The sequence below is a fragment of the Amycolatopsis sp. NPDC114478 genome (assembly GCF_055633805.1).
In genome coordinates this window covers 1-56,555 of sequence record NZ_JBVKDO010000005.1, presented here as the reverse complement: position 1 = coordinate 56,555, position 56,555 = coordinate 1, and the positions used below count along the sequence as shown (strand labels likewise).

Here is a 56,555-nt window from a genome sequence, read left to right as displayed (position 1 = left end):
GTCGCCGAGGCCATCCTGCCGATCCACTTCAGCGTGCTGACCCGGCGCGGCGGTGGCGACATCAAGACCGTCGCCAGCCACCCGCACGCGCTCGCGCAGGTCCGCGACTGGCTGGAGGTGAACCTGCCGGACGCGCACCCGGTGGCGTCGTCGTCGACGTCGGCAGCCGCGGTCGGGGTGCTGGAAGGCCAGTTCGACGCCGCGGTGTGCGCGCCGGTTGCCGTCGAGCACTACGACCTCGACGTGCTGGCCACCGAGGTCGCCGACGTCAGCGACGCGGCGACGCGGTTCCTGCTGGTCCGCCCGCCGGGTGAGCTGCCGGAGCCGACGGGCGCCGACCGGACGTCCGTGGTCGCCGCGGCCGTGAACCGCACCGGCACGCTCGCGGAGCTGCTCACCGCGCTGGCCGACCGCGGGATCAACCTGACCCGGCTCGACGCGCGGCCGACGCGGAACAACTTCGGCGAGTACCGCTTCTTCATCGACTTCGAGGGTCACCTGGCCGAGCCGCGGATCCTCGACGCGCTGACGGCGTTGCGCCGGCACTGCCGCAACCTGCGGTTCCTCGGCTCGCACCCACGGGCCGACGGGACGCGGACGACGATCGAACCCGGCTTCGGCAACGACGACTTCGTCGACGCCGCCGTGTGGGCCGACGCGGTCCGCAAGGGAGACCTGGCGTGAGGTTGCTGCTCATCCGCCACGGGCAGACCGAAGGGAACGTCCGCGGCGCGCTCGACACCGCCCTGCCCGGCCCACCCCTGACCGAACTGGGCCGCTCGCAGGCCGAAAACCTCGCCGCCCGGCTGGCGGGGGAGCCGATCGCCGCGGTCTACGCGTCGCAGGCGACCCGCGCGCAGCAGACGGCCGCACCCCTGGCCGCGCGGTTCGGCCTGGACGTCCAGGTCGTCGACGGCGTCCACGAGGTGACCGCCGGGGACCTGGAGGGGGCGACCGACCACGAGTCGATCCGCACCTACATGGAGGTCGTGCGGCGCTGGACGCTCGGCGAGCTGACCCCGGCGCTGCCCGGCGGCGAGAGCGGCACGCAGGTGCGCACCCGCATGCTCGACGCGGTCGGCCGGCTGCGCGCCAAGCACGAGCAGGCCGACCCGGACAGCGTGATCGCCCTGGTCAGCCACGGTGGCGCGATCCGGCTGTCGGCCGAGTGGCTGGCGGGGAACGTGCACGCGGACGTCGCCAACGCGGCCCTCATCCCGAACACCGGGCTGGTCGAGCTGGACGCCCGGCCGGAGGGCCGGTGGCACTGCCTGACCTGGGTTGACACGCCGCTCTGATCGTCACGAAAGTGTGATCCCGTCACGTTTAAGACACGTTTGGTGGGGAATTAACGAGGCGAACCAACCTGTCGGAGATCCGCACGTCTACCCAGCAGCACCACACCAGGGAGGCGATTGACATGGTTCGGACGAAGCTTTCTCGGTTGCTGCCGGTTGTCGCGGCTTCGGCGGGCGTCCTCGCGCTTTCCGCTTGCGGGAGTGGCGGTACCACCAACGCGGCCAGCAGCTCGACGCCGTCGACGACGGCATCGCCCACCTCCACCACCGTCACCTCGACCGCGCCCAGCGCGACCAGCACCACGGCCGCCGCACCGCCGGTCGCCCAGCCGGCCGACAACGGCCTCTGCAAGGCCGCCGACGTCACGCTGTCGCTCGGCCAGGGCGACGCCGGCGCGGGATCGGCGTACCGGCCGCTGCTGATCAAGAACACCAGCGCGAAGCCGTGCGAGATCCAGGGCTTCCCCGGGGTCTCCTACGTGGCCGGCGCCGACGGGCACCAGGTCGGCAAGGACGCGTTCCGCGAAGGCACCAAGGGCAACGCGGTCAAGCTGGACCCGGGGCAGTCGGCGGCCGCCGACATCCAGTTCGTCAACGTGCGGAACTTCGATCCGGGCACCTGTCAGCCGACGGAGGTGAAGGGCCTGCGCATCTACCTGCCGCAGGAGACGGCGTCGAAGTTCGTGCCGTCTGGTGGCACGGCCTGCGCGAGCACGAAGATCCCGGGCAACCAGCTTTCGGTGAAGACGGTCCACCCGGCCTAGATGCGGCCGCAGATCTCCTGGGCTTGCACCAGGTGCCGCTGGCCGGCGATGTCGTTGAAGTGCAGGCTGAGCACCATCCGGGAGACGCCGTCGATGTGGTCGGCCAGCGGCTGATAGGTGGCGTTGACCTGGGCCGCGGCCGCGGACAGCTCGCGCGCCGCGGTCATCCGGTGCAGCCGTTCGGGCGTGAGGCCGGGCGTCAGCGACGGCTGCGTGTCCCGGCTCGTGTCCGGCAGGTTGCCCACGCGGTCGAGGGCCTGGCACGCGGCCAGCGCGTCGTCGAGCGCGCCCGCGTGCACGCCGGACAGGCCCCACAGCAGCCCGAGTACGCCGCCGCCGAGCACGAACCCCGCCACCGCGCACAGCACGAGCAGCCGGCGCGACTGCGGCGGCGCCGCCTTGACCTCCTCGGACTCGGCCGAGGGCTCGTCGAAGTCGGGTCCGGCGTCGGTGCCGGTTCCGGGGTCCACGGTGCGCATAGCCGCCTCCCACCACCTGGGTGATGAGATATTTCAGCTCACAAACCCGGTTCCTGGTGCTGTAGCGCCGTGGCTGAGTCCGATTCGTCATCCAGCGGGAACCGGCGCAGCGCGACGGCCGCGAACGCGGCGATCGCCAGCATCGCCAGGCCGGAGACGGCGAACGTCCGCGCCGCCGTCCCGAGCGCGGTGGTCAGCACTCCGCCGAGCAGGGCGCCGAGCGGGATCGCACCCCAGACGACCGTCCGCCACACCCCGAGCACCCGGCCGAGCAGTTCGCCCGGCACGAGCGTGTGCCGCGCCGTCGCGAGCACGACGTTGACCGCGACGACGGCCGCCGCGAACAGCCCGAACAGCGCCGCGCTCGCGACCGGCGAGCGGACCAGGCCCATCCCGCCGAACCCGGCGCCGCAGCCGAGGATGCCGCCGAGCACGACCACACGCCGGCCGGCCGCGCGGACCAGCCGCGGGGCGACGCCCGCGCCGAGCAGGCCGCCGATGCCGCCGACGAACGCGAAGAACCCGAAGGTCGCGTCGGACAGGTGGAGGTCGTCGAGCGCGTAGAGCACCAGCTGCGCTTGCGCGAGCTCGCTGACCAGGCTGAGCAGCCCGGCGACGACGACCAGCCGCAGCAGCAGCGCGTTGCCGCGCAGCCAGCGCAGGCCGTCGCCCAGCTCGGTGCGCAACCTCGTCGGCTGGTCTTCGCCGCGACCGCGGTAGGTGCCGGCCAGGCCGAGCAGGACCGCGGCCGCGATCGCGAAGCCCGCGGAGTTGAGGAAGAACGGGAAGGCGGCGAAGAGCGCGAAGGTCATGCTGCCGATCGGGCCGCCGAGGAACGTCTGGCCGACGATCTCGCACGCCTGGAGCTTGCTGTTGGCGCCGTCGAGCGAGCCGTCGCCGACGACGGCGGGGACCAGGGCGTTGGCCGCGCTGTCCGCGATCGTCTCGGCGGTGCCGATGACCAGCGCCGTCAGGTAGACCAGCCAGATCGTCATCCCGCCGGCGGCGACGAGCACGGCGAGGGTGCCGACCGCGACGGCGCGGGCGGTGTTCGCGACGACCATCGCGCGCCGCCGGTCGATCCGGTCGACCAGCGCGCCGGCGACGGCGGCGAAGAGCAGCCAGGGCAGGAACTGCGTCGCGGAGAGCCCGGCGATGAGCACGGGGTCGTGGGTCAGCGTCGTGGCGAGCAGGGGCAGGGCCACCTTGCCGATGCCGTCGCCCAGGTGGGAGGCGGCGCTCGACGTCAGCAGCCACGTGAGTCTTCGAGCAGGGTTCACCGAATCCCCCAGGACTCCTCGCAGTCACCCAATGACTTCGGGTAACAGGATAAGCGCGTGGTCAGCGACCGGCGGTCACGTTGTGGCTTCAGCCCCAGCCGAGCTCGTGCAGGCGGGCGTCGTCGATGCCGAAGTGGTGGCCCAGCTCGTGGACGACGGTGATGAGGACCTCTTCGACGACCTCGTCCTCGTCCTCGCACATCGACAGGATCGGCTGCCGGTAGATCGAGATCCGGTCGGGCAGCACCCCGCCGTACGACGACGTCCGCTCGGTCAGCGCGATCCCGTGGTAGAGCCCGAGGATGTCCGGCGCCTCTTCGTTGAACTCCTCGACGAGCACGACGACGTTGTCCATCGCCCGCGCGAACTCGGCGGGCACCTCGTCCAGGGCTTCCGAGACCAGTTCCTCGAACCGCTCCCGGCTCATCTCGACCGGCATCAGCCGTTCGGCTTCGTCGACGGCGGGGCCGAGCTCGACGGCGTCGGGCCGCCGCCCCCGTCCGAAGGCGGGCCGCCGTCCTGGGGCTGGCCGCCGTCCGGGCCCGCCGGGGCGGCCTTGAGGCTGCCGGTCACGGCCTGCAGGCCGCTCTTGTCCGGCAGCAGCGCCGCGACCTTGCAGTTGACCTTGGTCGAGCCGGCGTCCCAGCTCTCCTGCTCCCGCAGGTCCCAGGTCAGGATCAGCTTCTTCGCGCCGAGGTCGGCGCCGCCGGTGTAGTCGGCCACCTGCTTGGTGCACTCGGTGTCGAGCCAGGCCTTCTGGTCGTCCTGCGTCGGGTAGGTGTCCTTGAACTTCGACTTGAGGTCGAGGGTCGCGATGATCTCGTAGGAGTGCGGCTTCGCGCAGTCGATCGGGTCGCCGACGCTCTTGCCCTGCAGCGCGAGGCAGGTGCCCGGCTCGAACACCAGCGACTGGTCCTGCTGCTTCGCCGGCCCGGTGGTCGGCAGCAGCTTGCCGCCGGGGCCCGCCCACTGCAGGCCGCACCGCAGCTGGCGGTCGCCGTTGTCCCACTGCGACGGGGTCGGGCGCAGCAGGTTCGTCGTCAGCTTCCCGTACGGATCGAGGTTGTGGCCGAGGTAGGGCTTCACGTCGGCGGTGCACTTCTGCTGCGCGATCTGCTGCCACTGGTCCAGCGACGGCACCGGGGCACCTCCCGGGAACTGGGCGCCGATGTCCACCAGCGCCGTCACCTCGAACAGGTGCGGCTGGGTGCAGGCCACCTTGCGCGCGTCGCTCGCGTCGGGGTTGTCCCAGGTCAGGCAGCTGCCGGGTGGGGAGTGGAAGGCCTCTTCGGCTGCCGCCGAGAGCTTGCCCGTCCCGCCACCGGCGCCGCCGGCGAAGCCGCCGCCTCCGGTGAACAGGACGCTGAGGGCGAGCGCGATGAGCGCGCCCGCGAAGATCCCGCCCATCACGACGCGGGTGCGCAGCGTCTGCGTGGCGGCTGGGAACCGATCGGCGCTGGGAGACATCGCAGTCCATGATGCCCGCGCCGCGCGCGACGTGCGCGATCCGGGTGGTTAGGGTGGGTCACGGTTTCGTGGTGGCCGGGGATTACGGAGCGCACATGACGCAAGACAGCAACACTGGGGACCAGCCGCCCCCCGAGCCGCCGAAGCGCGGTTCGATGAGATTCCAGGACTCGAACACCCGTCCCAAGGAGCCCTCGCTCGCCGAGCAGCGCGCGCGTCAGCAGGCGCTGGTGCAGGAGGAACGGGACGAGGAGCTCGCCCGCCAGGCCGACGCCAAGGCGGCGACCCGGCGCAAGATCCTCATCGGCAGCGGTGTCACGGTCGGGCTCGTCGGCCTGGTCGCGACCTTCTACTCGGTCGCGAAGCCGGCGGGTGACGTCACCGCCGTCTGCACCGACAACAGCGGTGTCATCCAGAACGACGACAACTGCGACGAGGCCTACGTCACCAGCCACGGCGGTTACTCCAGCGGTGGCTTCCTCTTCCTGCCGATCGGTGGCGGCGGCTACAACAGCTACCGGTACAACTACGGCGGCTCCGGCACCATCGGCCAGCACGTCTCCGGCGGCTCCTACGACCCGCCGTCGTCGCGCACCAACGTCAACACGAAGTCCGGCAAGTCCGTCCAGCGCGGCGGCTTCGGCATCAGCGGCAAGAGCGGCAGCACCGGGGGCACCGGCGGCAGCGGCAAGAGCGGGGGATCGTAGGTGTACCGGGACCGGCGTGAGCCGCGGCGCGACTGGCAGCGGATCGTCGAGGAGCAAGGACTCGTCTACGGCACGCCGGCCCGCGACAGCAGCGGCCGGGTGCGGCCGTACTGGGACGAGTCGGTGCACTACGTCTTCGACATGGACGAGGTCCTGTCGCTCGAGGCCGACGTCGAACTGCTGCACTCGATGTGCCTGGAGGCCGTCGACAACGTCGTGACGACCGAGGGTTATCAGCGCTTCGGCATCCCCGAGTGGGTCTGGCCGCACATCGCCGAGTCGTGGAAGCGGCAGGACCCGCACGTCTACGGCCGGTTCGACCTGCGCTACGACGGCAAGTCGCCGGCGAAGCTGCTGGAGTACAACGCGGACACGCCGACCACGCTGCTCGAGGCGTCGCTGCTGCAGTGGCACTGGAAGACCGACGTCTTCCCGGACGACGACCAGTGGAACTCGATCCACGAGAAGCTCGTCGAGCGGTGGGCGTTCCTGCAGGACAAGCTGCCGTCGAACGAGCTGCACTTCACCTGGTCGGCGGCCGACCCGTCCGGCGAGGACAACGTCACCACGGCGTACCTGCAGGAGACCGCGGCCGAGGCCGGGCTCGACACGGTGGGGCTGGCGATCGAAGAGATCGGCTGGGACCCGGTGCTCAAGCGGTTCGTCGACCTCGAAGAGCAGCAGATGGCGACCGTGCTGAAGCTGTACCCGTGGGAGTGGGTGGTCGACGAGGAGTTCGGCCGCCACGCCGTCGAGTCGCTGCCGCGGACGCTGTGGATCGAGCCGCTCTGGAAGATGATCCTCTCCAACAAGACGCTGCTGGCGATCCTGTGGGAGAACTACCCGGGCCACCCGAACCTGCTGCCCGCGTTCGCCGACGACCCGGGCCTGCTCACCGAGTACGTCCGCAAGCCGAAGCTGGGCCGCGAAGGCGCGAACGTCCAGATCGTCGCGACCGGCTACGAGACCCAGACCGACGGCGTCTACGGCGCCGAGGGCTTCGTCTACCAGGCGTTCGACCCGCTACCCGAGTTCGACGGCTACCGGCCGGCGCTCGGCGCGTGGATCGTGGGGGACAGCTCCGCCGGCCTGGGCATCCGGGAGACCGGCGGCCTGGTCACCGACGACGGTGCGGCATTCGTCCCCCACCGCATTCCCGAAGCGTGATACAACACCGTCGCTGATCAGCCCTTTCTCCTGGGAGACAATTCGTGAACACGACCCTTGCGCTGTCCGACACGTTCGGCTCCGACCTCGTGCGGGGGATCGGCGCGATCCTGCTGTACGGCGTCGTCGGCCTGCTGCTGATGTTCGCCGGCTTCTACGCGATCGACTGGACCACGCCGGGCAAGCTGTCGAAGCTGGTGCACGCGGGCCTGCCGAACGCCGTGATCATCACCGCGTCCGGGCTGCTCGCGATGTCGTTCATCATCGTGGTCGCGATCTTCAACTCGGCCAGCGACCTGACCGGGGGCCTGATCACGTCGCTGGTCTACGGCCTGCTCGGGATCGCCGTCCAGGTGATCGCGGTGCGGCTGCTGGAGTGGGCGACGCGGATCGACGTCGGCTCGATGATCGAGAGCGAGAAGTTCGAACCGGCCAGCGTCGTGGTCGCGGCCGCGCACGTCGCGCTGGGTCTCGTGATCGCGGTCGGCATCTCCTGACCCGGACGTCGTGGGCCATCCGGTGGGGATGGCCCACGGACGTGGCCGCGTTCGCCCGTTCGCACTAGCGTGGGGTTCGTGCGCCTGCTGAGGACACCGGACGACCGGTTCACGGACCTGCCCGACTTCCCCTTCGAGCCTCGCCACGTCGAGCTCGACGACCCGCACGGCGGCTTGATCAGAGTCGGTTACGTGGAGGCGGGCCCGGCCGACGGTCCCGTCGTCCTGCTGCTCCACGGCGAACCGAGCTGGTCGTACCTGTACCGGAAGATGCTCCCGGTCCTGGCTGCGGCGGGCTTGCGCGCGATCGCCCCGGACCTGGTCGGCTTCGGCCGGTCCGACAAGCCGGGCGACCTGACGGACCACACGTACGCGCGCCACGTGGAGTGGATGCGCGGCTTCGCGTTCGACGCGCTGGACCTGCACGACGTCACGCTCGTCGGCCAGGACTGGGGCGGCCTGATCGGGCTGCGGCTGGTCGCGGAGAACCCATCGCGGTTCGCGCGGGTGGTCGCGGCCAACACCGGCTTGCCCACCGGCGACATCGACATGCCGCCGGTGTGGCACTCGTTCCGGGAGGCCGTCCAGAAGGCCCCGGTGCTGGACGTCGCCCGGTTCATCCAGTCGGGCTGCAAGTCTTCCTTGTCCGAAGAGGTGCGCGCGGCTTACGACGCACCGTTCCCGAACGAGATGTACAAGGCGGGCCCCCGGGCGATGCCGGGGTTGGTGCCGTACCGGCCGGACGACCCGGCATCGGAAGCGAACCGCGCGGCGTGGAAGACGTTGACAGAGCTGGAAATCCCATTCCTGGTGGCCTTTTCCGACGGCGACCCGATCACCGGCGGAATGGGCCCGATCCTGAAGCGCTCGATGAAGGGCGCGGAGGGTCTGGAGCACCCGGTGATCGCGGACGCGGGGCACTTCCTGCAGGAGGACAAGGGCGAGGAGCTGGCCCAGCACGTGGCGAGGTTCGTGCGGGGCTGATCTGTGCCGCGAGGTTTGCCTCGGACTCTGTTGGCGGTGGCCGCTTTGGTGGTGGTCGCCGCCGGCGGGGTCGTAGCGGTGGTGCTGTCCACCGGCGATGATTCGGTCGCGAAACCCTGCGACATCCCCGCTGCGGTGCCGGAACAGCCGGTCTCCGCGAAGACCGCGCCGGGTGGTGGTGGGATCGAAGTCGCGGAAACGGGGGTCTCCGCCACGGGCCTGGCCAGCATGGGCGCGGTCCTGCGCAACACCAGCCAGCGCATCGCCTACCGGACCCGGTTGACGCTCGTTGTGGTCGTCTCCGTCAACGGCCTGCCGCCGGGGCCCGTCCAGGGGCCGCTGATGACCGTGGAGATTCCGGTGCTGCTGCCGGGGCAACAAACAGGCGTGGGGCGGCCGCTCGTCAACGTCGGGGGGACCGCCAAGGTGATCTCGGCGGACGTCGACGTGCGGACGACCACCTGGTTGCCGCCCGGTTCGCTCGGTGGCTTCAGCCCGGTGACCGACACCTACGAATCGACCACTCGGGTCAAGGCCTCGCTGCCGGCCAACGCGGTGCGGTACACCGAGCGTTCGGCCAACTGCCGGGCGCTGGTCAGCCGTCGCACCGCGGTCGTGTTCCGGGGTGCGGACGGCAAGATCGTGGGTGGTGGCCTGCTGCCGCCCGACGGGAAGGGCAACCCGGCGGGCAGCGCGCAGCAGCCGCCGGCGAGTCCGTCGTGCGCTCCGGGTGAACGCAGTACCTGGGTCGTTCCCCTGCAGGCGATCCCGTCGGGCACGGACGACCGGCGGACCGAGCTGTCCTCGTACTGCGATCTCAACGCCCCGCCCTCGGACGTGAACGCCGTCGACTAGGCGTCCAGTGACTGGGTGCCGAGGACCGTCGCCAGCTCCAGACGATCCGCGTCTTCGGTGCCCGGTTCGGCGGTGTAGACGCTGATCCGCAGGTCGTCCTGGGCGACGAGCAGCGTGTCGCAGTCGAGGGTGATCGGGCCGACCGACGGGTGGTCGATCGTCTTGCGTCGGGACGTGTCCGGCAGTGGTGGTGGGGCCTCGGCGTCCCAGAGCTCCGCGAAGCGGGGGCTGCCCGCGGTCAGGTCGGCGATCAAGCGCCGCAAGGCGTGGTCGGCTGGGTAGCGCGACGCCGTTAAGCGCAGGTCGGCTACGAGCCGCGCCTCGTGCTCGGCCTGCTCCTTCGCACTGTGGACGACCCGTGAGGGCAGGTGCGTGACGTTGCGCCAGACGGCGTTGCGCTCCAGGCCGCGCCACGCGGTCGTGTCGCCCATCAGCGCGTTGTACGGCGCGTTGGCCAGCACGAGCGTCCAGCTCGCGTCGTAGACGACCACCGGGGTGTGCGACAGCCGGTCGAGCAGCCGCTGGACGCTCGGCGCGACCCGGGACGGCACGACGTCCGGACCGGGCGCGGCGTGCCCGGCCAGCCGGAAGAGCAGGTCGCGTTCGACGTCGGACACCCGCAACGCCCGGGCCAGGGACTCCACCACCTGCGCCGAAGGCGCGGTCGCGCGCCCCTGTTCGAGGCGGGTCAGGTAGTCGGCCGAGATGCCGGCGAGCGCGGCCAGCTCCTCGCGGCGCAACCCGCTGGCCCGGCGCCGCCGGCCCGCCGGGACGCCGACGGCCTCGGGGCCCACGCGGTCGCGCCAGCGGCGCACTGTCCGGCCGAACTCCCACGCCTCCACAACGTCCATTCTGGACGACGCCGCGTGCGTTGTCCTGGCCCTGGCAGTCCTACGAAAACCGGACGACTGGGTGCGGCCCGCTCGTCGTCGCAGGCTGGAGCCATGACCGAACCAGGAACCGTCCTCATCACCGGCCCGACCCGCAACCTGGGCCGCCACACCGTGCTGGCCCTCGCCGGCCGTCCCGAAAAGCCTGATCTGCTGCTCGTCGGACGCGCGGGGCCCGACCTGACCGCCGTCGCCGACGAGGCCCGTGCCCTCGGCGCCCGTGTCCGCGAGATCGGCTGCGACCTGGCGAGCCTGGAAGACGTCCGAAAAGCCGCGGCCACCGCGCGCGAGCTGCTCACGACCATGCGTCCGCTGCGCGCGCTGGTCGCCAACGCCGGCGTGATGTCGGCCGATACCCGGCAGGCGTCGGCCGACGGCTACGAGCTGACCTTCGCCGTCAACTACCTGGCCCACGCCCGGCTGATCGGTGACCTGCTCGGCTCGTTCGCCGCCCCGGCGCGGGTCGTGCTGATCGGCTCGAACACCTACCACGCCAACTTCTGGCGCAAGGTGCTGCACGTCGCCGAGGCCGACTGGGCGGACCCCGTCGAGCTGGCCCGTCCGGGCACCGGCGAGCCGAGCATGGAAGCCTCCGGCGTCGCCTACTCCAACGCCAAGCTGGCGATCCTGTACTACGCCCACGAGCTGCAGCGGCACACGGACGTCCACGTGTCCGTGTTCGAACCGGGCTGGATGCCCGGCACCGCGCTGGGCCGCGGCGCCCCCGCGGCGTTCCAGGCGATGAGCCGCGCCCTCGCCCGGATCCCCGGCGTTTCGACGCCGGAGCGCTCGGGACCGCTGCTGGCCGCGATGGCCGTCGACGAGAAGTGGGCGCACCTGCGCGACGGCGCGTTCGTGGTGAAGGACAAGCTGACCGAGGTCCAGCCGGTCGCCCACGACCGCGGTCGTGAGCGCCGGCTGTGGGAGGCGACCGCCGAGCTGCTAGGCGAGCGCCGCGTGGGTGGCCGCCAGTGAGTCGACCAGGATGTCCAGTCCTTCCTGGGCTTCGTCGGCGGTGAGGGTCATCGGCGGTCCCAGCCGCAGCACGTTCCCGTGCAGCCCGCCCTTCCCGATCAGCAGCCCGCGCTTCTTCGTCTCCTCCAGCATCCGCGCCGCCGCGGCCACGAACGGCTCGGTCGTGCCCGGCTTGATCAGCTCGACGCCGATCATCAGCCCTTTGCCGCGCACCTCGGCCACCAGTGGCGACTCGGCCGCACGCAAGCCCGAAAGCAGCTGCGTGCCGCGAGCGGCGCAGTTGGCCTGCAGGTCGTGGTCCTTGATGTAGTCCAGCACCGCCGTCGCGCCCGCCATCGACACCGGGTTGCCGCCGAACGTCGAGAACGACTGGGCCTGGAAGCAGTCCAAGACGTCCCCGCGGGCCACCACGCCACCCACCGCGAGGCCGTTCCCCAGCCCCTTCGCGAACGTCATCATGTCCGGCGTCACGCCGTGCGCGTCGATGCCCCAGAAGTGCTCGCCGGTGCGGCCCCAGCCGGTCTGGACCTCGTCGGAGATGAACAGGACCCCGTAGGAGTCGAGGACCTCCTTCATCGCCCGGAACAGGCCGTCCGGCGGGAGGCTGAACCCGCCGACGCCCTGGATCGGCTCGGCGATCAGGCAGGCGACGTCGCCCGCCGTCGCCGTGTCGAGGATATCCACCAGGTCCGCGACGCACGCCTTGATGTAGTCCGCGTCCGACATGTCCCGGAACGGGCTGCGGTACCGGTAGCCGCCGTGGACGTAGTTGACCTTGACCGGGCTCAGCGCCGACGCCGACCAGCCGCGGTTGCCGGTGATCGCGACCGTCCCGAAGGACCGGCCGTGGTAGGAGTTGCGCATCGCCAGCACCTGGTTGCTGCGCCGGAACTGCGTCGCGAGCATCAGCGCCGTGTCGTTGGCCTCGCTGCCCGAGTTCGTGAAGAACACCTTCGCGTCCGGGATGCCGGACAACGAAGCGATCCGCTCGGCCAGCTCGACCTGCGAGCGGATCAGGTACAGCGTCGAGGTGTGCAGGATGCCGGTGTCGAGCTGCTTGCGGACCGCGTCGCCGATCTCCGCGACGTCGTAGCCCATCGAGTTGGTCAGCACGCCGGCGAAGAAGTCGAGGTAGGTGCGGCCCTGGGAGTCGGTCATCCGCCGGTCGTGGGCGTGCACGATCTCGATCGGCTCTTCGTAGAGCAGGGACATCCAGGACGGCATGACAGCGCGGTGCCGGGCGAGCAGCTCATCGGTCATCGGGGCGCCTCCTCGGTGTTTCCTGGAGTATGAGGACGCCGTGAACAGCGCTTCAACGATCAGACTGTCGGGATAACCCAGTACGGACGCACAGTCTGTACGGACTACCCTCTGACCCGTGATTGACCCCAGGACTCTGCGCGATGACCCGGAAGCCGTGCGCGCGTCGCAGCGCGCCCGTGGCGAAGACGAGGGAGTGGTCGACAAGCTGCTCTCCCTCGACACCCGGCGCCGCTCTTCCATCGCGGCCGCGGACAAGCTGCGCAACGAGCAGAAGCTCCTGAGCAAGCAGATCCCGAAGGCGCCGCCGGAGGAGAAGCAGCGGCTGCTGGCCACGGCCAAGGAGCTCGCCGCGCAGGTCAAGGCAGCCGAGGTGGAGCAGAACACCGCGTCGGAGGAGTTCGACCAGCTCTTCCGCACCCTGCCGAACCTGGTGCACCCGGACGCGCCCGTCGGCGGCGAGGACGACTTCGCCGTGCTCAAGCACGTCGGCGAGCCGACGAAGTTCGACTTCACCCCGAAGGACCACCTCGAGCTGCTCGAAGCGCTCGGCGGCGTCGACATGGAACGCGGCGCGAAGGTCTCGGGCTCGCGGTTCTACTTCCTCACCGGCGTCGGCGCGCAGCTGCAGCTCGGCCTGCTCAACATGGCCATCGCGCAGGCGCTCGAAAACGGCTTCACGCCGATGATCACGCCGTCGCTGGTGCGCCCGGAGATCATGGCCGGCACCGGCTTCCTCGGCCAGCACTCGGGCGAGATCTACCACCTCGAGGAAGACGACCTCTACCTCGTCGGGACGTCGGAGGTGCCGCTCGCCGGCTTCCACGCCGACGAGATCCTCGACCTGAACGACGGCCCGAACCGGTACGCGGGCTGGTCGTCCTGCTACCGCCGCGAGGCCGGCTCGTACGGCAAGGACACCCGCGGCATCATCCGCGTCCACCAGTTCGACAAGGTGGAGATGTTCGTCTACACCAAGCCGGAGGACGCCGAAGCGGAGCACGCGCGCCTGCTGGACTGGGAAGAGCAGATGCTCGCGAAGATCGAGGTCCCCTACCGGGTCATCGACACCGCGACCGGGGACCTCGGCACGTCCGCGCACCGCAAGTTCGACTGCGAGGCGTGGATCCCGACCCAGGACACCTACCGCGAGCTGACCTCGACGTCCAACTGCACGACGTTCCAGGCCCGCCGCCTCTCGGTCCGCTACCGCGACGAGAACGGCAAGCCGCAGATCGCCGCGACGCTCAACGGCACGCTGGCCACCACCCGCTGGATCGTCGCGATCGTCGAGAACCACCAGCAGGAAGACGGCTCGGTCCGCGTGCCGGAGGCGCTGCGCCCGTTCGTCGGCGGCAAGGAAGTCCTGACGCCCCGCTGAATCGGGCGGATCCGCGGTGCTCGTCCGTTCGTCCCAGTAGTGTCCGGGCCGAACGGGAGGATTCATGCGCATGAAGTGGCAGGTCGTGGCTGTGGTGGCGGCCCTGACCGCGGTGTCCGGCTGCTCGGTGGCCGTCAGCGGGACGGCGTCGCCGGTGCCGGGTCAGGGCCCGGTCGTCAAGGACATCGACGCCTGCACGCTGCTCGACCAGGCCCAGGTCGACGCGCTCGGCTACGAGTCCCCCGGCCGTTCGGTGAAGGAGAACAAGGAGCGGCTGCAGGCGCCGATGTGCCTGTGGAGCACGAAGAGCGACGTCGAGCCGTCGTCGACGCTCAACGTCGGCTACGCGGCGGACCTGGACTTCAACGAGTACATCGCCGGCGCCGTCCCGAAGTCCGAGCCGCAGCGGCTGGGTGGCTTCAACTGGACGCAGTACCCGTCGATCCTCGCCGACGACTGCGTGTTCTACGCGCTCCTCGGTGACAAGTCGTTCGCCTTCGTCAGCGTCTCTGGCCCGGAGCTGGCCAAGTCGTGCGAGCTGGCGAAGACCGTCGTCCCGCAGGTCGCTGCCCACCTGCCCGGCGGGCAGGCCGCGCCCCCGATCACCCCGACCGGGCCGGTGAAGGCCGAGCCGGGCGGGCCACTGCTGTCGGCGGACCCGTGCGCGATGCTGAAGCCGGAGCAGGTGGCGCAGCTGAAGAACATCTCGCCGAACGGGCAGAAGGACAGCTCCTCGTCGGTGCCCAACGCGACCTACTGCCTCTGGGACGACACCGACGGCAATGAGGGCCAGAAGGCGTTCGAAGTCTGGTTCGGCCCGAGCACCCCGGTGACCGACTGGCCGGGCGTCAAGGGCGTCGCCCCGCTCGAGACCGTCGACGTCGGCGGCAAGAAGTGGGGCGTCTACCCGAACCTGGGCGGCCTGCGCGTCACCTGCGGGGCGTTCCTGCCGATCACCGAGACGTCGTCGGTGCAGGTGGTCAGCGGGTTCATCGGCGACGACACCAAGACGTGTGACGTCGTCAAGCAGGGTCTGCCGCTGGTGACGGCGAACCTGCCGGGCTAGTCCTTCGACACCTGGTCGGCGATGTGGCGCGCGATCTCGAGCGCGCTCGTCGCGGCCGGCGACGGCGCGTTCAGGACGTGCACCTGGTCGCGCGCGGTCTCGATGAGGAAGTCGTCGACGAGCGAGCCGTCGCGGCGCATCGCCTGCGCGCGCACGCCGGAGCCGTGGCGGACGATGTCGTCCGCGGTGACAGCCGGGACGAGCCGGGCGAGGCTCGCGGCGAACCGCTTCTTCGAGAACGAGCGCCGGACCTCGTCGAGGCCGGTCGGGACCGCGTACTTCTTCGCGAGCCGCCAGGCGCCCGGGAAGGCGGCGACCTCGGCAACGTCCTTCGCGGAGAAGTCGCGCCAGCGGTAGCCCTCGCGGCGCAGCGCGAGCACGGCGTTCGGGCCGGCGTGGACGCTGCCGTCGAGCATCCGGGTGAGGTGCACGCCGAGGAACGGCAGCGTCGGGTCCGGCACCGGGTAGATCAGGCCCTTGACCAGGCCGCGGCGTTCGGGCTTGAGCTCGTAGTACTCCCCGCGGAACGGCACGATCTTCGCCGACGGCGTCAGCCCGGCCAGCCGCGCGACGCGGTCGGAGTGCAGGCCGGCGCAGTTGACGAGCGCGTCGGCCTGGACGACGTCTTCCCCGGTCGCGACCTCGACCCCGCCGTTCGCCCCGGCGCGGATCGCGAGCACGGGGCTGTTCAGCCGAAGGTCGACGCCGGCTTCGTCGAGCAGCCGGACGAGCGCGGCGCAGACGCCGGGGAAGTCGATGATCCCGGTGGACTCGACCCGTAGCGCGGCGACGCAGGCGACCTCGGGCTCGTACTCGCGCGCTTCGGCGGGGGAGATCTTCTTCGCCGGGACGCCGTTGGCCTCGGCCCGCTCGGCGAGGGTGTTCAGCGCCGGGATCTCTTTTTCGCTGGTGGCGACGACGAGCTTCCCGCAGACCTCGACGGGCACGCCGTACTGGCGCGCGAAGTCCACGATGGACCGGTTCCCGGCGACGGACATCCGCGCCTTGAAGGACCCGGGCTTGTAGTAGAGCCCGGCGTGCACGACGTTCGAGTTGTGCCCGGTCTGGTGGGCGGCCCAGCGGGATTCCTTCTCCAGCACGGTGACGTCCAGCCCGCGCCTGGTCAGCTCCCAGGCCACGGCCAGACCGACGATCCCGCCCCCGACGACTACGACGTTGCGCACGATCGACCAGGCTACGCGAGCGGGGAAGGGGAGCGGCGCTCAGTCCGCCAGCCCGGCCGTGGTCAGCGCCTTCTGGGCGCTCATCCCCAGCCCCGTTCCGTACGCCCGCTCGAACGCCTCGGCGCCCAGCGACTCGACGACCCGGGCCCGCACCGACGAGACGTCCGGGTCGCCGCTGATCGCCGTCCCGCGGACGCCGGCCGCCGCGCCCAGCAGGATCGCCGCGGGTTCCGGCCGAGCCACCCCGGCCAGGCCCTCCAGCGCGAACGCCACCACGTCCGCCGCGTGCCAGCGGTGCCCGGCCAGCAGCGCCTCCCGGTGCAGCGGGGCCGCGTCGGCCGGGCGGCCTTCGGCCAGGGCCACCCAGCCGAGTGCGATCAGCACCGAAGCCCGTGCCGTCTCGGCCGCGAACGAGCCGCCCGGGCACTCCGCCAGGGCGCGCTCGCACAGCTCCCGGGCCGCCGGCAGGTCCCGCGAGAGACGGGCCAGCGTGGCCAGGCCGACGAACGCCGCCGCGCGCGACTCGGGCATGCCCGACCGCCGGGCCGTGGCGGCCGCCAGCTCGTAGTCGGCGCGGGCGCCCGCCCGGTCGCCGGCCAGCAACCGGGTCCAGGCGCGGCGGCACATCAGGTCCGCGACGTCGTCCATCGCGCCGATCGCCCGCATCAGGCCCAGGGCCTCGTCCATCAGCGGCAGGGCGGCATCGTGCTCGCCCCGCCAGGTCAGCAGCTGCGACAGGTGGTCGAGCGCCATCGACAGGCCCCACCGCTCGCCCAGGGCGCGGAACTGGACCGCGCCCTCGCGCAGGCCCTCCTCGGCCGTGACGAGGTCGCCGGTCATCATCGCGCTCAGGCCCATCCCCATCGGCAGCAGCGCCCAGCCCCAGGGGTCGCCGGCCGCCAGCAGACCTTCGCCGCGGCTCGTCAGCCTGACTTCGCCCGGGGGCCCGCCCACCACGCCCAGCAGCATGACCGTCATGGGGTGGCTGGGCCGCCAGGAGTCGTCCCGCACGTACCGCCGGACCAGCGGGAGGTACTGCTCGAGCGACTCGTGCGGGTGCCCGGACACCGCGCCGAGCACGCACACCAGGAACTCCTCGGCGTACTCCTCCTGCAGTTCGGGAGGGCAGCGCGAGACCACGGCGAGCGACAGCACCGCGCCCTCGAACCGCCGGCCGCGCATCCACCAGTACATCGCCAGCAGCGGCACCAGCCGCAGCGCGATTGCGACGTCGTGCTCGGTGGACCAGCGCAGCGCGGCCAGGAGGTTGTCGTACTCGGCGTCGATCCGGTCGAGCCACTCCAGCTGCGCCGCGGTCCGCAGCATCGGGTCGGCTTCCTCGGCGAACCGCAGGAAGTACTCGGCGTGCGCGCGGTGGGCGGCCTCGGTCTCGCCCGCTTCGGCGAGCTTCTCCGCGCCGAACGCGCGGATCGTCTCGAGCATCCGGAACCGGCCGCCGACGGCTTCGACCAGCGACTTGTCGGCCAGCTCGAGCACCAGTTCGGCGTCCGCGCCGCAGACCTCGGCCGCCGCGGCCAGCGTCGCGCCGCCGGGGAACACCGCCAGACGCCGCGCCGGTTCGCGTTCCGCGTCGTCGAGGAGGTCCCAGCTCCACTCGACGACGCCGCGCAGCGAGCGGTGCCGCGCCTCGGCCGTCCGGCTGCCGCGGCCGAGCAGCCGGAACCGGTCGTCGAGCCGGGCCGCGATCTCGCCGAGGGCCAGGCTCCGGACGCGGGCCGCGGCCAGCTCCAGCGCCAGCGGCAGGCCGTCGAGGGCCGCGCAGATGTGCTGGACGTCCCCGATCGTCGTCTCGTCGACGACGAACGCCGGATCGCTCGCGGCCGCGCGCTCGGCGAACAGCCGGACGGACGGGTACGCCAGTGCCTCCGCGGCGGGCGTGCCGGGCGGCGGGACGGCCAGCCGCGGCACCGGCGCCAGCTGCTCGCCGGTGATGCCGAGCGGCTCGCGGCTGGTGGCCAGCACCCGCAGCCCCGGGCACGCGGCGAGCAGCCGGCCGGCCAGCCGGGCCGCGACGTCGACGACGTGCTCGCAGTTGTCGAGCACGAGCAGCACCGCCCGGTCGCGCAGCGCCGAGATCAGCCGGTCGGCGGGGTCCTGCGGGCCGCCGCGCGAGCTCTCGCGCAGGCCCAGCGCGGCCAGCACCGCGCCGGCGACCCCGGGGCCGTCGTGCGGGGCGAGTTCGACGAACGCGACTGGCCCGGAATCGACGGCGGCTGCTTCGACAGCCAGGCGCGTCTTGCCGGTGCCGCCCGGCCCGGTCAGCGTCACGAGCCGGTTGCGCCCCAGCAGGTCCGCGACCTGCCGCAGCTCGCCGTCGCGGCCGACGAAGCTGGTCAGCTGCGCGGGCAACGCCGGGATCGCCGGCTTCTCGGTCTCGCCGCGCAAGACGGCGAGGTGGGCTTCGGCGAGGTCTGGACCAGGGTCGGCGCCCAGCTCGTCGGCCAGCGTGCGCCGGGCGTCCTCGAACGCGGCCAGCGCGTCGGCCGGCCGTCCCGCGGCGGTCAGCGCCCGGACGAGCTGCGCGCGCGGCCGTTCCCGCAGCGGTTGTGCGGCGATGGTCTCCCGCAGCTCGGCGAGGACGTCCTCGGCCCGCCCGAGGGCCAGCCGGGCTTCGACGTGGTCGTCCGCGGCATCGGCCCGCAGCTCGTCGAGCCGGGCGGCCTGCGCGGCGGCGAAGGGCGCGTCGGTCAGGTCGGTGAACGCCGCCCCGCGCCACAACGCCATCGCTTCACCGAGGACAGTGGCCGCCCGGGCGTGCTCGCCGTTCTTCAGCAGCGCCCGGCCTTCGCGGGCCAGGCTTTCGAAAGCGTGAACGTCCACTTCGTCCGGTTGGACGACCAGCCGGTACCCGGCGGCGGTGAACTCGACCGGTGCCAAGTCCTTCAACGCCGTCCGCAGCCGCGAGACCTGTGACTGCAACGCGTTCGCCGCGCCGTCCGGTGGGTATTCGCCGTACATGCCGTCGATCAGCCGCTCGGCCGGGACGAACCGCCCGGCTTCGAGGGCGAGCAGTGCCAGCAGCGTCCGCGACCGCGGGCCGCCCACCGCCACCTGCGTGCCGTCTTCACCCCACGCGGCGACCGCCCCCAGCACCCCGAATCGCATAGCCACAGCTTAAGACGGCTGCCGACCTGGGGAAGTTGTCACTCGAAAGTGGTCTTCGGCGTGGGGCTGTGAATCACCTGAGTGAGCGTCTATACACTTCGCCGGGTCCCCACGCAATGGGAGAGGTATGTCGACCGACAGCATTGCCCTTGGTCAGCCGACCGTGGGCGAAGAGGAGCTCGCCGCCGTCGCCGAGGTCTTCCGATCCGGCTGGCTGGCCGGGGCCGGACCGGCGTGCCGCCGCTTCGAAGAGCGGTTCGCGCAGGTCACCGGCACCGCGCACGCGTTGACGACCGCGAACTGCGGCTCCGCGCTCTTCCTGGGCCTCAAGGTCCTCGGCGTCCAGCCGGGTGACGAGGTCATCGTCGGCGACTACACGTTCCCGGCCACCGGCCACGCCGTCGTGCAGGCCGGTGCGACCCCCGTGTTCGCCGACATCCGCCCGGACGTCTTCAGCGCGGACCCGGCGCACGTCGAAGCGCTGATCACGCCGAGGACGGTCGGCATCCTCGCCGTCGACGTCGCCGGCCAGCCCGGTGACTTCGACGAGTACCGCGCGATCGCCGACAAGCACGGCCTCTGGCTCTTCGAGGACGCCGCGTGCGCCGCGGGCGCGACGTACAAGACGCGCCCGGCCGGCAGCCTCGCCGACCTCGCCGCGTTCTCCTTCCACGGCCGCAAGGGCATCACCGCGGGCGAGGGCGGCGCGCTGGTCTCCGACCGCGAAGACCTCATCGCGCACGCCCGCAAGCTGCACACCTACGGCATCGAGCCGGCGATCAGCCGCGAAGGCTCGAACGCGCTGCCGATCCCCGAGTTCCACGAGCTCGGCTACAACTTCCGCATGTCGGACGTCCAGGCCGCGATCATGAACGTCCAGCTCGACCGGCTGCCGGACCTCCTCGCCGCCCGCCGGTCGGTCGCGAAGCGCTACCACGAGGCGTTCGACGACATCGACGCGCTGACCGTCCCGGTGGAACTGTCCGATCGGGAGCACCCGTGGCAGGCCTACCTGCTCACGGTCGCGCCGGAGATCAGCCGCGACACGCTCGCCCTGCGCATCCGCGAAACGGGCGTCCAGTGCAACTTCGGCACCTACGCCTCGCACCTGCAGCCGATCTACGGTCCCCAGGCGCCGCTGCCCGTCTCGGCCGACGCGTTCGCGCGCCAGCTCGCGATCCCCATGCACGCCAACCTCACCGACGCCGAGGTCACCCGCGTCGGCGAGGTCGTGCGCGAAGCCGTGCAGTCCCTGTCCTGAAGCCCCTACCGAGGAGAAATTGGTGTCCGACAAGAAGGTGCTCTTCACCGGGGGCGGTGGGTTCATCGCCGCGCACGTCATCCCGCTGCTGATCGAGGGTGGCTACACGGTCCGGATCTTCGACAACATGACCCGCGGCGACCGCGCCCGCGTCAACGAGTTCGTCGCCACCGGCCAGGTCGAGCTGGTCGAGAAGGACGTCCGCTACGGCGGCGCGGTGCGCGAGGCCATGCGCGGCTGCACGCACGTCATTCACTTCGCGACGGTGTCGATCAACAAGTCGATCGCCGACCCGCACGAGTCGATCGACATCAACATGATCGGCAACCACAACGTCTTCGCCGCGGCCGCGGACGAGGGTGTCGAGCGCCTGGTGTTCGCCTCGACCGCGTCGGTCTACGGCGAGCCGAAGCGGCTGCCGATGCACGAGGACGACGAGCTGCGCCCGCTCACGCCGTACTGCATCTCCAAGCGCGCCGGCGAGGACATGCTCGGCTTCTACGAGCGCACCAAGGGCCTGTCCTGGAACGCGCTGCGCTTCTTCAACGTGTACGGCCCGGGCCAGAAGATCGAGGCCTACTACACGTCGGTGATCAACCACTTCATCCAGCGCCTGCGCGCCGGCCAGCCGCCGATCATCGACGGCCGCGGCGACCAGTCGATGGACTTCGTGCACGTCACCGACCTCGCGCGGGCCGTCGTCGCGGCGCTGGAGTCGGAGCAGGCGAACGTTCCGATCAACATCGGCACCGGCATCGACACGTCGATCGCGGCGCTGGCGAAGATCCTCATCGAGGCCGTCGGCGTCGACGTCGAGCCGCTGTTCAACGAGCGTGACGTGCTGGTCTCGCGGCGCGCCGCGGACATCACCCGCGCCCGCGAGGTGCTCGGCTGGGAGCCGCGGATCACCGTCGAAGACGGCATGCGGGAACTGGTCAAGGAATCCGAGTGAGTGCCACCGCGGGGCCGGCCCGAGGACGTGCGATGCGCATCGCGGTGGTGAACAACTTCTTCCCGCCCCGCGTGGGCGGGAGCGCGCACATGGCGGCGTCGCTGGCGGCGCAGTTCGTGGCGGCCGGGCACGAGGTCCTGGCCATCACGGCGGCCTACGCCGACGCCCCGGCCGAGGAGGAGCGCGACAACTACCGCGTCGTACGCCTCCCCGCCGTGAAGATGCCGCAGGTCGGTCTGTCGATCGACTTCGACATGAGCTTCGCGTCGCTGCGGCCGGGCAACTGGCGGCGGCTGTGGAAGCTGCTGGACGAGTTCAAGCCGGACGCGATCCACCTGCACGGCCAGTTCTTCGACCTGTCGTGGCTGGCCGGGATCTGGGCGCGCCGCCACGGCGTGCCGACGCTGCTGACCATCCACACGCTGCTGATCAGCGACAACAAGCTGTACGGCGGTGTGTTCCGGTTGCTCGACGCGGTGCTCGTGAAGCCGATCCTGAAGTACCTCCGGCCTCGCTACGTCATCCTCGACAAGCTGGGCGTCGACTACTGCGTCGAGCGGTACGGCACGAGCGACGCGAACTCGGAGTACTTCCCGATCGCGGTCGACACCGGGCACTTCGAGAAGCCGGTGACCAAGGACGTCCGCGCGGAGCACGAAATCGGCGACGCGCCGCTGATCGTCTCGCTCGGGCACGTCATCCCGCTGCGCAACCGGCTGCCGCTGATCGAGGCGCTGCCGTCCATTTTGGACAAGCACCCGGGCGTCCGGGTGGTCGTCGTCGGCCGCGTGTACCACGACGCGTTCCTCAAGCGGGCGGCCGAACTGGGTGTCTCGGACGCACTGGTGGTGACGGGCGCGGTGCCGAAGGCGGACGTGCCGGCGTACTTCGCGGCGGCGGACATCGTCACGCACGACCTCAACGGCGGCTGCGGCACGGCGTCCCTGGAGGCGATGCTGTCCGGGACGGCGACGATCGCGTCCGTGACCGAGGACAACTACCCGGGCATCGAGCTGCGCAACGGCGAGAACGTGCTGCTGGTGCGCCCCGACGACTCGGAAGCCGTGGCGCGCACGGTGATCGAGCTGCTCGACGACCCGGACCGCCGGGCCCTGATCGCGCAGCGCGAGAGCGAGATGGTGCGGTCGAACTTCGGCCTCGACGTCGTCGCGGAAGAACACCTCCGTACGTTCGAGAAGCTGGTGTCGGAAGCCGATGTTCTTCGATGACGAGCGCAGCCACCGGCTGCGCCCGCAGATCCTGACCGAGCTCGTTTCGCAGTACATGAACGACGCCGAGCGGGCTGCCTTTTATGGCCTGCCCTCGACGTGCCGCGTACGCGAGCGCGTGAAGATCATCAGCCCCGAGAACCTGAAGATGGGCGACCACTGCTGGGTGGGTGAAGGTGCGGCCCTCGACGCGAGCGGCGGGCTCGAGATCGGCGAGCACACCAGCATCGGCCTGAACACGCTGATCTTCACGCACTCGAGCTGGCTCGCGAACATGACGCTGCAGAACCATTCGGGCAGCGACCTGATCGAGCGCAAGCCGGTGAAGATCGGCAAGGGCTGCTTCATCGGCGGCCTGGTGGTGATCATGGCGGGCGTGACGATCGGCGACTTCGCGACGGTGCAGCCGAACTCGGTGGTGGCGAAGGACGTCCCGCCGCGGACGCTGGTGGCCGGCAATCCGGCGCGGGTGTTCCAGCGGTACGACGAAGAGTACATCCAGTCCGAAGTGGACCGGGTCCGCACGGAGAACGCCCGCCGCCGCGCGATCGCGGAGGAACGCGGCGCGGAAGCGTCCGGCTGGGGCGCGCCGTCGGGCGATTTCTCGGAGTAGCTTTGGCGGGTGCTCGACGCCACTGGGGAAGAAGCGGCTTCGGACCGGCCTGACGACCGCCTCCCCGCCGTGCTTCGCTTCGCGACGGAACTCGTCGCCTGGGTGGCCACGCCGTGGGCGCTGGCCGGCCACTCCTGGCTGCTGGCGGCCCTGTCGGTGGTGGTCCTGGTCGGCCTGCCGGCCTGCTTCGCCACGCCGGGGGACAAGGCCAAGGTGCTGGTCGCGGTGCCGGGGTGGGTCACGATCCTGCTGGTGCTGCTCCAGCTCGTCGCCGCGGTCGTCAGCTCGTGGCTCGCCTGGCCGGCCTGGGCGGCGGTCGCCGTGGCCGTGCTCGCGGCCGCCACACTGGTCACCGAGCGCCGCCGATGGCGGTGGCTCGCCGGGCGGCGATAGCGCTCTCTCCGCCGGTTGGATGACGGCAGCGCCGGCGTGGGTCGCCGGCGCCGCCGTCGTGGAACCGCCCGATCATCGGCGGCGAAGCCCTTGCGCACGGAGGCGCACGCAGCACAATCTAGTCCTTCGTGACCGAGCGCGAGATATCGATTACACAACGTTCGCAAGATCGGGAAGCAACCTTTCCGCGGCCCGGCCGTCGCTGGGAAAGGACGGAACGAGGTGACCCATGGCGCGCGGCGACGACGAGTTCGCGGACTTCGTGCGCGCCTCCTCGGCCCGGCTCACGCACGCCGCCTACCTGCTCACCGGTGACCGCCACCAGGCCGAAGACGCCGCCCAGACCGCCTTCACCCGCACCTACGCCGCCTGGGCGCGGGTCCGCCACAAGGACGCCTACGGCTACGCCCGGACCGTCCTGGTTAACCACGTCATCGACGGCTGGCGGCGCCCGATCCGCGAGTACGCCACCGAAACCGTGCCCGACCGGCCGGACCGGCACGACGTCGACAAAGCCGTCACCCAGCGGGCCTGGCTCACCGCCGTCCTGCGGACGCTGACCGACCGCGAACGCGCCGTCGTCGTGCTGCGCCACTTCTTCGACCTGCCCGAGGCCGACGTGGCCCGTGAGCTCGGCGTTTCGCTCGGTACCGTGAAGAGCACGAACTCGCGGGCGCTGGCCAAGCTGCGGGTCGAGGCCGGCGAGGACACCCTGATCGGAGGGAGCGGGCGATGAACGACCTCGACGACTTCCGCGCCGCCCTCCGGCAGCCGCCCGACGAGCCCTTCGCCGAGCCGGACCTCGCCGCCATCATGGCCGGGGGCACGCGCATCCGGCGTCGCCGCCGCTTGCTGACCGGCGCGGCCGGGATCGCCGCCGCGGCCGTCGTCGTGCTGGTGTTCGTCTTCGCCGTCCAGCTGCGGCAGCCCGCGCCAGCGCCGGTCGCGCAGCCGCCGGCGCCGGTGCCGGCCACCTCGACGACCCCCGCGCCCGCCGCGGAGCAGCCGATGGGGGGCGTGATCGGGACCGGGATCCAAACCGGCCGCGGCGAGATCGTCTTCTTCGCGCGGGCGGTCGACCTGCCGCAGCTGCCGGACATCCACTTCGGGCTCGTGGTCGGCTTCCGCTCCGGGGGAACGCTGCAGTCGGTGCTGATGACGAACGAGTTCCGCGGTTCCGACCGGTCGTTCGGCTTCCACGCCACCGACGGCGGCGAGCTGTCCGGCACCGACGTGATCCCGGTGTTCGGCTACTTCGCCGGTCAGGTCGCGCGGATCACGACCACGGTGCACGGCAAGACCGTCGATGCCAGCCTGGCGAAGTGGACCGAGGACCCGAACGTCGTCGTCTTCTGGTTCGACCCCGTCACTGTGCCGAACGCCGCGGTCCTGACCCCGCTGATCGCTTACGACGCGGCCGGCAAGCGGCTCACCAAGTAGGCGGTACCCGGCGGCACCGCGCGGGCGTAAGAACCCAACCGTGACCTCTCGACGAGCGTTCCTCACCGTTTCGGCCGCGGCGATGGCGGCGTCCACGGTCGGCGTCCCGGCGGGCGCCGCCGAACTCGGCGACCGCGGCCCCGGCGCCCCCGTCCGGCCGCAGCGTCCCGGCCCGGACCTGCGCGCGCTGCTGCGGCAGGTCGACGAGCGGCGGATCGAGGCGACCGTGCGGCGGCTGGCCGCGTTCGGCACGCGGCACACGCTGTCGGCCCAGGACGACCCGGTGCGCGGCATCGGTGCCGCGCGCGACTGGATCTTCGCGCAGTACCAGCGGCTCGCGGCCGCGTCCGAGGGCCGGCTGACCGTCGAGCTGCAGTCGTACGTCCAGCCGCCGGCCGACCGGATCCCGGTGCCGACCACGATCACCAACGTCGTCGCGACGCTGCACGGGTCCACGGACCCCGGCCGCGTGTACGTCGTTTCGGGGCACTACGACTCACGCTGCACCGACGTCATGAACTCCACCGCCGACGCGCCGGGCGCCGACGACGACGCGTCGGGCGTCGCGGTCGCGCTGGAACTGGCACGCGTGTTTTCGACCCGGCAGCCGGCCGCGACGATCGTCTTCGCCGCCGTCGCGGGCGAGGAGCAGGGGCTGTACGGCGCTCGCCACCTGGCGCAGCAGTTCAAGGCCGCCGGCACCGACGTCCAGGGGATGTTCACCGACGACATCGTCGGCGCCAGCCGGGCCGACGACGGCACGCGCGACCCGTTCACGATCCGGCTGTTCGCCGAAGGCGTCCCGACCGCAGAGACGCCGGCCGAGGCGAACCTGCGCCGCAGCATCGGCGGCGAGAACGACTCACCGCCGCGGCAGCTGGCCCGGTTCGTCGAGTCGGTGGCGGAGAACGACGCGACCGGCATGGCGGTCCGGGTGATCTACCGCCGCGACCGCTACCTGCGCGGCGGCGACCACATCGGCTTCCTCGAGCAGGGCTACCCGGCGGCGCGGTTCACCGAGCCCGCCGAGGACTTCGCGCACCAGCACCAGGACGTCCGCGTCGAGAACGGCGTCCAGTACGGCGACCTGCCGGAGTTCTGCGACTTCCCGTTCATCGCCCGGGTCGCGCGGGTCAACGGCGCGGCCCTGTGGTCGCTGGCGACGGCGCCGGGAACGCCGAAGGGTGTGAAGATCCGCACAGCGGCGCTGACGAACGACTCGGAACTGCTGTGGGACGCGACCCCGGGCGCGGCCGGCTACGAAGTCCTCTGGCGCGAAACGACGGCCCCGGACTGGACGCACGCACTCGACGTCGGCCCGGCGCTGACGGCGAAGATCGACCTGTCCAAGGACAACGTCTTCTTCGCCGTCCGCGCGGTGGGCCCGGACGGCCGCCGGAGCCCGGCGGCCTTCCCGGTGCCGGTGAGCTAGGCCGCGGCCTGCGTCAGGACCTGCTCGACGACGTGGTGCGACGGCAGGATCAGGTCGCGCTCGGTGTCCGCGTCGATCTTGCCCTCCAGCAGGTCGCAGAACCGGTCCAGCTGCGTCGCGAGCGGCTCGCGCGCGGTGACCAGCTCCGGGATCTCGATCACCGTCTGCTGCCGGTAGCCGAGGCCGTCCGGGGTGACGGAGTCGTGCGAGACGTGCCGGTAGATCGTGACGTCGCGGCGCAGCAGGTCGATCTCGATCAGCCGGTCCAGCTCCGACACCACCAGCGAGCGGACCTTCTTCTGGCCCAGCCGCGACGCCGACACCGTGGCCAGGCCGGTCGGGAACGACAGCACCGTCTCGATGGTGTCCTCGGCGCCGTCGACCGACGACGGGTGGAAGTACCCCGCGCCGGACGTCACGCGCGAAGGCGTCGCGCCGCCGAAGAACTGGATCGCCAGGTCGACGTCGTGCACCAGCAGGTCCCACGCGACGCCCGTCTTGATGCGCGGCGCGTACGGGCCGTGGCGGCGGGCCATCAGGTGCACCGGCTCCTGCACCAGCGCCCGCGCGGTCATGACCGCCGGGTTGTAGCGCTCCAGCAGCCCGCACATCAGCGGGATGTCGTTCTTCGCCGACAGCGCGACGATCTCCTGGGACTTCTCGAAGCTGTTGCAGACCGGCTTTTCGACCAGCATCGGCTTGCCCTGGCGGAAGATCTCCTGCGCCAGGTCGTAGTGCACCTCGGTGGCCGAGGCGAGCACGACAGCGTCCACATCGGACAGTTCGCCGATCTCCGGCGTCCACTGCGTTTCGTACCGGTCGGCGACCGCCTTGCCGGCTTCCTCGCGCGGATCGATCACGCGCACCAGGTCGACGCGCTCGTTCTGGGCGAGCACGCGGGCGTGCAGCGATCCCATGTTCCCGGTGCCGACAAGAGCGATCCGATGCGTCATGCGCCCAGTACCTCGCGAACGGTTTCGATGATGGTGTCCAGGTCGGACTCGGTCAGGTGCGGGTGCACCGGCAGCGAAAGCGCCTGCGCGGCAACCGCCTGCGCCACCGGGAAGTCCTCGACGCGCGCGCCCGGGATCAGGTCGTGACCCGCGTAGCAGTCGTAGTCGAAGACGATCTTGGGGTAGTAGATGCCGTTGCCGATGCCGCGCTCGGTGAGCGCCGCGGCCAGCTCGTCGCGCGAGAGGAACGCGTGCGGCCCGACCAGCACGGTGTACTGGTGCCACACGTGCTCGCGGCCCGGCAGCACCTGCGGGATGTCGAGGCCCGGCGTCCCGGCGAGGCCCTCCGAGAGCCGCTTCGCGTTCGCCTGGCGGGCCGCGGTCAGCTGGTCGAGCTTCGCCAGCTGCGGGATGCCCACGGCGGCGTGCAGGTCGGTCATCCGGTAGTTGTGCCCGGCGACCTCGTACTGGTAGCGGGCGCGCATGCCCTGGTTGCGCAGCACGCGCAGCTTGTCGGCCAGCGCGTCGTCGTCCGTCGTGATGACGCCGCCCTCGGCGGTGGTGATGTTCTTCGTCGCGTACAGCGAGAAGCAGCCGATGCCGAACGAGCCGGCCTGCTTGCCCTCGAACGACGCGCCGACGGCCTGCGCGGAGTCCTCGATGACCTGGAGGCCGTGCTCGGCGGCCAGCGGCGCCAGCTTGCCCATGTCCGCCGTCTGGCCGTAGAGGTGCACCGGCATGAGCACCTTCGTGCGGCCGGTCACCGCCTTGGCGACGGCGTCCGGGTCGATCGCGAAGTCGTCGCGCCGGATGTCGGCGAACCGGACGGTCGCGCCGGCCTCGAGGATCGCGTTGAGCGTCGCGACGAACGTGAACGGCGAGGTGATGACCTCGTCACCCGGCTTCAGGTCGAGGACCTGGAGGGCGGCGACCAGCGCGGTCGTCCCGTTGTTGACCGCGATCGCGTGCTTCGTCCCGGAGACCGCCGCGAAGGCGTCTTCGAAGCGCTTGACCATCGGTCCCTGTGCGATGGCGCCGGAGCGCAGCACCTCGACGACGAGGTCCTCCGCGTCGCGGACGTCGACCACGGTGATGGGGATCATGGGCTGTCTCTCTCGGCAGGCGATTTCGGCGCGTCCGGTACAGTGAGCCGCCGGTTCTGCGCCCGGCCGCCCTGCAACAACGCGGGCCACACGTTACCGGGCGCGGTAGCACGCCCAGTACCCAGCCGCCGACGAACGGACGACCACCCGTGGCCAACCGCATCCACCCGACCGCCGTCCTCGGCGAAGGCGTCGAACTCGGCGACGACAACGTGATCGGGCCGTTCGCGGTGATCGTCGGGCCGGCGCGGATCGGCGACGGCAACTGGATCGGCCCGCACGTGACGATCGGCACGCCCGGCGAGGACCGCGGCCGCCCCCACCCGGCCGCCTGGGAGGCCGCGCCGGTGGGTGACCCGGATCACGACGGCCACGGCGTCGTCATCGGCAGCCGCAACCGGATCCGCGAGTACGTGAGCGTCCACCAAGGGACCTGGCGGACGACGACGGTCGGCAGCGACGGCTACTTCCTGCGCAACTCCCACATCGCGCACGACTGCCTGGTCGGCGACGGCGTGACGATCGCGTCCAACGCCGTCACGGGTGGCCACTGCCACATCTGGGACGGCGCCAACCTCGGCATGGGCGCGATCCTGCACCAGAAGGTCGTGATCGGGCCCGGCGCGATGATCGGGATGGGCTCGGCGGTGCGGCGCGAGATCGGCGCGTTCACCATCGCCGTCGGCAACCCGGCCCGCGTGACCGGCGTCAACGTCGTGGGCCTGTCCCGCCGCGGCCTCGACGAGGAGACGATCGAGGCCCTCGGGCCGTGGCTGAAGGGCAAGGAAGGTCTCCCGGACGTCACGCTGCCCGGCGACCTCTCTACCTTGGTAAAGGCGTGGGACGCCCGCCCGCGCGAAGAGCACTAGGAGTCATGCACATGTCGGTTGCCCCCAAGCTGCGCGAGGTCTTCGTCGAGGCGCTGGACCTCGACGGTGACGTGGACGTCGAGAACCTGAAGTACCGCGACATCGAGGCGTGGGACTCGGTCGGCCACATGGCGCTGGTCGCGGCCATCGAGGACGAGTTCGACGTCGAGTTCGACACCGACCAGGTCATCGACATGTCCAGCTTCAAGGTCGCCGTGGACATGGTGACCGAGCTGCAGGCGAAGAATGCCTGATCTGTCCGGTCGCGTCGCGCTCGTCACCGGCGGGACGCGGGGGATCGGCCTGGCCACCGCGCGCGCTCTGGCGGAAGCGGGCGCGACGGTGGTGCTCACCGGCCGCGACGAAGCCCGCGCCAAGGAAGCCGCTTCGGCGGCCGGCGCGGCGGCCGGGCTCGCCCTCGACGTCACCGACGCAAAAGCGGTGTCTTCGCTGGTCAGGAGCGTCGCGAAGGAGCACGGCAAGCTCGACATCGTCGTGGCCAACGCCGGGATCATGGAAGACGCGCTGCTCGGGATGATCCGCGAGGAGCTCGTCGACACGACGCTGAGCACGAACGTCGCCGGCACGCTGCACACCGTCCAGGCCGCGGCCCGGGCGATGATGCGGAAGAAGACCGGCTCGATCGTCGTCCTCGCCTCGATCGTCGGCGAGTACGGAAGCGCTGGTCAGACGGTGTACGCGGCGTCGAAGGCGGCGGTGGCGAACATCGCGAAGTCGGCGGCGAAGGAGCTCGGCCGGTCCGGGATCCGCGTCAACGCGGTCGCGCCGGGCGTGATCGAGACCGACCTGACCGCGGGCCTGAGCGAGGACGCGAAGGCGGAGAACACCGGCAAGACGCCGCTCGGCCGGCTGGGCCGGGCGGAAGACGTGGCGAACGCGATCCGGTTCCTGGTGAGTGATGAAGCTTCCTTCATCACCGGGCAGGTGCTGGGCGTCGACGGAGGCTTGGTGCTGTGACGCTGTTGGGTGCGGGAGCCCGGCTGGTCGATGTGGCCGGGGGCCGCACGCTGGCGGGCGCGGAACTGTCGGCCGAGGTCGGCCGCTCCATGGAGGCGCTCGCTGCGCTGCCGGTCGGCGTCGTGTTCGCGCGGATGGCGGTCGACCTGCCGAGCGTGCTGACCTACCTGGGTGCGTTCGAATCCGGCCGGGCGATCGCGCTGATCGACCCGGCGCTGGACGCGGACGTGCTGGCCGGGCTGGTCGCGCGGTTCCGCCCGGCGGCGGTGCTGTCGGCGTCCGGCGACGCTCCGGACGGGTACCGCGTCCAGGGCTCCGACTGGGTCCGTTCTTCGGACGAGGGCGTCCAGCCGCACCCCGACCTGGCCGTCCTGCTGCCGACCAGCGGGTCCACCGGCAACCCGAAGCTCGTCCGGCTGTCGCGGCAGGCGATCCTTTCGAACGCCGACGCCATCGCGCAGGTGCTGCACATCGATTCCGACGAAGTCGCGCCGACCTGCCTGCCGCTGCACTACAGCTACGGCCTGTCGGTGCTGAACTCGCACCTGGTGCGGGACGCGACCGTCGTGATCGAGCCGTCCGGGGTGCTCGGCCGCGGGTTCTGGGACGCGGTGACCACCTACGGCGTCACGTCCCTCTCGGGTGTCCCGTACCACTACGAAATGCTGCGGCGGCTCAAGTTCGACCCCGCGAAGTACCCGACGCTGCGCACGCTGACGCAGGCCGGCGGGAAGCTGCGCGACGAGCTGATCGCCGAGTTCAACGAGAAGATGCTCGCCGTCGGCGGCCGGATGTACGTCATGTACGGCCAGACCGAGGCGGCGCCGCGGATGACGACGGTGCCCGCCGAAAAACTGGCCGAAAAGCTCGGTTCCGCCGGGCCGGCGCTGCCGGGCGGGAAGTTCGCGGTCCGCCGGGACGACGGCTCGGAGACCACGCACCCGAAAATTGTCGGTGAGGTCGTCTACCGTGGGCCCAATGTGATGCTGGGTTACGCGGACGACGAGTCCGGCCTGGCCAAGGGCGACGAATACGGCGGCGTGCTCGCCACCGGTGACCTCGGGTACCTCGACGAAGACGGGTACCTGTTCATCACCGGGCGGCTCAAGCGCATCGGCAAGGTGTTCGGCAACCGCGTCAGCCTCGACGACCTCGAGCAAGCCGTGCGCACGGCGGCGGTCGGGATCGACGTGGTGGCGGCGGTCCCCGCCGGCGACAAGGTGGTGCTGTTCGCCGAGGGTGCCGACGCCGGCATCTGCAAGGACGCGTCGCGGGCGCTGTCCGAGCGGCTGCACCTGCACGTCAGCGGGTTCGACGTCCGCCCGATCGACACCGTGCCGCTGCTGGCCAGCGGCAAGATCGACTACCGGTCCTTGGAGGCGAAGGTATGAGCGTGTTCACTCGGTCGCAGGCCGACCGGGAGGCCTTGCTGCTGCCCGAACTGGCCTCGTTGACGGCCCACCACCGGGCGAACTCCGAAGGCTACGACCGGATCCTGTCGTCGCTGGGGATCGCGCCGGACGCTTCGTTCGCCACGATCGCCGACCTGCCGTGGCTGCCGGTGCGGATGTTCAAGACGCACGACCTGAAGTCGGTACCGGACAGCGAGGTCTTCAAGACACTGACGTCGTCGGGCACGACCGGCGCCGGCGCGTCGCGGATCTACCTGGACAAGGTGGCCGCGGGCGCGCAGACCAAACAGCTCGGCGCGACGCTGCAGGAGGTCCTCGGCGGCGAGCGGCTGCCGATGCTGATGGTCGACACGATCGGCATCATCAAGAACCGCCGGTCGTTCTCCGCGCGCGGCGCGGGTGTGCTGGGCATGGCGAACTTCGGCCGCAAGCACACCTACGTGCTCGACGAGAACGACCAGCCGGACGTCGAGGCCGTCAAGAAGTTCCTGGCCGAGTACGGCGACAAGCCGTTCCTGATCTTCGGCTTCACGTTCATGGTGTGGCTGTACCTGTACGAGGTCGCGCGGGACAACAACCTCGACCTGTCGAACGGGATCCTGATCCACTCCGGTGGCTGGAAGAAGCTGATCGACCGCGCGGTCGACAACACCGAGTTCCGCCGCCGGTTCAAAGAGGACACCGGGCTCACCCGGATCCACAACTACTACGGGATGATCGAGCAGATCGGCACGGTGTTCCTCGAAGGGCCGTCCGGGAACTCGCTGTACTGCCCGGACTTCGCCGACGTCGTGATCCGGAACCCGGAGACGTGGGAAGAGCAGCCGGTCGGCGAGCCGGGCGTGATCGAGGTCGTCTCGACGCTGCCGACGTCGTACCCGGGACACGTGCTGCTGACCGAAGACCTCGGCGTCTACAACGGCATCGACGACGGCGACTGGCCGGGCAAGCACTTCTCGGTGCTCGGCCGACTGCCGAAGGCCGAGGCCCGCGGGTGCTCGGACACGTTCTCGGGAGCGGCGGCGTGACTTCTCTGACGCAGCGTTTTCCCTTGTCGGATGCGGTTTCGGTAGGCGACCTGGTCGACGAGCTGCGCGCCGCACCGCCGGGCGGCCGGCTGCGCGTCGGCGATCCGCGCGTCGTCGAGTTCATCACGAAGTTCGCGCGCAAGCTGCTGGCGCCGGCCACCGCGCGCCGGTTCCCGGAGCTGGCGTCGCTCGGCTTCTTCCTGCGCAAGGGCGAGATCGCCAAGGCGTTGTCCACTTTGGACACGAATGGTGGCGCGCTGCGGTTCCCGCGCGGGCTGGTGTTCCACGTACCGCCGGCGAACGTCGACACGATCTTCGTCTACTCGTGGGCGCTGTCGGCGCTGGCCGGTAACCACAACGTCGTGCGGGTGTCGTCGCGCTCGGCCGGGGCCGCCGAAGCGGTGCTGGAGGCGCTGAACGCGGCGCTGTCCGAAGTGGACTCTTCGGTCGCGGACGTGATCCGCGCGACCCAGCGCATGGTGACGTACGACCGCAGCGACGAGGTCAGCGGCGCCCTGTCGCTGGCCGCCGACCTGCGCGTCATCTGGGGCGGCGACGGCTCGGTCGCGGCGCTGCGCAAGTACCCGCTCGCGCCGCACGCGCGTGACCTGACGTTCCCGGACCGCTCGTCGTTCGCCGTCGCTTCGGTGGCGGGCTGGCAGCGGGCGTCCGCGGAGGAGCGCCGTTCGGCCGCCGAGGGCTTCTACAACGACTCGTACTGGTTCGACCAGGCCGCCTGCTCGTCGCCGCGCGCGGTGTTCTGGGTGGGTGACGCCGCCGGTGCGGCTGCGGCCGGCCAGGAGTTCCGGACGCTGCTGGCGTCGGTGCTGGAGACGAAACAGCACGTCACCGAGCCGGCGATGGCGGTCCAGAAGCGGGTGTCGGCGTACGGCGCGGCGGTCGACGGGCTGGTCAAGGAGATCGCGTTCGACGGCAACGGGCTGGCCACTTTGGAGCTGGCCGACCCGGCGGTCCTGCCGCGCGAATGGCTCGGCGCGGGCACGTTCGCGAACGCGCGAGTGTCCACTTTGTCCAACCTGGTGCCGATCGTCCTGCGCAAGGACCAGACGGTCAGCCAGTTCGGCTTCACGGCCGAAGAGCTGACGGAGTTTGCGTACGAACTGGCGGGCCGCGGCGTCGACCGGATCGTGCCGTTCGGCAGCGCCCTGACGTTCTCCGCGGTCTGGGACGGTTACGATCTGCTGGCCGAATTCAGCCGACTGGTCACGGTGCAGGCCTGAGGAGACCGTCGATGACGACAGTTGAGACGCCAGAGGATCTTCCTGCTGCCGGAAAGCAGCCGAAGTCCACCAAGGCGAAGATCCTCGACGTCGTCAGATGGGTCGCGATCCTGCTGGTCATCGGCTTCGCGGCGAAGCAGCTGGCCTCGAACTGGGGCGAGTTCTGGCACACGCTGCGTGACGTGGCGTGGCAGTCGTCCCTGCTCAGCCTGGTGGCCCTGGTCGCGGCGATCATGGTGTCGACGTGGGGCTGGCAGGTCATGGTCGATGACCTGGGCAAGCCGATCGGCTACGCCCGGGGAGCGCAGATCTGCCTGGTCGGCTCGCTCGGCAAGTACGTCCCGGGATCGGTCTGGGCGTACCTGCTGCAGATGGAGCTGGGCCGCAAGGCGGGCCTGGCCCGCGCGCGCATCTTCACGGGCTCGCTGATCCAGCTGGGCGTCGGCGTGGTGTCGGCTCTGGTGGTCTCGCTCCTGGCCGCGCCGGCGGTGTTCAGCAACAGCCCGCGCGCAATGTGGCTGTTCGTGCTGATCCCGGTCGGCCTGGCGATGCTGCACCCGAAGATCCTGACGTGGGGCACGTCCCTGGTGCTGAAGCTGCTGCGCCGCCCCCCGCTGGCCCACCCGCTGGGCTGGAAGGTGGTGGGCAAGGTCTTCGGCGCCTCGACGGCGGCGTGGTGCCTCCAGGGGATCCACCTGTGGCTGCTGGCGAACTCGGTGGGAACGCCGGGCTTCAGCGGGTTCGTGCTGTGCGTGGGCGCGATGGCGGTGGCGATGACGGTGGGCACGTTCGCGTTCATCCTCCCGAGCGGAGTGGGAGTGCGCGAGGTGGCCCAGGTAGCGGTCCTGACGGCGAGCGGCCTGACGGTCGGCCAGGCCACGGCGTTCGCGGTGGCCTCCCGGGTGATGTTCACGGTGGCGGACCTGCTGACGGCGGGCATGGCAGCGATCGCGGCCCGCTCAACCCGCCGCCCGGCGGTCACCTCCGCCTGACCCGAGCCCGCTGGTGGTTTATCCACAACCGCTCGCGCCGACTTGCGTCCAACCTCGCTCGACGGCGGAATCCGAGCCCGTCCCAGACCGCGCTCTGCAGCATGTAACGCCTGGTCAGTGGGCAGATCGCCGGGCCACGCCAGAGTTGTCCACCACCTGTCCCCAAGCTATCCACAGCCTCGACGCACATGTGGACAACTTCGGCTCAGGGGAGCTGAACCGGCCTTTTTGTCGCCTGCCGCCGATAGACTGGCCAAGGGGCTGCCCGGCGTCCTGGGGCGGCCACCGGGTTCCGATCACGGAACCCGACCGGCGATCAGGATCAGCTTGTTCCGGCTCGGGGCCTCGACGGACCACCTTCGGCTGTGTGCGGTTTCGCAGCGGCTTGGGAGGCCGCGCGCCCCCGGTGCGGTGGTCGATCCCGGCGAGCTGCTTCTCTGCTGCCGACCACTTGCTTTACCTCAAGGCACCAGCCGGTAAATCACCGCGTCCGAATTGCGCCAAGCCTCCTTCAAAAACGGCTTCCCCGCCAACCCCACCAACCCCGGCTGATAAGGCTCCGCGGGCGCCGGCAACGGCACCCCCAAAATCACCCACCGCACGTTCAACCGCTTGACCGCCGCTCGCACCGCCGGGTCCGTGTCGTAGTCGCGAAACCGCTCCGCGAGCAACCGCGCGTCCGAAGGCGGCAAAGTCTGGTCGTAGTGCGCCGCCACCGTCCGGACCCCCGATAGCGCGTACGTCCACGCCGTTCCGTCGAAGCGGTCGTTCATCGCCCACTCGCCCGGGGCCGCCAGCTTGCCCAGCTCCACCATCGCCGCTTCCTCGCCCGGCGTCACGTGCAACTGCGAAGGGTCCGCCGCCTGGTAGCCCGTGTACACCCGTTCTCCGTTCGAGCGGAAGTACAACCCGTTCGACAGCACCACGAAACCCAGCAGCACCACCACCGCGACCGCCACCGCCGGCACGCGCTCGGGCAACCGCTCGCGCAGCCACGCCTGCGTCGACGCCAACCCGTGCGCCGCCAGCACGCACAGCGGGATCGCCGCCATCGAGAAGAAGCGGTACGGGTCGTCCCACCACGGGCGGGACAGGGCCATCACCCACGGCGCGTTCGACGACGCCACCACCATGTACGCCAGGCCCGTCACCGCCGCCGTCAGGCCGATCCAGCGCAACGCCCCCGCCCGCGCGAAGAACACGATCCCCAGGAACAACGCCACCGACAGCCACACCTGCGGGTGCGCCTCGAAGTGCTGGAAACTCAGCAACGCACCCAACGCCGTCGACGCGCGCCACTCGCTCGGCCAGCCGAAGTACGGGACGTCGCCCGTGGCCAGGCCCAGCGCTCCGAACAACTGCAGCCAGGCCACCAGCAACGACACCACCGCGATCGGCAGCAGCGCCAGCAGGTCACGCCCGATCCGCCGCCACGACGACAACCAGCGCTGCACCAGCACCGGTCCCGCGAACAGGATCCCGCCGAACAGCGTCGACGAGTGGATGCACAGCAACCCCACCGCCGTGAGCAGCAGCACGAACCCCGTGTCCGGTGCGACCCGATCCAGGTACCGCCGCAACGCCACCGCCGCCAGCGGTGTCAGCGTCACACCCAGCGCGAACGGCAGCAGCGGCCCGCGGTCCATCGACTCGTAGACGCCCATCACCGGCGCCACCGCCGTCAGCGCCACCGCGCCCGCGAACACCGCGCGCCCGCGGAACTCGCGGACCAGCGTCACCAACGACAACGCCAGCAAACCCGGCAGCAGCAGCGTGTTCGCGTCGAGCGTTGCCGGGATCGACCCGCCGCTCAGGCGGTAAGTCACCGACGCCAGCAGGTGGTAGGCGTTGGGGTAGAACACCGGCAGCGCGTCGCCGTACCAGTTCACGTGCCCGGTGCCGAACAGGCCGCCGTCGCCGGTGTCGGCGATGTAGCGGACGGCGTTGCCGTGGTACACCGCGTCGAAACCCTGCGGCAGCGCGCCGATGTGGCCCAGTCCGCGCAGCGTCGCGTAGAAGCCCACCGCCGCCCCGAACAGCAGGCACGTGCCCACCGCGAGGTGCCCGCGACGGTCCCACAGCCCGGGTTCCGGCTCGGGTGCCCAGCGGCGGACCGTCAGTTTCCGGACACCGTAACCGATCGCGGTGAACACCAGGGTCGAAAGGGCGTACGTCAGCGGGGTGAACGACCACCCGACCGCCGCCGTCCACGGGCCGGTCAAACCGCCGATCGCGTAGCTCAGCAACGGTGCCAACCCGGCCAGGGCCCAGCCGCGCAGTCCCACGGCAAGGCCGGTCAGCAGGCCCGGGACGGCGATGACGGCAATGGCAACGCACACGGAGAGCACGCTGGAGACTAAGCCGCCGATGATCAGTGCGCGGTCCCGGGGTTGGAGTCCGAACGCGACACTCCGTCGCGATACCCGAACGGGTTATATTGACCAGTGCGTTTCCCTGCTTGACTGACGCCGGGCGGAGCGATCTTCACGAGGGGGCCGGGTGGTCTACGCGGTCGTGGTGGCGTGGCTGGTCCTCGCCGCGATCGTGGTGCTGACCTGGGGACGCCTCGACACCGACCGCGGCTGGCGCGGCTTCGTCCTCGCCCTCACGCTCGGACTTTCGCTGCTGCACCAGCTGCTGTTCGCCACCGTCACCGAAGACGCGCTCGTGTCGTTCCGCTACGCGCAGAACATCGCCGACGGGAACGGCCCGGTGTTCAACCCCGGTGAACGCGTCGAGGGCTACACGAACTTCCTCTGGCTGGTCCTGATCGCCCTCCCGCGGGCCGCGTTCGGCGCCGACGTCCGGACGGCCGCCGTCGTGTTCGGGGTCGTCGCCGCGCTCGGCTGCGTCCTGCTCTCCTGCTTCCTGGTCAACCGGATCGTCGCGGCGGCCGCCCCGGCCGGTGCCGAGCCGCGCCCGGCGATCGGCGTCGCCGCCGCGGTGCTGACCGCGAGCGCCGGCGGCCTGGCCGTCTACGGGCCGTCCGGCTCCGAGGTCGCGTTGTTCGTCCTGCTGCTGCTCGCCGTCTGCTACTCGCTCGTGGCGCGCCGGCCGGTGGTCGCCGGGGTGCTCGTCGCGTTCGCCGTGATGACCAGCCCGGAGGGCCTGGTGGCCGGCGTGCTCGCCGGCCTCTGGCTGGTCGGGGCCGCGCTGAAGAAGAAGCACAGCTGGTGGGCACCGGTGGGCTACCTGCTGGGCGCGCTCGTGTTCCTGATCCCGCGGCTGGCCTGGCGCGCGACGTTCTACCAGCACTTCCTCCCGGCGCCGCTGGCCGCGAAACTCGGCGGTCCGCTCGGCTCGCAGGTCGACGCCGGCTGGCCGTACCTGTCCGGGTTTGCCTTGGCGCACCAGGGTTTCCTGCTGCTCGGCCTGGTCGCGGCGGTCGCGCTGTTGTTGCGTCGCACCAAGCCCGCGTTTCGGGGGTTCCGGGTGGCGGAGCCCCCGGCCCGGGGCGAAGCCCCGGTTGTCACAGCCGCCGAGGCTCGCACGCTGATCTGGCTGCTCTTCGCGATGGCGGTGGGGCTCGCGGCCGCCGCGGTGCTGATCGGCGGGGACCCCGGGCCGGCGTGGCGGGTGCTGGCCCCCGTGCCGCCGCTGATCGCCGTCGCGAGCGTCGCCACCTACGGCGTGCTGACCGTGGACGCCGAGGCGAAGCCGTCCCCGCGGCCGAGGGCGTGGCCCGCCGCGACGCGGCTGGTGCCGGTGACCGCCTGCGGGCTCGCCGGCATCGCCGTGCTCGTCTCGGTGTTCAGCCCCGACATGCTCGACCGCGTGCGCGACTGGCGTGCCCACGGCGACGAGCTCAGCGCGATCGGCGGCTGGCTCGGCCAGTACCTGCCGCCCGGGTCGGTCGTCAGCGCCGCCGCGCCCGGCGCGCTCGCCGCCAACGGCGGCCAGCTGCTCATCGTCGACGTCCTCGGCCGCACCGACGACCACATCGCCCGCGACGGGCGGCACGCCGCCGGCGTCGCGACCGACTACGACTACGTCGTCAACGGCCGCCGCCCGACCGTCGCCGTGCCCGCCGACAGCGGCTACGCCGACCACCAGCACTGCGTCATCGACCCGGTCTACGCGGGCAAGTACGAGGTCGCCACCTTCCGCCGCGTCGGCACGCCCTACTGGGTCTCGGTCTACCCGCGCGCGGAGCAGGCGAAGTCGGTGGTCACGGACCTGGACCGGGGCCCGGACTTCCGCTACGTACCCTGTCCTTCGTGAAGCTCGACGTCCCGAAAGCGCGCCTGGGTGCCGAAGCCCGGCTCGGGATCGGAGTCTTCGGGACGTCGCTCCTGCTCTTCGTGGTCCGGTTCCTGGTGCCGCGGCCGATCGCGATGTCGAACAACGGCGACGGCGGCCGCGTGCTCTGCGGCGCCGGGATCACCTGGAAGGGCCTGCCCGAGCCGTTCGTCCACCTCGCCTACACCGCCGCGCCGGGCGCGCCGCCGTGCCGGCCCACCTACCTGCTGACGCAGAGCTGGCTGGCGGAGGCGTCCGTCGGGCTCGCCCGGCTGGCCGGCTTCCCCACGACGCTGAGCCTGGTCGTGCTGGGCCTGCTGAGCAGCATCATCGCCGCGGCGGCCGTGACGGCTATCGTGCTCGGCCTGCCGTACCCGGTCCGCGTCCGGCTGGCCGTCGCGGCCGGGCTCCTGCTGGTCGTCGCCGACTCGGCGTTCTTCGGCTACTTCGCGGCGATCCTCGGCGAAGGCGCGGCCTTCCTCGGCCTCCTGCTGATCGCCGGCGGCCTGCTGCTGACCGCGCGCGAGGGCCGGTGGAGCTACGCGGGGATGGCGGTGACGTTCGCCGGCGGCGTCCTGGCGGTCAACGCCAAGGTCCAGATGCTGATCATCCTGCCGATCCTCGCGCTCGCGGTGCTCCTCGTCCGGCCGGGCGCGCTGCGCGGGGCGAAGCGGTGGGCGGCCGCGGCACTGGTCATCGGGGCCCTCGGCGCCGTGACGCTGTTCGCGCAGCAGGGCGTCGAACCCGCCCGCGCGCCCGACGGCACGTACACCGCGTTCCCGGGCGACGACTCGCGCGAGATCAACATGGTCAACTCGATCTTCCTGAACATCGTCGACGGCCGGCACGACACCCAGGCCGACCTCGCCGCGCTGGGCCTGCCGCCGTCGTTCGCCCAGTACGCGGGCAACGGCTGGTGGCACCCGCACCCGGTGACGCTGGACCCGCTCTACCCCACCTACCGCGACAAGATGACCCGCGAGAACGTCCTGGGCTTCTTCGCGAGCCACCCCGGCCGGACGCTCGAGGTGCTGGACCGCGCCGCGACCGACCAGCTGACCGCCCGCCCGGACTACCTCGGCAGCTTCGACCAGGAGGCCGGCTTCGCGCCGCACGCGCAGGAGTACCGGGTCCCAGTCGTGTCGTGGCTGACCCGCATGATCAGCCCGCTCGGCTTGTTCGCACTGGTGCCGATCTGGCTGTTCGTGCTGGTCAGGGCGTGGGTGCAGCGCCGCGGTCCGCTGGGCGTCGTGCTGTTGTTCCTGCTCGCCGTCTCGCTGACGCAGTTCGGCACGGCGGCCCTCGGCGACGGCATCGAGGGCGTCAAGCACCAGTCCGTCGCGCTGTTCACGATCCTGCTCGCGCTGGTCCTGGCGGCGCTGCCTCAGTCGCGGTCGAGCGAACCGCGGTGGGGGAGGAACTCCTCGGTCGGCGGGCCGTCGTCGGCCGACGGGACCCGCGTCGGCGCCGGCTTCGGCCAGAACGGCGGCACCTCGAGCAGCACGAACACGAGCAGCCCGGCCAAGCCGACCAGGAAGATCGTCGACGACGACGCCAGCTGGTAGTTCACGGCCAGGTACAGGAAGAACACCACGCCGACCCAGATGCGCCGGGCTTCGCCGCGGTGCTCGTCGAGCACGACCGCGACCAGCCCGAGGACCAGCGGCGCCATCATCACGAAAACGCGCTGGGTGTCCGTGGCGACCAGCCGCCCGGCGAGGCAGCACAGGCCCAGCCAGACGCTGGACACCAGCAGCAGGCTCTTGGTGCCGCTGCGCCGGTGTTCGCGGTAGAGGCCGTAGGCGAAGATCAGCCAGAAGAAGCTGAACGTGCTGTACAGCGCGGCCTGGTCCACGCCCTTGTTCGACGACAGGGCGAACCGGATGTTGCCCAGCAGGCCGCTGTTGGCCTGGCCGGCGCCGAACCCGTAGTCGCCGCCGATCAGCGCCTGGGCCCACAGCCGGAACGCGAAGTACAGGCCGCCCGCGACGACCACGGCGACCAGCCCGCCGATGACCTGCTTGTCCCGCAGCGACCGCGACCGCGTCCACGCCGCCAGCGGGTACAGCGGCGCGAGCAGCAGCGTCGTCTCCTTGTTGATCGCGCCGACGACGATCACGAGCGCGAACCAGATCAGCCGCCGGTCGAACAGCAGCCACAGCGCGAGCAGGTAGAGCAGGTTGTTCAGCGGGTCGACCAGGTACGGGTTGCTGAACGCGTACGGCGCGTACCAGAACGTGCAGGCCAACGCGACCGCGGCGAGCGCCGAGGTGTACAGCCGCAGGTTCAGGCGGACCCAGAGGAACTCGAAGAAGACGATCGCCGCGGCCAGGACCAGCACGAACGTGAACCCCAGCCACACCGAGTCCAGCGAGATACCGGTGAACCGGTTGACGGTGTGGACGAGCCACGGGCTGAGCATCCGCAGCGCGAACGGGTTGTCGACCCGGGCGCCGGTCTGCACCGACATCGCGTAGTACTCGACGGCGTCGCCCCACGCCTTCTCGTGCGCGTTCGGCTGCACGGGGGCGTAGGAGATGAGGTTGAGCAGCGTCACCGTGGCCAGGCCCAGGTACACCGCGACTCGGTGGCCGGCTCGTCGCACAGGCGATTCGATCACTGTCCCCACGCCGAAAGCCTAGTGGTCGTTCGTTCGGCGTGAGCTTCGCCCGGTTTGTGGCCTTCACCGCTTGAACGGTCGCCAAGAACCTACGGTCCCGTAACCTGGCGCGATGGCTGACCTCGTGTACCCGCCCGTGATCGCGGCGGCCCGGACGATGTTCCGGGTACTGGACAACCGCATCACGATCGAGGGCGCGGAGCACATCCCGCGCCACGGCGGTGCGGTCATCGCCTGCAACCACGTCAGCTACCTGGACTTCATCTTCTGCGGCCTCGGCGCGCGCCCGGCCAAGCGGCTGACGCGGTTCATGGCGAAGAAGGAGATCTTCGACAACCGGATCGCCGGGCAGCTGATGCGCGGGATGCACCACATCTCCGTCGACCGCTCGGCAGGCCTGGCCTCCTACCGCGAGGCACTCGGGAAGCTGCAGGCCGGCGAGGTCGTCGGCGTCTTCCCGGAGGCGACGATCAGCCGGTCGTTCACCGTCAAGGAGATCAAGTCGGGCGCGGTCCGGATGGCCGCGGCGGCGAACGTCCCGGTCGTGCCGATGGCCCTGTGGGGCACGCAGCGGCTGTGGACGAAGGGCCGGCCGAAGGACCTGACCCGCCGGCACGTGCCGATCTCGATCCTCATCGGCGAGCCGATGCACCCGGCCAAGGGCGACGACTGGGACGTCGTGACGAAGGAGCTGCGCACCCGGATGAGCGCGTTGCTCGACCGGGCCCAGGCCGGCTACCCGGACCAGCCCGCCTCCGACGAGGAGCGCTGGTGGCTGCCCGCCCACCTGGGCGGGACCGCGCCGACCCCGGCCGAGGCGGCCGAGCTCGACCGGCGCTAGAACAAGACGGTCAGAACCAGCGCTCGAGAACCTGCGCGACGCCGTCCTCACCGGCCGGGCCGGTGATCTCGTCGGCCACCGCCTGCGCCCGCGGGTGCCCGTTCTCCATCGCGACGCCGTGGCCGGCCCAGCGCAGCATCTCGACGTCGTTGGGCATGTCGCCGAAGGCGATCACCCCCTCCCGCTCGACGCCCAGCCGCTCGGCGACGTCGGCCAGGCCGGTCGCCTTCGTGATGCCGTGCGCGGACAGCTCCACCAGCCCGCCCGAGGATGAGTAGGTGACGTCGACCTCGCGGTCGAACAGCGCGTTGACCGCGTCCGCCATCTCCTCCGACGACATCCCGATGTGGCTGACCAGCAGCTTGATCGCCGGGTGGCCGAGCACCTCGGCGCGCGGCGCCGTGCGGCCTTCGCCGTCGCCCCACGGGTTGTGGTACTTCGGCTCGATCACGAAGCTGCGCATCTCGTGGTCGGCGTCGGTGCTGACGCGTTCGGCGGCCAGCCGGCAGCCGGGGACGGCCTTGTCGAGCGCGTGCCCGATGTCGTGGAGCAGCTCGGGCTGCAGCAGCCCGTGCACCGCGACGACCTCCTCGAGGCCGCAGTCGTACAGGACGGCGCCGTTCGCGCACACGGCGTAACCGGTCAGGCCGAGGGGCTTGGCCACGGGCGCGATCCACCGCGGCGGCCGGCCGCTGGCCAGCACGAACGGGACGCCCGCCTCGATCGCCCGGCGGACGGTCGCGATGGTGCGGGCGCTGAGCGATTCGGAGGGGCCGAGCAGGGTGCCGTCGACATCGGACGCGATCAACTGGGGTCTCTCCACCCCGCCATTGTCCCTGACACGTTCGGGGGAGGACTTGCCCATCCGTGCGACTGTCGGTGGTAACCGATAGCGTCCGGAACTGTGCGAGTAGGCATCGTCATTCTCCCTGAAGATCGTTGGTGGGCCGCCGAGCCGAAGTGGCGCGCGGCCGAGGAGTACGGCTTCGACCACGCGTGGACGTACGACCACCTGGGCTGGCGCAACCTGGTCGACGGCCCGTGGTTCTCCGCGGTCCCGACCCTGACCGCCGCGGCGATGGTGACGTCCCGGATCCGGCTGGGCACGTTCGTGGCGTCGCCGGTCGCCCGGCACCCGGTGCCGTTCATGCGCGAGCTGACCACCTTGGACGACGTCTCCGACGGCCGGTTCGTCCTGGGCGTCGGCGCGGGCGTCGACCACCAGCACTACGACGGCGCGGTGCTCGGCGCCCCCGAGCTGACGGCCAAGCAGCGCGCCGACCGGTTCACCGAGTTCGTCGAGGCACTCGACGGGCTGCTGATGACCGACAAGTTCGACTTCGACGGCGAGTACTACCGCGCCCACGGGGCTCGCAACCTGCCGGGCACGGTCCAGCGCCCGCGGCTGCCGTTCGTGGTCGCGGCGAACGGCCCGCGCACGATGACGCTGGCCGCGCGCTTCGGCGCGGGCTGGGTCACGACGGGCCGGGGCGGCAAGACCGAGGACGAGTGGTGGGCCGGCATCAAGCAGCTCACGGACGTCTTCGACGAGCGCCTCGACGCGGCCGGCCGCGAGCGGGCGAGCATCCAGCGGCACCTGAGCCTGGACGCGTCCCCCGTGTTCTCGCTGAGCAGCGTGGAGGCGTTCCGCGACGCCGCGGGCCGCGCGGGCGAGCTGGGCTTCACCGACGTCATCGCGCACTGGCCGCGGTCGTCCTCGCCGTACGAAGGCCGCGAAGCGGTGCTGGAGCAGGTCGCGAGCGACGTCCTGCCGGAACTGCACGCTGGTCCGAACGGGTGACATCCGGCTAGCCGGGAAACCGATTGCCGTCCCTCAGGCGTCCATCACTGCAGACGCCAGAGATCACCCCGGGGGTGGTTGGGGGACGGAGGGCCCTCGTGGCCGCGGCACGGGGCGCCGCGGCCACGAGGGCTTTGTCATTTGACGATCTGGTAGATCACGGCGCCCGGGTTCCGGTACACCTCGCGCACGAAGTCGTGCCCGTCGAGGTGCCGCAGGCCCGGCGCGATCGGGGTGTCGCGGCGGATCGTCCCGCTGCCGACCAGCACGTAGTGGATGTTCAGCCGCTGTGTGGCCGCGCGGACCTGCGGGTCGCTGTCGTAGTCGCCGAAGTGCAAGGCCAGGTAGAGCGCGTCCGGGGGTGCGACGCCCGCGTCGTAGTGGCCGGCCACCGGGTGCACGCCGGTCAGCGCGTACATCCAGGCCGTGCCGTCCATCCGGTCGTTGAGCACCTTCTGGTCGGCCGGGATCCCCAGCGTGCCGAGGTGCTCCATCGCGTCGATCTCGTCCTGGCTGACCGGCGGGACGGTCTCGCCGGGCAGGCCGTTGTAGTACAGCAGCGACACTGTCTTGGCGTTGGCCGCGCGGTAGAACCCGCCGGTCAGCACGCCCATCGCGACGACCAGCAGCACCGCCGTCGCCAGCCCGACCCGGCCGGTCAGCCACGGCCGGGCACGCACCCAGGCGCGTCCGCTCGCCAGCTTCGCCGCCCAGCGCTGGGCCTCGCTCATGCCGTGCGCGGCGAGCAGGCACATCGGGATCGCGGCCAGCGCCATCAGCCGGAACCGGTCGTTCCACCAGGGCCGCGACAGCGTGATCACCCAGTCTTCGCCGCCGAAGCACGCGACGACGACGAACAGCGCGGACAGCCCGAGCGCCGAGAGCACCACCCAGCGCATCCGCCGCAGCGCGAGCAGCGTCAGCACGCCGACGGCGAGGAAGACCGTCAGCCAGATCTGCGGGACCGGCAGCACCTGCTTGAACGTCGCCAGCATCGCCAGCGCCTTCCACACGGGCATGTGCGAGCCCCAGGCGTGGTACGGGTACGACCCGGACGTGAAGGTGATCGCGCCGAGGATCATCGGCGCGGACAGCACACCCGCGGCGGCCATCACCGGCACCATCCGCAGGACGTCGTCGCCGACCACCCGCCAGGCCGGTCGCCCCTCGGGCACGCCGTCGAGGCGCTTGCCCCGCAGCGCCCGGTACCAGCGCTGCACGACCAGCGGGAACGCGAACAGCAGGGCTCCGAACAGCGCGCTCGAGTGCGCGGCCAGCAGGCCGGTCGCGCTCAGCGCCAGCACCGCGCCGGTGTCGACGCCCGGCCGCACGACGAACCGCTGCAGCGCGACCACCGCCAGCGGCGTCAGCACGATCCCGAGCGCGAACGGCAGCAGCCCGCTCGACACCGACTCGTACGCCCCCGTCGTCGCGCCGCCCGCGACCAGCGCCACGCTGGCGCCGAACACCGCGCGGCCGCCGAGCTGGCGCACCAGCGCGACCATGGCCAGCGCGAACAGCCCGGCGATCGGCATCGTGACGGCGTTGAGCGTGACCGGGACCGACGTCCCCGACAGCTGGTAGACCAGGGCCCCGACCAGGTGGTAGGCGTTCGGGTAGAACGAGCCGTCCGGGTACCAGTTGATGGTGCCCATGCCGGTCAGGGAGCCGTCGCCGGTGTCGGCGATGTAGCGGATGCCGTTCGCGTGGAAGACGGTGTCCCAGCGCTGGAACACCGCGGTCGTCCCGCCGCGGCCGGTGATCACGACGGCGATCGACACGGCGGTGGCGACCGCCACGCAGGCCGCGACGGCGAGGTGCGCCCGGCGCGACCACGGCTCCGGCGGCTCCTCGGCGCCCGGCGTCATCCAGCCGCGCGCGATCGAGACCCGGCGCAGGCCGTGGAGCACGCCGGCGAGCAGCAGGGTGCAGGCGGCGACGCTCAGCGGGCCGTACGGCACGTGCGCGATCGCCAGCCACGGGCCGGCCAGGCCGGTGATGGCGTAGCTGAGCAGCGGCGCGAGCCCGGCCAGAGCCCAGCCGCGGACGCCGGCGGCCCAGCCCACGACGCCGCCGGGCACCGCCAGGACGGCCACATATGTGGCCACGGCGGCGAAGTAGCTCCAGAAGTCCTCGGGTGCAGGCACTGCTTTCCAGGTGTGTCGTAGGCCGAAATGTGATAGTCGGGTGCGAGCCGGGTCAGCGACCCCCGTACCCTCGACGCCCGTGAGCGCGCACACGAACCCCGCACAGATTACTGAAGACGATTTCGCAGGTTACGACCTCGTCGTCGTCGGGTCCGGTTTCTTCGGCCTGACCGTCGCCGAACGGGCCGCGGCCGAGCTGGGCAAGAAGGTCCTGATCCTCGAGCGGCGCAGCCACCTCGGCGGCAACGCGTACTCGGAGGCCGACCCGGAGACCGGGATCGAGGTGCACAAGTACGGCGCGCACCTGTTCCACACCTCGAACAAGCGCGTCTGGGAGTACGTGAACCGGTTCACCGAGTTCACGAACTACCAGCACCGCGTGTTCGCGCGGGTCAAGGACCAGGTCTACTCGTTCCCGATGAACCTGGGCCTGATCAACCAGTTCTTCGGCAAGTCCCACACCCCGGACGAGGCCCGCGAGCTGATCGCCAAGCAGTCCTCCGAGTTCGAGACCGCCAACGCGCAGAACCTGGAGGAGAAGGCCATCTCGCTGGTCGGCCGTCCCCTCTACGAGGCGTTCATCCGCGGGTACACCGCGAAGCAGTGGGAGAACGACCCCAAGAACCTCGGCGAGAACATCATCACGCGCCTGCCGGTCCGCTACAACTTCGACAACCGGTACTTCAACGACACCTACGAGGGCCTGCCCGTCAACGGGTACACCGCGTGGCTCGAGAAGATGGCCGAGCACGAGAACATCGAGATCCGGCTGAACGTCGACTACTTCGACGTCCGCGAGCACATCCCGGCGGGCACCCCCACCGTCTACACCGGGCCGCTGGACCGCTACTTCGGCTACTCGGCTGGCCGGTTCACCTGGCGCACCGTCGACTTCGAGTCCGAGGTCGCGCAGACCGGTGACTTCCAGGGCACCTCGGTCGTCAACTACAACGACCAGGAAGTCCCCTACACCCGCATCATCGAGTTCCGGCACTTCCACCCGGAGCGGGACTACCCCAAGGACAAGACGGTCATCTTCCGCGAGTACTCCCGCTTCGCGGGCGAGGAAGACGAGCCGTACTACCCGATCAACACGCCGGACAACCGCGAGAAGCTCGAGGCCTACCGCGAGCTGGCCAAGACCGAGGCGCGCGAGAAGAACGTGCTGTTCGGCGGCCGGCTGGGCACGTACAAGTACCTCGACATGCACATGGCCATCGGCTCGGCGCTGTCGGCGTTCGACAACAAGATCGCCCCGCACCTGACCGACGGCGCGCCGCTCGACGGGTCCCTCGATGCTTGAGAAGGGGCAGCCCACCGGAGAGGTGGCGGTCCTGGCGAAGGCGCAGGGCTTTCTGAAGAGTGAAGCTTCGGTGAAGGCTGCGCGCGGCATGTCGCACTTCGGCGAGCACGCTCTCGGCTGGTTCGGCCTGGGCCTGCTCGGTGCCGTCGTCGACAAGAAGCGCCGCAAGGACTGGCTGGTCGCGTCGGCCGGTGTCGTGGGCGCGCACGCCGCGTCGATCGCGGTGAAACGCGTGGTCAGGCGGCCGCGACCGGACCACCCGAGCGTCGAGGTCCTGGTCGGCACGCCGAGCAAGCTGAGCTTCCCGTCGTCGCACGCGACGTCCACGACGGCGGCGGCGGTGCTCTACTCCGGATTGACCGGGCGTAACCTGGTGCCCGCCCTGGTACCGCCGATGCTGGCCTCGAGGCTCGTGCTCGGCGTTCACTATCCGACAGACGTCCTGGCCGGTGCAGCTCTCGGGGGGCTCGTCGGTGGTCTGATACGACGGAAGCTGAAGAAGAACCCATGAGCGAAACGACCGAGCAGCGCAACAGCGACGAAGCGGCCGTGACTCCTGAGGCACCGGAGACACCGGTGACTGAAGTGTCTTCGGAGACCTCGACGGCGACTGCCGCCCCCGGGCCGTTGGGCCTGGTAGCCGGCGTCATCAAGACGGCCCGGCCCCGGCAGTGGGTGAAGAACGTCCTGGTCTTCGCGGCCCCGTTCTTCGCGTTCTCGAAGTCGACCGACCGCACCGGTCTCCTGATCGACGCGGTCATCGCCTTCGTGGCCTTTTCGCTGACAGCGAGCTCGGTCTACCTGATCAACGACGCCATCGACGTCGAGGCCGACCGGGCCCACCCGACCAAGCGCAACCGGCCCATCGCGGCCGGGATCGTGCCGGTCCCCGTCGCGTACGGGGCCGCGGTCGTGTTCTTCCTGGCCGGCCTCGGCGTGTCGTTCACGGCGAGCTGGCAGCTCGCCGTCGTGCTGGGCGTCTACGAGGCCGTCCAGCTCGGCTACTGCTTCGGCCTGAAGCACCAGCCGGTGGTCGACCTGGCCATCGTCGGCTCGGGCTTCCTGATGCGCTCGATCGCCGGCGGCGTCGCGGGCGGCATCGCGCTTTCGCAGTGGTTCCTGCTGGTCACGGCGTTCGGCTCGCTGTTCATGGTCGCCGGCAAGCGCTACGCGGAGATCATGCTCTTCGAGCGCACCGGCGCGAAGATCCGCTCGTCGCTGAAGAAGTACTCGGCCAGCTACCTGCGGTTCGTCTGGGCGACGTCGGCGGCGATCCTGATCATGTCGTACTGCCTGTGGGCGTTCGAGATCCGCCAGACCGAGCACAACTCGGTGTGGGCGCTCATCTCGATGGTCCCGTTCCTGGTGGCGGTCCTGCGCTACGCGGTCGACGTCGACGGCGGCATCGCGGGCGAGCCCGAAGAGATCGCGCTCAAGGACCGCATCCTGCAGGTGCTGGGCGCGAGCTGGGTTATCACGCTGTTCCTGGCGTTCTACCTGTGAGGTCTCATGGCGGATCGACAGGTGGGTTTCAGCTTCCGCACAGCTGAGCGGCGCACCCTGAAGTGGTGGGGGCGGGCACTGCGCCCGTCCCCGGGATCACAGGAGCGACGATGAACGACCAGCCGCGCGAAGTCCCGGAGGGGACTGAAGACCCGACCGTCGAGCAGCCCACGGCGCCGGCCGCGGCCGACCAGCCGACCACGCGGCAGCCGGTGACGTCGGGCGAGGAGCCCGCGACCCAGGCGGTTCCCACGCCCGCGCAGCCTTCGGCCGAAACGACTGCCTTCCCGAACGCTGCGCAGGGTGAGCCCGCCGGGACCACCGCCCTGCCGAACGCGGCGCAGGGCCAGCCCGCCGCCGGGACCACCGCCCTGCCGAACGCCGCGCAGGGCCAGCCCGCCGCGCAAACCCCCGCCGGGACCACCGCCTTACCGAACGCGGCGCAGGCGGGCGACCAGACCGCGGCCCACGGCCAGCAGCCACCACCGGCGCCACCCACTCCGCAGCTCTCCCAGCCCGGCCCCGGCCAGGCCTACGGCGCCTGGGGGCCGCCCGCCGCGGCCGCCCCGCGGCAGCCCGGCGGCTTCCGGCGGTTCGTGGGGCACCGCGCCACCCAGCTCGTCGGCGTCGGACTCCTCGGCCTGCTGATCGGCGGGGGCATCGTCGGCGGCATCGCCGCCGCCACCTCCCACGGCGGCGGCCCCCGCGGCGGCCATCCCGGCATCCACCGGCAGCACAACGGCGGCAACCAGGGCCCCGACGGCCGCGGCTTCCCCGGCCGCGGCGGCGGGAACACCGGCAACTCGGGCAACTCGGGCGATGGGAACGGCATCTGACCGCTGTGGGCTGAGCCACCCGCACCCCGCTCAGATCACAGAAGCGTCACGGGCGGGGTACGGTGTCCCGGATGCGAAGCGCCTCCGCAGAACTCCCCGAGGCCGCCGGTGCGCTACCGGCGGCCGTCCCCGTTGCCCGCTCGTGGGCCCTCCCGGCTGGTGCCGCGGCGGCCTCCGCGCTGATGTTCGCCCTGGTCAGCAGCCATCTCATCGATGACACGTACATCACGCTGTCCTACGCGAAGAACCTCGCCTTCCACGCCCACTGGGGCCTGATCGAGCAGGGAACGGCGAACACCGCGACGTCCCCGCTGAACGTCCTGGCCCTGGCCGCGGTCACGTTCGTCGTCCGCGACGCCGTGCTCGCCGCCGGGATCGTGTTCGTCGCCGCCCAGGTGCTGCTCGTCCTCGGCCTGCGCCGGCTCGGCGAGCGCACCGGGCTGCCGGCGGCGTTCGCGCCCGTGACGTTCGCCTTGCTGCTGCTCAACCCGCTCCTGCTGTCGTCGGTCGGGCTGGAAGTCGCGCTCGGCGCCACCGGCGTCGTCTGGACGCTGGTCTACGCCGGCGAGCGCAAGGCGGGCCGGCTCGGCGTCGTGATCGGGCTGCTCGCCCTCGTCCGGATCGACCTGCTGCTGATCGCGGCGGTGCTGTTCGCGGCCCGCCGCGAGTTCTGGACGGGCATCTGGCGCACGGTCTTCGCGACCCTCGCCGTGACGCTGCCGTGGTTCGCGTTCAGCTGGGTCGTGCTCGGCTCGGCCGTGCCGGACACGCTGGTCATCAAGATCAGCCAGCAGTCGTGGGGCCCGTTCAGCTTCACCAACGGCCCGCTCCTGTACTGGCGCAACTTCCCGGCCGAGGCGGCGCTGTCGTTCCTGCCGCTGCCGCTCGCGGGCCTGGCCGGCGTCGTCTGGATCGTCCAGTACCGCCGCGGCTCCGAAGCGACCCGCCGCCTCACGCCGTTCGCGGCGCTGGCCGTCGCGGGCGCCCTGCACTACCTGGCCTACAGCCGCCTCGGCGTCCCCCCGTACCACTGGTACTACGCGCCCAGCATCATCGGCGCGACGATCTTCCTGGCGGCGTGCGCGAGCGCGGTCCCGGAACGCGTCCGCCGCGGAACGTGGACGGCGGCGGGCGTGGTCCTCGTGGCGAGCCTCGCGGCGTACGCGCTACCCGGCCTGCCCCGCCAGTTCGCGCCGATCACGAGCAACCACGCGTCGACGACGGAGTACCGCGAAATCGGTCAGCAGCTGGCCTCGATCGCCCACGGCCGCAAGGTGGAGACGGCGGGCGAGATCGGCGCGCTGGCGTACGCGTGCGACTGCGAGCTGGTGGACGAGTTCTCCGACCGCGGCGCGGTCGACCCGGCGATCAGCGAGACGAAGCGCCGCAGCGGCGACGTCGGCCGCGCGCTGCTGGAGGCCAACTTCCACAACTTCGACCACAGCGTCGCCCCGATCAGCCCGGACCTGGTCCTGGCCACGACCCGGCGCACCCCACCCCCCACGGCGCTGGCGAGCTGGCGGATCGACTCCCCGTGGATGGGCACCCAGAACCTGTACCTGATGCCCGTTCACGCGGCGGGCAGCTGATCCCGGCCGCGGAACAGCCGGTTCATCGTCCCCTCCCGGGCCAGCAGCACCTGCGTGACCACCTGGAGCAGCACGAAGCTCCCGATCGACAACGCCGTGTCGAGGCCCGGCACCGCGTCGACCGGGAGCGTGTACGCCATCGCGATGCTGCCCGCGCTGTGCAGCAGCCCGCCGACGCCCCACACGACCGTCAGCACCCGCCAGACGCGCCGGAACGACGGCGTGTCCGCCCACCGAGCCTCCAGTGCCGCGGCCCGGCCGGGCACCAAGGCGAGCGTCGCCTGGTACGTGGTCGGGCGGCGGCCGATCCGGAGGCTCGCCAGCATCCACACGCCGATCAGCACGCTGAACCACGCGCCGCGGACCAGCTGCAGCCGCGCGTCGCCGGTCAGCAGCGTCGTCGCCAGGCTCACCGCGACGATCAGCAACACGAAGACGCCCATGCCGTCGACCCGGCGGTGCCGCGCGGCGAGGTAGAGCACCCGCAGTGCAGGCGGGAGGCCGCTCAGCGTCAGCGCCCAGACGGGCGCCACGTCGAACGCGCGCAGCAGGTAGTAGCCGCCGACCGGGGCGGCGAGGTCGCAGAGCAGCGTGCCGAGCATGTCCCCGAGCATCGCGGACGAGGCCGGCCGGCGGCATCGTCGAGCCGGTTCGTCACGCATCCACCGTTCGGTTGATGCCCAGCCGCTGCCGCGTGAGCTTCAGGCCGAGGACCACGCTGACCACGGTCAGCACGGTGTCGAGGACCGGCACGACGTCGACCGGCAGCGTGAACGCCATCACGACGACGGCGCACCCCAGCAGGAGGCAGCCGACGCCCCACCACAGCGTGGCCGCACGCCAGCGCTCGCGGAACGGCCGGGAAAGGCTCCACACCCGCTCGAGGTGCTCGGCGCGGGCGGGCTGCAGGGTGCGGGCCGCCCGGAACAGCAGCGGCCGCCGCCCGACGACCAGGCTGGCCAGCATGACCGCGCCGAGTGGCAGCGTGATCCACGCGCTGCGGACGAGCAGCAGCCGGGCGTCGCCGGAGAACACCGCCACCGCGGCGTTGACCAGCAGCACGGCCAGCACGAACGCGCTGATCGGATCGATCCGCCGGTGCCGCGCCAGGACGTACCCGGTTCGCAGCACCGGCGGGACGGCGCCGACCAGCAGCGCCCACAGCGCGTCGACCTCGAAGGAGCGCAGGACGTAGTACAGGGCCATCGGGAGGGCGACGTCGCGGAGCAGCACCATCAGCCCACCGCGGTCGCTCGTCGTGTTCACCATGGTGACAGTCTGTTTCGACTGCCTGGCGCGCACATCGGCGTGCGGGCTGGGCCCGGATGGAAGTCCGGGTCAACCCGCGGGTGGAGATGCCTCAGATGGGGAGCTTGCGGAAGATCGGCCGCGGGACGTGCCGCAGGGCCGACATCACCAGCCGGAACTGCGCCGGCGCCCACACCAGGTCCTTGCCCGCGCGTGCGGCCGCGACGGCGGTGTCCGCGACCTGCTCGGCCGTCTGCGCCAGGGGAGCGTCCTTCAGGCCCTCGGTCATCTTCGTCTTGACGTGCCCCGGGCGGACGACCGTCACCTGCACGCCGTGCGGGGCGAGCGCCTCGCCGAGGCCCAGGTAGAAGCCGTCGAAACCGGCCTTCGTCGAGCCGTACACGAAGTTGGACCGGCGGACGCGCTCGCCGGCCACCGACGACAGCGCGATCACCGTGCCGTGGCCCTGGGCCTTGAGCTTCTCCGACAGCGCGACGCCGACCGACACCGCCGCGGTGTAGTTCACCGTGGCCAGCTCGACGGCCTTCGCGTGGTCCTGCCAGACCTCTTCGGGGTCGCCGAGCAGGCCGAACGCGACGACCGCCACGTCGATGTCGCCGCCCTCGAACGCCTTGGCCAGCACCGCCGGGTGCGACGCCGTGTCCTTGGCGTCGAAGTCCACAGTGGACACTTCGGCGCCGCGGTCCTTCAGGCGCTGCGCGGCCGCGTCGAGCCGGGGCGACGGCCGGGCCGCGAGCACGACCCGCAGCGGCTTCTCGGCCAGGTACTTCTCGGCGATCGCCAGCGCGATGTCGGACGTGCCGCCGAGCAGGAGCAGGGACTGGGGGTTGCCCACCGCGTCGATCACAGTTCGAGCCTCCGGCTCATGTCAGAGGCGAAAACGCCTTCGGGGTCAACGGAAGCGCGGATCTTGCGCCACTCTTCGAGCCGCGGGTACATCTTCGCGAACGTCTCCGCGGAGGTCCGGGAGTCCTTCGCGGTGTACAGCCGGCCGCCCGCGGCCAGCACGGCGTCGTCGACCTCCAGGCAGAACCGGCTCAGGCCGTCCTTGATCGGGAAGTCGACGCTGAGCATCCAGCCCGGCGACGGCCACGACATGGGCGCCGGGTTGGCGTCGCCCATGCGCTTGAACACGTTGAGGAACGAGTAGTGGCCCGACGTCGCGATCCGCCGGCAGATGGCCTTGAGCTGGTCCTCGGCGCCGAACGGCACCGAGAACTGGTACTGCAGGAAACCCTTGGAACCGTAGGCGCGGTTCCACTCGCTCAGCATGTCCAGCGGGTGGTAGAACTGCGTCAGGTTCTGGATCTTGCCGCGCGCGCCCTTCTTGGGCACGGTCTTCTGCCACAGCTCGTTGATCAGCCCGAACGTGAGCTTGTTGCCCAGGCCGTTCGGGAAGACGTCCGGCAGGGTCGCCAGCTGCGGCGCGTCGAACTTCAGCGGCTCGGAACGCAGCTTCGGCGGCAGCTCGTCCAGCTTCGCGAGCGAACCGCGCGAGAACGTCGCCCGGCCGAGCCGGTGGTCCGAGGAGATCAGGTCCGGCACCGACATCGAGTAGTCGTAGGTCAGGTCGGAGCCGTCGGTGAACAGGCCGAGCGTCTCGTCGAGGCTGGCCGTGCGGTCGGCGTCGACGATGAAGTACGCGGTCTCGGTCTTCTTCATCCGGACCGTGGCGCGGACGATGATCCCGGTCAGCCCGATGCCGGCGACGGTCGCCCAGAACAGCTCCGACTCGGGGCCCTCCGGCGTGAGCGTGCGCACCTGGCCGTCGGCGGTCAGCAGGTCCATCGACACGACGTGGTTGCCGAAGCTGCCCGCGCTGTGGTGGTTCTTGCCGTGGATGTCGTTGGCGATCGCGCCGCCGATCGTCACCTGGCGGGTGCCCGGCAGCACCGGGACCCACAGGCCGTACGGCAGCGACTCGCGCATCAGCTTGTCGAGGCTGACGCCGGCGTCGAGGTCCACGAGACCCGAGTCCGGGTCGATCGAGTGGATCCGGTCGAGCGCGGTCATGTCGATGACCAGGCCGCCCGCGTTCTGCGCCGGGTCGCCGTAGGACCGGCCGAGGCCACGCGCGATGACGCCGCGACCGCCGGCCTGGCGCACGGCCCGGGCGATGGTCTCGACGTCCGGCGTGGTCAGGACGTCGGCGACGGTCGGCGCGGTGCGTCCCCAGCCGGAAAGCGTGCGACGCTGTGTCTCGGGGGAGTGGGTCACCCGACCAGGGTAGCCACGCCGAACTACGCCCGGAACGTGACCCTGAAGTGCTCGTCTCTACACTTTGCGCATCAAGGCACAAGCGCCCGCGCGGGTGACCATGACTCAGGCAACGAGGTAATGCAGTGGTGGCGACCGATCCGCAAGCCGACATCGCAGCTGCTCAGCCGTCCGACATCGGACTGCTCGGGCAGCTCATTCGCTTCGCCCTGATCGGCGGCTTCTGCGCCCTGGTCGACCTGGGTACCTACACCCTGCTGACCCAGGTGGCCGGGATGGCCACCTCACCGTGGGTCGACATCGCTCGCGCTATCTCTTTCATCGTGGGCACGACCACGGCGTTCTTCCTGAACCGGAAGTTCACCTTCTCGGGTGGGCGCCGCGACGGCAAGGCGCAGATCGGCTCGTTCGTCCTGCTCTACACCGTGACGTTCTTCGTCGCGGTCGGGGTGAACCAGCTCATGCTGCACGTGCTGCCGGAGTCCGCCTGGCAGCACACCCTGTGCTGGGCCGTGTCGCAGGCCACCGCCACGGTGATCAACTTCGTGATGCTCAAGTGGGTCGTGTTCCGCGAGCCGTCGACCGAGGAGAACTGAGGAACTCAATGCCCGGTAAAACAGCCACCCCGGCGCCGGCCACCGAAGCCGGCGCGGCCGCCGAGACGCGGTTCACCGAGCACACTCCGCAGGGTCGCCTGACGGCGCAGCGCGGGCTCTACGCCGGCCCGGCGCCGATCGTCAGCAAGGACCTCTACGCCGAGCTCGAGTGGGGTTCGGCCGTGCGCGAACGTGCGGTCATCACCCTCGAGCCGGCCTCCAAGGTGTCCGGCAACACGTACTTCGGGCGCTTCCCGGCCAGCTACTGGCAGCGCTGGACGACCGTCACCGAGGTCTCGGTCGAGCTCGTCGTCACCG

At 71.1% G+C, this 56,555-nt stretch carries 53 protein-coding genes and 1 pseudogene (1 of these 54 running past the window's edge); 37 read left to right on the top strand and 17 right to left on the bottom strand.

Annotated features, from left to right (window positions below; all coding sequences use genetic code 11):
- The 3 genes from pheA to ACZ7OH_RS16155 all read left to right on the top strand — a co-directional run.
- Window positions 1-684 carry the 3' portion of a prephenate dehydratase gene (gene pheA / locus ACZ7OH_RS16165; protein ID WP_470281506.1) on the top strand. 225 nt of this gene lie to the left of the window's left edge, so 684 of the gene's 909 nt are visible here — the last part of the coding sequence; the start codon falls outside the window, past its left edge; its stop codon occupies window positions 682-684.
- Window positions 681-1,298, top strand: a complete 618-nt coding sequence (locus ACZ7OH_RS16160) for a histidine phosphatase family protein (RefSeq protein WP_470281505.1) — start codon at window positions 681-683, stop codon at window positions 1,296-1,298. The genes pheA and ACZ7OH_RS16160 overlap by 4 nt, the downstream gene beginning before the upstream one ends.
- A 122-nt stretch (window positions 1,299-1,420) precedes the next feature.
- A complete protein-coding gene (locus ACZ7OH_RS16155; RefSeq protein WP_470281504.1) occupies window positions 1,421-2,062 on the top strand; it encodes a DUF4232 domain-containing protein in 642 nt (213 codons plus the stop codon).
- On the opposite strand, the gene ACZ7OH_RS16150 is transcribed toward ACZ7OH_RS16155, so the two are convergent.
- From ACZ7OH_RS16150 to ACZ7OH_RS16135, 4 genes are all read right to left on the bottom strand, one after another.
- Complete coding sequence (locus ACZ7OH_RS16150; RefSeq protein ID WP_470281503.1) at window positions 2,059-2,541, bottom strand: hypothetical protein; 483 nt, start codon at window positions 2,539-2,541, stop codon at window positions 2,059-2,061. The genes ACZ7OH_RS16155 and ACZ7OH_RS16150 overlap by 4 nt on opposite strands.
- Window positions 2,542-2,579: 38 nt before the next feature.
- Entirely contained in the window at window positions 2,580-3,821 is a 1,242-nt protein-coding gene (locus ACZ7OH_RS16145) for an MFS transporter (protein WP_470281502.1), read from the bottom strand.
- 88 nt (window positions 3,822-3,909) lie between these two features.
- Complete coding sequence (locus ACZ7OH_RS16140) at window positions 3,910-4,260, bottom strand: metallopeptidase family protein (RefSeq protein ID WP_364464078.1); 351 nt, start codon at window positions 4,258-4,260, stop codon at window positions 3,910-3,912.
- The gene (locus tag ACZ7OH_RS16135; protein ID WP_470281501.1) at window positions 4,260-5,288 is read right to left on the bottom strand and encodes a septum formation family protein; all 1,029 of its coding nucleotides are present in this window, start codon (window positions 5,286-5,288) and stop codon (window positions 4,260-4,262) included. Before ACZ7OH_RS16135 ends, ACZ7OH_RS16140 begins: the two co-directional genes overlap by 1 nt.
- 155 nt (window positions 5,289-5,443) lie before the next feature.
- On the opposite strand from ACZ7OH_RS16135, the gene ACZ7OH_RS16130 reads away from it, so the two are divergent.
- From ACZ7OH_RS16130 to ACZ7OH_RS16110, 5 genes are all read left to right on the top strand, one after another.
- The gene (locus ACZ7OH_RS16130) at window positions 5,444-5,995 is read left to right on the top strand and encodes a DUF1190 domain-containing protein (RefSeq protein WP_470281500.1); all 552 of its coding nucleotides are present in this window, start codon (window positions 5,444-5,446) and stop codon (window positions 5,993-5,995) included.
- Complete coding sequence (locus tag ACZ7OH_RS16125; RefSeq protein WP_400901574.1) at window positions 5,996-7,162, top strand: glutathionylspermidine synthase family protein; 1,167 nt, start codon at window positions 5,996-5,998, stop codon at window positions 7,160-7,162. It abuts the gene before it with no gap.
- Window positions 7,163-7,206: 44 nt separating this feature from the next.
- Window positions 7,207-7,659 carry a DUF350 domain-containing protein gene (locus ACZ7OH_RS16120; RefSeq protein WP_470281499.1) on the top strand — a complete coding sequence of 151 codons (453 nt, stop codon included), beginning with the start codon at window positions 7,207-7,209 and terminating at the stop codon, window positions 7,657-7,659.
- 78 nt (window positions 7,660-7,737) lie between these two features.
- Window positions 7,738-8,643, top strand: a complete 906-nt coding sequence (locus ACZ7OH_RS16115; RefSeq protein WP_470281498.1) for a haloalkane dehalogenase — start codon at window positions 7,738-7,740, stop codon at window positions 8,641-8,643.
- A gap of 36 nt (window positions 8,644-8,679) precedes the next feature.
- Window positions 8,680-9,498, top strand: coding sequence for a hypothetical protein (locus ACZ7OH_RS16110; RefSeq protein ID WP_470281497.1), 819 nt, complete (start codon window positions 8,680-8,682; stop codon window positions 9,496-9,498).
- On the opposite strand, the gene ACZ7OH_RS16105 is transcribed toward ACZ7OH_RS16110, so the two are convergent.
- The gene (locus tag ACZ7OH_RS16105) at window positions 9,495-10,349 is read right to left on the bottom strand and encodes a helix-turn-helix transcriptional regulator (protein WP_470281496.1); all 855 of its coding nucleotides are present in this window, start codon (window positions 10,347-10,349) and stop codon (window positions 9,495-9,497) included. The two genes, ACZ7OH_RS16110 and ACZ7OH_RS16105, sit on opposite strands and share 4 nt — an antisense overlap.
- Before the next feature lie 93 nt (window positions 10,350-10,442).
- On the opposite strand from ACZ7OH_RS16105, the gene ACZ7OH_RS16100 reads away from it, so the two are divergent.
- Window positions 10,443-11,363, top strand: a complete 921-nt coding sequence (locus ACZ7OH_RS16100) for an SDR family NAD(P)-dependent oxidoreductase (RefSeq protein ID WP_470281495.1) — start codon at window positions 10,443-10,445, stop codon at window positions 11,361-11,363.
- Here ACZ7OH_RS16100 and ACZ7OH_RS16095 read toward each other — a convergent pair.
- Window positions 11,331-12,623, bottom strand: coding sequence for an aspartate aminotransferase family protein (locus ACZ7OH_RS16095; protein ID WP_470281494.1), 1,293 nt, complete (start codon window positions 12,621-12,623; stop codon window positions 11,331-11,333). The genes ACZ7OH_RS16100 and ACZ7OH_RS16095 overlap by 33 nt on opposite strands.
- Window positions 12,624-12,741: 118 nt before the next feature.
- On the opposite strand from ACZ7OH_RS16095, the gene serS reads away from it, so the two are divergent.
- Window positions 12,742-14,004, top strand: a complete 1,263-nt coding sequence (gene serS / locus ACZ7OH_RS16090) for a serine--tRNA ligase (RefSeq protein ID WP_470281493.1) — start codon at window positions 12,742-12,744, stop codon at window positions 14,002-14,004.
- A gap of 64 nt (window positions 14,005-14,068) precedes the next feature.
- Window positions 14,069-15,070, top strand: a complete 1,002-nt coding sequence (locus tag ACZ7OH_RS16085; RefSeq protein ID WP_470281492.1) for a DUF3558 family protein — start codon at window positions 14,069-14,071, stop codon at window positions 15,068-15,070.
- Here the strand turns inward: ACZ7OH_RS16085 and lhgO are convergent.
- The gene (gene lhgO, locus ACZ7OH_RS16080) at window positions 15,067-16,254 is read right to left on the bottom strand and encodes an L-2-hydroxyglutarate oxidase (RefSeq protein WP_470281491.1); all 1,188 of its coding nucleotides are present in this window, start codon (window positions 16,252-16,254) and stop codon (window positions 15,067-15,069) included. The genes ACZ7OH_RS16085 and lhgO overlap by 4 nt on opposite strands.
- 39 nt (window positions 16,255-16,293) lie before the next feature.
- Window positions 16,294-19,380 (bottom strand): AfsR/SARP family transcriptional regulator, encoded by a 3,087-nt coding sequence (locus ACZ7OH_RS16075; RefSeq protein ID WP_470281490.1) that lies wholly within the window; start codon window positions 19,378-19,380, stop codon window positions 16,294-16,296.
- A gap of 127 nt (window positions 19,381-19,507) precedes the next feature.
- Here ACZ7OH_RS16075 and ACZ7OH_RS16070 point away from each other — a divergent pair, with 127 nt between their 5' ends.
- From ACZ7OH_RS16070 to ACZ7OH_RS16035, 8 genes are all read left to right on the top strand, one after another.
- Window positions 19,508-20,641 (top strand): DegT/DnrJ/EryC1/StrS family aminotransferase, encoded by a 1,134-nt coding sequence (locus ACZ7OH_RS16070; RefSeq protein ID WP_470281489.1) that lies wholly within the window; start codon window positions 19,508-19,510, stop codon window positions 20,639-20,641.
- Between the two features lie 22 nt (window positions 20,642-20,663).
- The gene (locus tag ACZ7OH_RS16065; protein ID WP_470281488.1) at window positions 20,664-21,593 is read left to right on the top strand and encodes an NAD-dependent epimerase/dehydratase family protein; all 930 of its coding nucleotides are present in this window, start codon (window positions 20,664-20,666) and stop codon (window positions 21,591-21,593) included.
- A 32-nt stretch (window positions 21,594-21,625) separates the two neighbouring features.
- Window positions 21,626-22,822, top strand: a complete 1,197-nt coding sequence (locus ACZ7OH_RS16060) for a glycosyltransferase family 4 protein (RefSeq protein ID WP_470281487.1) — start codon at window positions 21,626-21,628, stop codon at window positions 22,820-22,822.
- Entirely contained in the window at window positions 22,809-23,435 is a 627-nt protein-coding gene (locus tag ACZ7OH_RS16055; protein WP_470281486.1) for an acyltransferase, read from the top strand. Before ACZ7OH_RS16060 ends, ACZ7OH_RS16055 begins: the two co-directional genes overlap by 14 nt.
- Window positions 23,436-23,444: 9 nt before the next feature.
- Window positions 23,445-23,828: a hypothetical protein gene (locus tag ACZ7OH_RS16050; RefSeq protein ID WP_470281485.1), complete on the top strand. Its 384-nt coding sequence runs from the start codon at window positions 23,445-23,447 to the stop codon at window positions 23,826-23,828.
- 229 nt (window positions 23,829-24,057) lie between these two features.
- Window positions 24,058-24,564, top strand: coding sequence for a SigE family RNA polymerase sigma factor (locus ACZ7OH_RS16045; protein WP_470281484.1), 507 nt, complete (start codon window positions 24,058-24,060; stop codon window positions 24,562-24,564).
- Complete coding sequence (locus tag ACZ7OH_RS16040) at window positions 24,561-25,268, top strand: hypothetical protein (protein WP_470281483.1); 708 nt, start codon at window positions 24,561-24,563, stop codon at window positions 25,266-25,268. The genes ACZ7OH_RS16045 and ACZ7OH_RS16040 overlap by 4 nt, the downstream gene beginning before the upstream one ends.
- Window positions 25,269-25,308: 40 nt before the next feature.
- A complete protein-coding gene (locus ACZ7OH_RS16035) occupies window positions 25,309-26,700 on the top strand; it encodes a M20/M25/M40 family metallo-hydrolase (RefSeq protein WP_470281482.1) in 1,392 nt (463 codons plus the stop codon).
- Here ACZ7OH_RS16035 and ACZ7OH_RS16030 read toward each other — a convergent pair.
- Both ACZ7OH_RS16030 and ACZ7OH_RS16025 read right to left on the bottom strand, forming a co-directional pair.
- Window positions 26,697-27,653, bottom strand: a complete 957-nt coding sequence (locus ACZ7OH_RS16030) for a Gfo/Idh/MocA family protein (RefSeq protein ID WP_400901539.1) — start codon at window positions 27,651-27,653, stop codon at window positions 26,697-26,699. The genes ACZ7OH_RS16035 and ACZ7OH_RS16030 overlap by 4 nt on opposite strands.
- A complete protein-coding gene (locus tag ACZ7OH_RS16025) occupies window positions 27,650-28,756 on the bottom strand; it encodes a DegT/DnrJ/EryC1/StrS family aminotransferase (RefSeq protein ID WP_470281481.1) in 1,107 nt (368 codons plus the stop codon). Before ACZ7OH_RS16025 ends, ACZ7OH_RS16030 begins: the two co-directional genes overlap by 4 nt.
- A gap of 149 nt (window positions 28,757-28,905) precedes the next feature.
- On the opposite strand from ACZ7OH_RS16025, the gene ACZ7OH_RS16020 reads away from it, so the two are divergent.
- The 7 genes from ACZ7OH_RS16020 to ACZ7OH_RS15990 are packed head-to-tail and all read left to right on the top strand — an operon-like array spanning window position 28,906 to window position 35,276.
- Entirely contained in the window at window positions 28,906-29,625 is a 720-nt protein-coding gene (locus ACZ7OH_RS16020) for a UDP-N-acetylglucosamine acyltransferase (protein WP_400901535.1), read from the top strand.
- An 11-nt stretch (window positions 29,626-29,636) separates the two neighbouring features.
- Window positions 29,637-29,879 carry an acyl carrier protein gene (locus ACZ7OH_RS16015; RefSeq protein ID WP_400901533.1) on the top strand — a complete coding sequence of 81 codons (243 nt, stop codon included), beginning with the start codon at window positions 29,637-29,639 and terminating at the stop codon, window positions 29,877-29,879.
- Complete coding sequence (locus ACZ7OH_RS16010) at window positions 29,872-30,603, top strand: glucose 1-dehydrogenase (protein WP_400901532.1); 732 nt, start codon at window positions 29,872-29,874, stop codon at window positions 30,601-30,603. Before ACZ7OH_RS16015 ends, ACZ7OH_RS16010 begins: the two co-directional genes overlap by 8 nt.
- On the top strand, window positions 30,600-31,994 hold the full coding sequence (locus ACZ7OH_RS16005) for an AMP-binding protein (protein WP_470281480.1): 1,395 nt from the start codon (window positions 30,600-30,602) through the stop codon (window positions 31,992-31,994). Before ACZ7OH_RS16010 ends, ACZ7OH_RS16005 begins: the two co-directional genes overlap by 4 nt.
- Window positions 31,991-33,043: a LuxE/PaaK family acyltransferase gene (locus tag ACZ7OH_RS16000; protein WP_400901528.1), complete on the top strand. Its 1,053-nt coding sequence runs from the start codon at window positions 31,991-31,993 to the stop codon at window positions 33,041-33,043. Before ACZ7OH_RS16005 ends, ACZ7OH_RS16000 begins: the two co-directional genes overlap by 4 nt.
- Entirely contained in the window at window positions 33,040-34,284 is a 1,245-nt protein-coding gene (locus tag ACZ7OH_RS15995) for an acyl-CoA reductase (protein WP_470281479.1), read from the top strand. Before ACZ7OH_RS16000 ends, ACZ7OH_RS15995 begins: the two co-directional genes overlap by 4 nt.
- 11 nt (window positions 34,285-34,295) lie before the next feature.
- Window positions 34,296-35,276, top strand: a complete 981-nt coding sequence (locus tag ACZ7OH_RS15990; RefSeq protein ID WP_470281478.1) for a lysylphosphatidylglycerol synthase transmembrane domain-containing protein — start codon at window positions 34,296-34,298, stop codon at window positions 35,274-35,276.
- Between the two features lie 461 nt (window positions 35,277-35,737).
- Here the strand turns inward: ACZ7OH_RS15990 and ACZ7OH_RS15985 are convergent, their stop codons facing one another.
- Entirely contained in the window at window positions 35,738-37,624 is a 1,887-nt protein-coding gene (locus tag ACZ7OH_RS15985; RefSeq protein ID WP_470281477.1) for a DUF6541 family protein, read from the bottom strand.
- Between the two features lie 151 nt (window positions 37,625-37,775).
- Between ACZ7OH_RS15985 and ACZ7OH_RS15980 the strand changes: the two genes are divergently transcribed.
- From ACZ7OH_RS15980 to ACZ7OH_RS15970, 3 genes are all read left to right on the top strand, one after another.
- Entirely contained in the window at window positions 37,776-39,497 is a 1,722-nt protein-coding gene (locus tag ACZ7OH_RS15980) for a hypothetical protein (protein ID WP_470281476.1), read from the top strand.
- Complete coding sequence (gene wsfD / locus ACZ7OH_RS15975) at window positions 39,494-41,080, top strand: glycan biosynthesis hexose transferase WsfD (protein ID WP_470281475.1); 1,587 nt, start codon at window positions 39,494-39,496, stop codon at window positions 41,078-41,080. The genes ACZ7OH_RS15980 and wsfD overlap by 4 nt, the downstream gene beginning before the upstream one ends.
- A 1,167-nt stretch (window positions 41,081-42,247) precedes the next feature.
- Window positions 42,248-42,976: a lysophospholipid acyltransferase family protein gene (locus tag ACZ7OH_RS15970; protein WP_470281474.1), complete on the top strand. Its 729-nt coding sequence runs from the start codon at window positions 42,248-42,250 to the stop codon at window positions 42,974-42,976.
- Between the two features lie 10 nt (window positions 42,977-42,986).
- Here ACZ7OH_RS15970 and ACZ7OH_RS15965 read toward each other — a convergent pair whose 3' ends face one another.
- Complete coding sequence (locus ACZ7OH_RS15965; RefSeq protein ID WP_470281850.1) at window positions 42,987-43,784, bottom strand: HAD family hydrolase; 798 nt, start codon at window positions 43,782-43,784, stop codon at window positions 42,987-42,989.
- A gap of 96 nt (window positions 43,785-43,880) precedes the next feature.
- Here ACZ7OH_RS15965 and ACZ7OH_RS15960 point away from each other — a divergent pair, with 96 nt between their 5' ends.
- Window positions 43,881-44,777 (top strand): LLM class flavin-dependent oxidoreductase, encoded by an 897-nt coding sequence (locus tag ACZ7OH_RS15960; protein ID WP_470281473.1) that lies wholly within the window; start codon window positions 43,881-43,883, stop codon window positions 44,775-44,777.
- A gap of 137 nt (window positions 44,778-44,914) precedes the next feature.
- Here ACZ7OH_RS15960 and ACZ7OH_RS15955 read toward each other — a convergent pair whose 3' ends face one another.
- Window positions 44,915-46,924: a DUF6541 family protein gene (locus tag ACZ7OH_RS15955; RefSeq protein ID WP_470281472.1), complete on the bottom strand. Its 2,010-nt coding sequence runs from the start codon at window positions 46,922-46,924 to the stop codon at window positions 44,915-44,917.
- A gap of 79 nt (window positions 46,925-47,003) precedes the next feature.
- Here ACZ7OH_RS15955 and glf point away from each other — a divergent pair, with 79 nt between their 5' ends.
- The 5 genes from glf (at window position 47,004) to ACZ7OH_RS15930 (ending at window position 52,155) form a co-directional block, all read left to right on the top strand.
- Window positions 47,004-48,227 (top strand): UDP-galactopyranose mutase, encoded by a 1,224-nt coding sequence (gene glf / locus ACZ7OH_RS15950; protein ID WP_470281471.1) that lies wholly within the window; start codon window positions 47,004-47,006, stop codon window positions 48,225-48,227.
- Window positions 48,220-48,738 carry a phosphatase PAP2 family protein gene (locus ACZ7OH_RS15945; protein ID WP_086677332.1) on the top strand — a complete coding sequence of 173 codons (519 nt, stop codon included), beginning with the start codon at window positions 48,220-48,222 and terminating at the stop codon, window positions 48,736-48,738. Before glf ends, ACZ7OH_RS15945 begins: the two co-directional genes overlap by 8 nt.
- Window positions 48,735-49,730, top strand: coding sequence for a decaprenyl-phosphate phosphoribosyltransferase (locus tag ACZ7OH_RS15940; RefSeq protein WP_470281470.1), 996 nt, complete (start codon window positions 48,735-48,737; stop codon window positions 49,728-49,730). Before ACZ7OH_RS15945 ends, ACZ7OH_RS15940 begins: the two co-directional genes overlap by 4 nt.
- Window positions 49,731-49,840: 110 nt before the next feature.
- Complete coding sequence (locus ACZ7OH_RS15935) at window positions 49,841-50,566, top strand: hypothetical protein (protein WP_470281469.1); 726 nt, start codon at window positions 49,841-49,843, stop codon at window positions 50,564-50,566.
- 71 nt (window positions 50,567-50,637) lie between these two features.
- On the top strand, window positions 50,638-52,155 hold the full coding sequence (locus ACZ7OH_RS15930; RefSeq protein ID WP_470281467.1) for a hypothetical protein: 1,518 nt from the start codon (window positions 50,638-50,640) through the stop codon (window positions 52,153-52,155).
- On the opposite strand, the gene ACZ7OH_RS15925 is transcribed toward ACZ7OH_RS15930, so the two are convergent.
- The 4 genes from ACZ7OH_RS15925 to ACZ7OH_RS15910 all read right to left on the bottom strand — a co-directional run bounded on the left by ACZ7OH_RS15925 (window position 52,137) and on the right by ACZ7OH_RS15910 (window position 55,641).
- A complete protein-coding gene (locus ACZ7OH_RS15925) occupies window positions 52,137-52,757 on the bottom strand; it encodes a VC0807 family protein (protein ID WP_470281466.1) in 621 nt (206 codons plus the stop codon). The two genes, ACZ7OH_RS15930 and ACZ7OH_RS15925, sit on opposite strands and share 19 nt — an antisense overlap.
- A gap of 52 nt (window positions 52,758-52,809) precedes the next feature.
- Window positions 52,810-53,424, bottom strand: a complete 615-nt coding sequence (locus ACZ7OH_RS15920) for a VC0807 family protein (protein WP_470281465.1) — start codon at window positions 53,422-53,424, stop codon at window positions 52,810-52,812.
- Window positions 53,425-53,515: 91 nt separating this feature from the next.
- A complete protein-coding gene (locus ACZ7OH_RS15915; protein ID WP_400901499.1) occupies window positions 53,516-54,271 on the bottom strand; it encodes a decaprenylphospho-beta-D-erythro-pentofuranosid-2-ulose 2-reductase in 756 nt (251 codons plus the stop codon).
- Window positions 54,268-55,641, bottom strand: a complete 1,374-nt coding sequence (locus ACZ7OH_RS15910) for an FAD-binding protein (protein WP_470281464.1) — start codon at window positions 55,639-55,641, stop codon at window positions 54,268-54,270. The genes ACZ7OH_RS15915 and ACZ7OH_RS15910 overlap by 4 nt, the downstream gene beginning before the upstream one ends.
- A gap of 125 nt (window positions 55,642-55,766) precedes the next feature.
- Here ACZ7OH_RS15910 and ACZ7OH_RS15905 point away from each other — a divergent pair, with 125 nt between their 5' ends.
- Together ACZ7OH_RS15905 and ACZ7OH_RS15900 are read left to right on the top strand one after the other, a co-directional pair.
- A complete protein-coding gene (locus ACZ7OH_RS15905) occupies window positions 55,767-56,237 on the top strand; it encodes a GtrA family protein (RefSeq protein ID WP_470281463.1) in 471 nt (156 codons plus the stop codon).
- 8 nt (window positions 56,238-56,245) lie between these two features.
- Window positions 56,246-56,555, top strand: a pseudogene (locus ACZ7OH_RS15900) (glycosyltransferase); the annotation flags it as partial.

Coding starts and splice junctions, on each gene's coding strand:
- ACZ7OH_RS16155 (WP_470281504.1), top strand. CDS start 1,421: ATGGTTCGGACGAAGCTTTCTCGGTTGCTGCCGGTTGTCGCGGCTTCG.
- ACZ7OH_RS16150 (WP_470281503.1), bottom strand. CDS start 2,541: ATGCGCACCGTGGACCCCGGAACCGGCACCGACGCCGGACCCGACTTC.
- ACZ7OH_RS16140 (WP_364464078.1), bottom strand. CDS start 4,260: ATGCCGGTCGAGATGAGCCGGGAGCGGTTCGAGGAACTGGTCTCGGAA.
- ACZ7OH_RS16135 (WP_470281501.1), bottom strand. CDS start 5,288: ATGTCTCCCAGCGCCGATCGGTTCCCAGCCGCCACGCAGACGCTGCGC.
- ACZ7OH_RS16130 (WP_470281500.1), top strand. CDS start 5,444: ATGAGATTCCAGGACTCGAACACCCGTCCCAAGGAGCCCTCGCTCGCC.
- ACZ7OH_RS16105 (WP_470281496.1), bottom strand. CDS start 10,349: ATGGACGTTGTGGAGGCGTGGGAGTTCGGCCGGACAGTGCGCCGCTGG.
- ACZ7OH_RS16100 (WP_470281495.1), top strand. CDS start 10,443: ATGACCGAACCAGGAACCGTCCTCATCACCGGCCCGACCCGCAACCTG.
- ACZ7OH_RS16095 (WP_470281494.1), bottom strand. CDS start 12,623: ATGACCGATGAGCTGCTCGCCCGGCACCGCGCTGTCATGCCGTCCTGG.
- ACZ7OH_RS16085 (WP_470281492.1), top strand. CDS start 14,069: ATGCGCATGAAGTGGCAGGTCGTGGCTGTGGTGGCGGCCCTGACCGCG.
- ACZ7OH_RS16075 (WP_470281490.1), bottom strand. CDS start 19,380: ATGCGATTCGGGGTGCTGGGGGCGGTCGCCGCGTGGGGTGAAGACGGC.
- ACZ7OH_RS16070 (WP_470281489.1), top strand. CDS start 19,508: ATGTCGACCGACAGCATTGCCCTTGGTCAGCCGACCGTGGGCGAAGAG.
- ACZ7OH_RS16060 (WP_470281487.1), top strand. CDS start 21,626: ATGCGCATCGCGGTGGTGAACAACTTCTTCCCGCCCCGCGTGGGCGGG.
- ACZ7OH_RS16055 (WP_470281486.1), top strand. CDS start 22,809: ATGTTCTTCGATGACGAGCGCAGCCACCGGCTGCGCCCGCAGATCCTG.
- ACZ7OH_RS16045 (WP_470281484.1), top strand. CDS start 24,058: ATGGCGCGCGGCGACGACGAGTTCGCGGACTTCGTGCGCGCCTCCTCG.
- ACZ7OH_RS16040 (WP_470281483.1), top strand. CDS start 24,561: ATGAACGACCTCGACGACTTCCGCGCCGCCCTCCGGCAGCCGCCCGAC.
- ACZ7OH_RS16030 (WP_400901539.1), bottom strand. CDS start 27,653: ATGACGCATCGGATCGCTCTTGTCGGCACCGGGAACATGGGATCGCTG.
- ACZ7OH_RS16025 (WP_470281481.1), bottom strand. CDS start 28,756: ATGATCCCCATCACCGTGGTCGACGTCCGCGACGCGGAGGACCTCGTC.
- ACZ7OH_RS16015 (WP_400901533.1), top strand. CDS start 29,637: ATGTCGGTTGCCCCCAAGCTGCGCGAGGTCTTCGTCGAGGCGCTGGAC.
- ACZ7OH_RS16010 (WP_400901532.1), top strand. CDS start 29,872: ATGCCTGATCTGTCCGGTCGCGTCGCGCTCGTCACCGGCGGGACGCGG.
- ACZ7OH_RS16000 (WP_400901528.1), top strand. CDS start 31,991: ATGAGCGTGTTCACTCGGTCGCAGGCCGACCGGGAGGCCTTGCTGCTG.
- ACZ7OH_RS15990 (WP_470281478.1), top strand. CDS start 34,296: ATGACGACAGTTGAGACGCCAGAGGATCTTCCTGCTGCCGGAAAGCAG.
- ACZ7OH_RS15970 (WP_470281474.1), top strand. CDS start 42,248: ATGGCTGACCTCGTGTACCCGCCCGTGATCGCGGCGGCCCGGACGATG.
- ACZ7OH_RS15945 (WP_086677332.1), top strand. CDS start 48,220: ATGCTTGAGAAGGGGCAGCCCACCGGAGAGGTGGCGGTCCTGGCGAAG.
- ACZ7OH_RS15940 (WP_470281470.1), top strand. CDS start 48,735: ATGAGCGAAACGACCGAGCAGCGCAACAGCGACGAAGCGGCCGTGACT.
- ACZ7OH_RS15935 (WP_470281469.1), top strand. CDS start 49,841: ATGAACGACCAGCCGCGCGAAGTCCCGGAGGGGACTGAAGACCCGACC.
- ACZ7OH_RS15930 (WP_470281467.1), top strand. CDS start 50,638: ATGCGAAGCGCCTCCGCAGAACTCCCCGAGGCCGCCGGTGCGCTACCG.
- ACZ7OH_RS15925 (WP_470281466.1), bottom strand. CDS start 52,757: ATGCTCGGCACGCTGCTCTGCGACCTCGCCGCCCCGGTCGGCGGCTAC.
- ACZ7OH_RS15920 (WP_470281465.1), bottom strand. CDS start 53,424: ATGGTGAACACGACGAGCGACCGCGGTGGGCTGATGGTGCTGCTCCGC.